The organism is Micromonospora globbae (assembly GCF_036184225.1).
Taxonomy (GTDB): Bacteria; Actinomycetota; Actinomycetes; order Mycobacteriales; family Micromonosporaceae; genus Micromonospora; species Micromonospora globbae.
Genome location: NZ_CP108084.1, coordinates 6,229,337 through 6,286,694, shown reverse-complemented (window position 1 = coordinate 6,286,694; position 57,358 = coordinate 6,229,337). Strand labels below are relative to the sequence as shown.

Annotated in this window: 54 protein-coding genes, 4 tRNA genes and 1 pseudogene (2 of these 59 cut by a window edge); 14 read left to right on the top strand and 45 right to left on the bottom strand. The window is 71.7% G+C overall.

The features are described from left to right. From rpsJ to OG994_RS28655, 25 genes are all read right to left on the bottom strand, one after another. Positions 1 to 271: the 5' portion of a 30S ribosomal protein S10 gene (gene rpsJ / locus OG994_RS28775; RefSeq protein ID WP_007073037.1), read on the bottom strand. It extends 38 nt beyond the left edge of the window; only the first 271 of its 309 coding nucleotides appear in the window; the start codon lies at positions 269 to 271; the stop codon falls past the left edge of the window. Between the two features lie 349 nt (positions 272 to 620). Continuing rightward, the gene (gene tuf / locus OG994_RS28770; RefSeq protein ID WP_120330660.1) at positions 621 to 1,814 is read right to left on the bottom strand and encodes an elongation factor Tu; all 1,194 of its coding nucleotides are present in this window, start codon (positions 1,812 to 1,814) and stop codon (positions 621 to 623) included. Between the two features lie 216 nt (positions 1,815 to 2,030). After that, complete coding sequence (gene fusA, locus OG994_RS28765; RefSeq protein WP_120330661.1) at positions 2,031 to 4,127, bottom strand: elongation factor G; 2,097 nt, start codon at positions 4,125 to 4,127, stop codon at positions 2,031 to 2,033. A 75-nt stretch (positions 4,128 to 4,202) separates the two neighbouring features. Further along, complete coding sequence (gene rpsG / locus OG994_RS28760) at positions 4,203 to 4,673, bottom strand: 30S ribosomal protein S7 (RefSeq protein ID WP_120330662.1); 471 nt, start codon at positions 4,671 to 4,673, stop codon at positions 4,203 to 4,205. A gap of 1 nt (position 4,674) precedes the next feature. Next, a complete protein-coding gene (gene rpsL, locus OG994_RS28755) occupies positions 4,675 to 5,049 on the bottom strand; it encodes a 30S ribosomal protein S12 (RefSeq protein ID WP_014440718.1) in 375 nt (124 codons plus the stop codon). 536 nt (positions 5,050 to 5,585) lie between these two features. Beyond that, positions 5,586 to 5,957, bottom strand: a complete 372-nt coding sequence (locus OG994_RS28750; protein WP_120330663.1) for a hypothetical protein — start codon at positions 5,955 to 5,957, stop codon at positions 5,586 to 5,588. A gap of 771 nt (positions 5,958 to 6,728) precedes the next feature. Continuing rightward, on the bottom strand, positions 6,729 to 7,097 hold the full coding sequence (locus OG994_RS28745; protein WP_120330664.1) for a hypothetical protein: 369 nt from the start codon (positions 7,095 to 7,097) through the stop codon (positions 6,729 to 6,731). Positions 7,098 to 7,187: 90 nt separating this feature from the next. Then, positions 7,188 to 11,075: a DNA-directed RNA polymerase subunit beta' gene (locus OG994_RS28740; RefSeq protein ID WP_328851572.1), complete on the bottom strand. Its 3,888-nt coding sequence runs from the start codon at positions 11,073 to 11,075 to the stop codon at positions 7,188 to 7,190. A 90-nt stretch (positions 11,076 to 11,165) separates the two neighbouring features. After that, positions 11,166 to 14,597, bottom strand: coding sequence for a DNA-directed RNA polymerase subunit beta (rpoB, locus tag OG994_RS28735; RefSeq protein ID WP_120330666.1), 3,432 nt, complete (start codon positions 14,595 to 14,597; stop codon positions 11,166 to 11,168). Between the two features lie 574 nt (positions 14,598 to 15,171). Beyond that, on the bottom strand, positions 15,172 to 15,561 hold the full coding sequence (rplL, locus tag OG994_RS28730; protein WP_120330667.1) for a 50S ribosomal protein L7/L12: 390 nt from the start codon (positions 15,559 to 15,561) through the stop codon (positions 15,172 to 15,174). 53 nt (positions 15,562 to 15,614) lie between these two features. Continuing rightward, the gene (gene rplJ, locus OG994_RS28725; protein WP_120330668.1) at positions 15,615 to 16,160 is read right to left on the bottom strand and encodes a 50S ribosomal protein L10; all 546 of its coding nucleotides are present in this window, start codon (positions 16,158 to 16,160) and stop codon (positions 15,615 to 15,617) included. A gap of 310 nt (positions 16,161 to 16,470) precedes the next feature. Continuing rightward, a complete protein-coding gene (locus OG994_RS28720; RefSeq protein ID WP_120330669.1) occupies positions 16,471 to 17,160 on the bottom strand; it encodes a hypothetical protein in 690 nt (229 codons plus the stop codon). Then, positions 17,157 to 17,993, bottom strand: coding sequence for an ABC transporter ATP-binding protein (locus OG994_RS28715; RefSeq protein WP_328851571.1), 837 nt, complete (start codon positions 17,991 to 17,993; stop codon positions 17,157 to 17,159). Before OG994_RS28715 ends, OG994_RS28720 begins: the two co-directional genes overlap by 4 nt. 76 nt (positions 17,994 to 18,069) lie before the next feature. Continuing rightward, a complete protein-coding gene (gene rplA / locus OG994_RS28710) occupies positions 18,070 to 18,786 on the bottom strand; it encodes a 50S ribosomal protein L1 (protein WP_120330671.1) in 717 nt (238 codons plus the stop codon). 83 nt (positions 18,787 to 18,869) lie between these two features. Then, positions 18,870 to 19,301 carry a 50S ribosomal protein L11 gene (gene rplK, locus OG994_RS28705; protein WP_120330672.1) on the bottom strand — a complete coding sequence of 144 codons (432 nt, stop codon included), beginning with the start codon at positions 19,299 to 19,301 and terminating at the stop codon, positions 18,870 to 18,872. 184 nt (positions 19,302 to 19,485) lie between these two features. After that, positions 19,486 to 20,205 carry a transcription termination/antitermination protein NusG gene (gene nusG / locus OG994_RS28700; RefSeq protein ID WP_328851570.1) on the bottom strand — a complete coding sequence of 240 codons (720 nt, stop codon included), beginning with the start codon at positions 20,203 to 20,205 and terminating at the stop codon, positions 19,486 to 19,488. 38 nt (positions 20,206 to 20,243) lie between these two features. After that, positions 20,244 to 20,633: a preprotein translocase subunit SecE gene (secE, locus tag OG994_RS28695; protein ID WP_328851569.1), complete on the bottom strand. Its 390-nt coding sequence runs from the start codon at positions 20,631 to 20,633 to the stop codon at positions 20,244 to 20,246. A gap of 212 nt (positions 20,634 to 20,845) precedes the next feature. Further along, a tRNA-Trp gene (locus OG994_RS28690) sits at positions 20,846 to 20,918 on the bottom strand. Positions 20,919 to 21,047: 129 nt separating this feature from the next. Further along, the gene (locus tag OG994_RS28685) at positions 21,048 to 21,440 is read right to left on the bottom strand and encodes a MaoC family dehydratase (RefSeq protein ID WP_328851568.1); all 393 of its coding nucleotides are present in this window, start codon (positions 21,438 to 21,440) and stop codon (positions 21,048 to 21,050) included. Between the two features lies 1 nt (position 21,441). Further along, the gene (locus OG994_RS28680) at positions 21,442 to 21,888 is read right to left on the bottom strand and encodes a MaoC family dehydratase N-terminal domain-containing protein (RefSeq protein WP_328851567.1); all 447 of its coding nucleotides are present in this window, start codon (positions 21,886 to 21,888) and stop codon (positions 21,442 to 21,444) included. A 126-nt stretch (positions 21,889 to 22,014) separates the two neighbouring features. Continuing rightward, positions 22,015 to 22,182 (bottom strand): 50S ribosomal protein L33, encoded by a 168-nt coding sequence (gene rpmG / locus OG994_RS28675; RefSeq protein ID WP_093403583.1) that lies wholly within the window; start codon positions 22,180 to 22,182, stop codon positions 22,015 to 22,017. Positions 22,183 to 22,314: 132 nt separating this feature from the next. Beyond that, positions 22,315 to 22,387 (bottom strand) — tRNA-Met (locus OG994_RS28670). Between the two features lie 23 nt (positions 22,388 to 22,410). Further along, positions 22,411 to 22,483 (bottom strand) — tRNA-Thr (locus tag OG994_RS28665). A 93-nt stretch (positions 22,484 to 22,576) separates the two neighbouring features. Further along, positions 22,577 to 25,105, bottom strand: coding sequence for a putative bifunctional diguanylate cyclase/phosphodiesterase (locus OG994_RS28660; RefSeq protein WP_120330677.1), 2,529 nt, complete (start codon positions 25,103 to 25,105; stop codon positions 22,577 to 22,579). Positions 25,106 to 25,160: 55 nt separating this feature from the next. Further along, positions 25,161 to 25,319: a hypothetical protein gene (locus OG994_RS28655; protein ID WP_158610137.1), complete on the bottom strand. Its 159-nt coding sequence runs from the start codon at positions 25,317 to 25,319 to the stop codon at positions 25,161 to 25,163. Between the two features lie 578 nt (positions 25,320 to 25,897). Here OG994_RS28655 and OG994_RS28650 point away from each other — a divergent pair. Continuing rightward, on the top strand, positions 25,898 to 26,575 hold the full coding sequence (locus tag OG994_RS28650; RefSeq protein ID WP_328851566.1) for a DUF1028 domain-containing protein: 678 nt from the start codon (positions 25,898 to 25,900) through the stop codon (positions 26,573 to 26,575). 61 nt (positions 26,576 to 26,636) lie between these two features. On the opposite strand, the gene OG994_RS28645 is transcribed toward OG994_RS28650, so the two are convergent. Beyond that, positions 26,637 to 27,905, bottom strand: a complete 1,269-nt coding sequence (locus tag OG994_RS28645; protein WP_328851565.1) for an MFS transporter — start codon at positions 27,903 to 27,905, stop codon at positions 26,637 to 26,639. 271 nt (positions 27,906 to 28,176) lie between these two features. On the opposite strand from OG994_RS28645, the gene OG994_RS28640 reads away from it, so the two are divergent. Next, positions 28,177 to 28,302 (top strand): hypothetical protein, encoded by a 126-nt coding sequence (locus tag OG994_RS28640; RefSeq protein ID WP_328851564.1) that lies wholly within the window; start codon positions 28,177 to 28,179, stop codon positions 28,300 to 28,302. Positions 28,303 to 28,696: 394 nt separating this feature from the next. On the opposite strand, the gene OG994_RS28635 is transcribed toward OG994_RS28640, so the two are convergent. The 3 genes from OG994_RS28635 to OG994_RS28625 all read right to left on the bottom strand — a co-directional run bounded on the left by OG994_RS28635 (position 28,697) and on the right by OG994_RS28625 (position 31,079). Further along, the gene (locus OG994_RS28635; RefSeq protein WP_328851563.1) at positions 28,697 to 29,188 is read right to left on the bottom strand and encodes a hypothetical protein; all 492 of its coding nucleotides are present in this window, start codon (positions 29,186 to 29,188) and stop codon (positions 28,697 to 28,699) included. Between the two features lie 240 nt (positions 29,189 to 29,428). Next, positions 29,429 to 30,604, bottom strand: a complete 1,176-nt coding sequence (locus tag OG994_RS28630) for a Fic family protein (protein ID WP_328851562.1) — start codon at positions 30,602 to 30,604, stop codon at positions 29,429 to 29,431. 391 nt (positions 30,605 to 30,995) lie between these two features. Then, positions 30,996 to 31,079 (bottom strand) — tRNA-Tyr (locus tag OG994_RS28625). A 149-nt stretch (positions 31,080 to 31,228) separates the two neighbouring features. On the opposite strand from OG994_RS28625, the gene OG994_RS28620 reads away from it, so the two are divergent. Further along, on the top strand, positions 31,229 to 31,723 hold the full coding sequence (locus OG994_RS28620) for a YajQ family cyclic di-GMP-binding protein (protein ID WP_120330679.1): 495 nt from the start codon (positions 31,229 to 31,231) through the stop codon (positions 31,721 to 31,723). An 871-nt stretch (positions 31,724 to 32,594) separates the two neighbouring features. Further along, on the top strand, positions 32,595 to 32,834 hold the full coding sequence (locus OG994_RS28615) for a hypothetical protein (RefSeq protein ID WP_328851561.1): 240 nt from the start codon (positions 32,595 to 32,597) through the stop codon (positions 32,832 to 32,834). 158 nt (positions 32,835 to 32,992) lie between these two features. On the opposite strand, the gene OG994_RS28610 is transcribed toward OG994_RS28615, so the two are convergent. The 9 genes from OG994_RS28610 to OG994_RS28570 all read right to left on the bottom strand — a co-directional run bounded on the left by OG994_RS28610 (position 32,993) and on the right by OG994_RS28570 (position 42,466). Beyond that, complete coding sequence (locus OG994_RS28610) at positions 32,993 to 34,246, bottom strand: MFS transporter (RefSeq protein WP_328851560.1); 1,254 nt, start codon at positions 34,244 to 34,246, stop codon at positions 32,993 to 32,995. Positions 34,247 to 34,386: 140 nt separating this feature from the next. Continuing rightward, a complete protein-coding gene (gene htpX / locus OG994_RS28605) occupies positions 34,387 to 35,262 on the bottom strand; it encodes a zinc metalloprotease HtpX (RefSeq protein ID WP_120330726.1) in 876 nt (291 codons plus the stop codon). Positions 35,263 to 35,448: 186 nt separating this feature from the next. Then, positions 35,449 to 36,921 (bottom strand): NADH-quinone oxidoreductase subunit N, encoded by a 1,473-nt coding sequence (locus OG994_RS28600; RefSeq protein WP_328851559.1) that lies wholly within the window; start codon positions 36,919 to 36,921, stop codon positions 35,449 to 35,451. Next, on the bottom strand, positions 36,918 to 38,423 hold the full coding sequence (locus tag OG994_RS28595) for a complex I subunit 4 family protein (protein WP_328851558.1): 1,506 nt from the start codon (positions 38,421 to 38,423) through the stop codon (positions 36,918 to 36,920). Before OG994_RS28595 ends, OG994_RS28600 begins: the two co-directional genes overlap by 4 nt. Further along, positions 38,420 to 40,384 carry an NADH-quinone oxidoreductase subunit 5 family protein gene (locus OG994_RS28590; protein WP_328851557.1) on the bottom strand — a complete coding sequence of 655 codons (1,965 nt, stop codon included), beginning with the start codon at positions 40,382 to 40,384 and terminating at the stop codon, positions 38,420 to 38,422. The genes OG994_RS28595 and OG994_RS28590 overlap by 4 nt, the downstream gene beginning before the upstream one ends. Continuing rightward, complete coding sequence (gene nuoK, locus OG994_RS28585) at positions 40,381 to 40,785, bottom strand: NADH-quinone oxidoreductase subunit NuoK (protein WP_240033106.1); 405 nt, start codon at positions 40,783 to 40,785, stop codon at positions 40,381 to 40,383. The genes OG994_RS28590 and nuoK overlap by 4 nt, the downstream gene beginning before the upstream one ends. Beyond that, a complete protein-coding gene (locus tag OG994_RS28580; RefSeq protein WP_120330685.1) occupies positions 40,782 to 41,345 on the bottom strand; it encodes an NADH-quinone oxidoreductase subunit J family protein in 564 nt (187 codons plus the stop codon). Before OG994_RS28580 ends, nuoK begins: the two co-directional genes overlap by 4 nt. Next, a complete protein-coding gene (locus tag OG994_RS28575) occupies positions 41,342 to 41,968 on the bottom strand; it encodes a NuoI/complex I 23 kDa subunit family protein (RefSeq protein ID WP_328851556.1) in 627 nt (208 codons plus the stop codon). The genes OG994_RS28580 and OG994_RS28575 overlap by 4 nt, the downstream gene beginning before the upstream one ends. A gap of 81 nt (positions 41,969 to 42,049) precedes the next feature. After that, positions 42,050 to 42,466 carry an ester cyclase gene (locus OG994_RS28570; protein ID WP_328851555.1) on the bottom strand — a complete coding sequence of 139 codons (417 nt, stop codon included), beginning with the start codon at positions 42,464 to 42,466 and terminating at the stop codon, positions 42,050 to 42,052. Between the two features lie 142 nt (positions 42,467 to 42,608). Between OG994_RS28570 and OG994_RS28565 the strand changes: the two genes are divergently transcribed. After that, a complete protein-coding gene (locus tag OG994_RS28565; RefSeq protein WP_328853818.1) occupies positions 42,609 to 43,634 on the top strand; it encodes a glutathione S-transferase family protein in 1,026 nt (341 codons plus the stop codon). 54 nt (positions 43,635 to 43,688) lie between these two features. Here OG994_RS28565 and OG994_RS28560 read toward each other — a convergent pair whose 3' ends face one another. After that, complete coding sequence (locus OG994_RS28560) at positions 43,689 to 44,651, bottom strand: complex I subunit 1/NuoH family protein (protein WP_328851554.1); 963 nt, start codon at positions 44,649 to 44,651, stop codon at positions 43,689 to 43,691. 281 nt (positions 44,652 to 44,932) lie between these two features. Continuing rightward, a pseudogene (locus OG994_RS28555) lies at positions 44,933 to 45,529 on the bottom strand (NADH-quinone oxidoreductase subunit C); the annotation flags it as partial. A 172-nt stretch (positions 45,530 to 45,701) separates the two neighbouring features. Here OG994_RS28555 and OG994_RS28550 point away from each other — a divergent pair. Beyond that, positions 45,702 to 46,748, top strand: a complete 1,047-nt coding sequence (locus OG994_RS28550) for a glucose 1-dehydrogenase (protein WP_328851553.1) — start codon at positions 45,702 to 45,704, stop codon at positions 46,746 to 46,748. 35 nt (positions 46,749 to 46,783) lie between these two features. Here OG994_RS28550 and OG994_RS28545 read toward each other — a convergent pair whose 3' ends face one another. The 5 genes from OG994_RS28545 to OG994_RS28525 form a co-directional block, all read right to left on the bottom strand. Beyond that, the gene (locus OG994_RS28545) at positions 46,784 to 48,100 is read right to left on the bottom strand and encodes a DUF2252 domain-containing protein (RefSeq protein ID WP_328851552.1); all 1,317 of its coding nucleotides are present in this window, start codon (positions 48,098 to 48,100) and stop codon (positions 46,784 to 46,786) included. Between the two features lie 49 nt (positions 48,101 to 48,149). Further along, a complete protein-coding gene (locus tag OG994_RS28540; RefSeq protein ID WP_120330692.1) occupies positions 48,150 to 48,728 on the bottom strand; it encodes an NADH-quinone oxidoreductase subunit B in 579 nt (192 codons plus the stop codon). Between the two features lie 139 nt (positions 48,729 to 48,867). Continuing rightward, entirely contained in the window at positions 48,868 to 50,349 is a 1,482-nt protein-coding gene (locus OG994_RS28535; RefSeq protein ID WP_328851551.1) for a pyridoxal phosphate-dependent decarboxylase family protein, read from the bottom strand. A 27-nt stretch (positions 50,350 to 50,376) separates the two neighbouring features. Then, positions 50,377 to 51,774, bottom strand: a complete 1,398-nt coding sequence (locus OG994_RS28530) for an MFS transporter (protein WP_328851550.1) — start codon at positions 51,772 to 51,774, stop codon at positions 50,377 to 50,379. 32 nt (positions 51,775 to 51,806) lie between these two features. Further along, positions 51,807 to 52,121: an MGMT family protein gene (locus OG994_RS28525; protein WP_328851549.1), complete on the bottom strand. Its 315-nt coding sequence runs from the start codon at positions 52,119 to 52,121 to the stop codon at positions 51,807 to 51,809. A gap of 13 nt (positions 52,122 to 52,134) precedes the next feature. Between OG994_RS28525 and proB the strand changes: the two genes are divergently transcribed. The 8 genes from proB to OG994_RS28485 form a co-directional block, all read left to right on the top strand. Continuing rightward, positions 52,135 to 53,292, top strand: a complete 1,158-nt coding sequence (gene proB / locus OG994_RS28520) for a glutamate 5-kinase (RefSeq protein ID WP_120330696.1) — start codon at positions 52,135 to 52,137, stop codon at positions 53,290 to 53,292. Between the two features lie 52 nt (positions 53,293 to 53,344). After that, the gene (locus OG994_RS28515; protein WP_120330697.1) at positions 53,345 to 54,589 is read left to right on the top strand and encodes a glutamate-5-semialdehyde dehydrogenase; all 1,245 of its coding nucleotides are present in this window, start codon (positions 53,345 to 53,347) and stop codon (positions 54,587 to 54,589) included. A gap of 86 nt (positions 54,590 to 54,675) precedes the next feature. Further along, positions 54,676 to 55,074, top strand: a complete 399-nt coding sequence (locus OG994_RS28510) for a YbaB/EbfC family nucleoid-associated protein (protein WP_328851548.1) — start codon at positions 54,676 to 54,678, stop codon at positions 55,072 to 55,074. Between the two features lies 1 nt (position 55,075). Beyond that, complete coding sequence (locus OG994_RS28505) at positions 55,076 to 55,402, top strand: PE domain-containing protein (protein ID WP_120330699.1); 327 nt, start codon at positions 55,076 to 55,078, stop codon at positions 55,400 to 55,402. Between the two features lie 22 nt (positions 55,403 to 55,424). Then, positions 55,425 to 55,919: a WXG100-like domain-containing protein gene (locus OG994_RS28500; RefSeq protein WP_120330700.1), complete on the top strand. Its 495-nt coding sequence runs from the start codon at positions 55,425 to 55,427 to the stop codon at positions 55,917 to 55,919. Then, on the top strand, positions 55,912 to 56,505 hold the full coding sequence (locus OG994_RS28495) for a hypothetical protein (protein ID WP_120330701.1): 594 nt from the start codon (positions 55,912 to 55,914) through the stop codon (positions 56,503 to 56,505). Before OG994_RS28500 ends, OG994_RS28495 begins: the two co-directional genes overlap by 8 nt. Further along, complete coding sequence (locus tag OG994_RS28490) at positions 56,502 to 57,125, top strand: hypothetical protein (protein ID WP_120330702.1); 624 nt, start codon at positions 56,502 to 56,504, stop codon at positions 57,123 to 57,125. Before OG994_RS28495 ends, OG994_RS28490 begins: the two co-directional genes overlap by 4 nt. Positions 57,126 to 57,163: 38 nt before the next feature. Then, positions 57,164 to 57,358: the start of an SUKH-4 family immunity protein gene (locus OG994_RS28485; protein WP_120330703.1), read on the top strand. Its footprint extends 321 nt past the window's final position; 195 of the gene's 516 nt are visible here — the first part of the coding sequence; it begins with the start codon at positions 57,164 to 57,166; the stop codon falls past the right edge of the window.

Genomic DNA, 57,358 nt, shown 5'->3' with positions numbered 1-57,358 from the left:
CGAGGCGCATGAGCGAGTCGACCGTCTTGGGGGTCGGGTCGATGATGTCGATCAGCCGCTTGTGCGTACGCATCTCGAAGTGCTCGCGCGAGTCCTTGTACTTGTGCGGCGAGCGGATGACGCAGAAACGGTTGATCTCCGTGGGCAGCGGCACCGGGCCCGCGACCTGCGCCCCGGTACGCGTCACCGTCTCGACGATCTTCCGAGCCGAGGAGTCGACGACCTCGTGGTCATAGGCCTTGAGCCGGATGCGGATCTTCTGTCCCGCCATGGTGGCTTCTGTTCCTTCTCTCGATGCCGCTGTGTTGCGGGCGCCTGTGCCGGCTGGCACAGGCCCACTTCGCCGACCCCCGCGGTCGGGCGTGTCGCGCCCTCGGGTCAGGCTCCGCCCCGGGCTCCGGAGCGGTCCGACCACGCGGTGGGTCAAGGCGTCGATCGCGAATGTCGCGACCTGAACGCCGTGCGAGGGTGGTTGGCGGCGCAGGCCGCCAACCACCCCGCGCTCGACTGTCCCGCCGCCCGGCGGTTCGGCTCAGCCGAACACGGACGGCGAACTGCCGTTACGCAACCTGACTAGTATGCCGCACGACCAGCGGCAGGTCTAATCGGGGTTACCCAGCTCACTTGATGATCTTGGTGACGAACCCGGCGCCGACGGTGCGGCCACCCTCGCGGATCGCGAACTTGAGGTTCTCCTCCATGGCGACGGGCTGGATCAGCTTCACCGTCATGGTGGTGTTGTCACCCGGCATGACCATCTCGGTGCCCTCGGGCAGCGTGACGACACCGGTCACGTCCGTGGTCCGGAAGTAGAACTGCGGACGGTAGTTCTGGAAGAACGGGGTGTGCCGGCCGCCCTCCTCCTTGGAGAGGATGTAGACGGTCGCCTCGAACTCCGTGTGCGGGGTCGTGGTGCCCGGCTTGATGACGACTTGGCCGCGCTCGACGTCCTCGCGCTTGATGCCACGCAGCAGCAGACCGACGTTCTCACCCGCGCGGGCCTCGTCGAGCAGCTTGCGGAACATCTCGATACCGGTGACGACCGTCTTCTGCGACTTGTCGCGGATACCGACGATCTCCACCTCCTCGTTCGGCTTGAGGACGCCGCGCTCGACGCGACCGGTGACGACGGTGCCACGACCGGTGATCGTGAAGACGTCCTCGATCGGCATCAGGAACGGCTTCTCGGTCTCGCGCTCCGGCTGCGGGATCGCGGTGTCGACCGCGGTCATCAGGTCCAGCAGCTTCTGGGTCCACTCGGGGTCGCCCTCGAGGGCCTTCAGCGCCGACACCCGAACGACCGGCAGGTCGTCACCCGGGTACTCCTGCGAGGAGAGCAGCTCGCGGACCTCGAGCTCGACGAGCTCCAGGAGCTCCTCGTCGTCGACCATGTCGCTCTTGTTGAGCGCCACGACGATGTACGGCACGCCGACCTGGCGGGCCAGCAGCACGTGCTCGCGGGTCTGCGGCATCGGGCCGTCGGTCGCCGCCACCACCAGGATCGCGCCGTCCATCTGGGCGGCACCGGTGATCATGTTCTTGATGTAGTCGGCGTGACCGGGGCAGTCGACGTGCGCGTAGTGCCGCGCCTCGGTCTGGTACTCGACGTGCGCGATCGAGATCGTGATGCCGCGGGCCTTCTCCTCCGGCGCCTTGTCGATCTCGTCGAACGGCGTGTACGGGTTCAGGTCCGGGTACTGGTCGTGCAGGACCTTGGTGATGGCCGCCGTCAGCGTCGTCTTACCGTGGTCGATGTGACCAATGGTGCCGATGTTGACGTGCGGCTTAGTCCGCTCGAACTTCGCCTTCGCCACTGGTGTCCTCCTGTGGACTGTTTGGTTCGTACGCCCGGCGCGCCATTCGGCGCTTAGGACTCTGTCGACAGCCTTTCCGGCCTTCCGACCGGAGAGCTTTTCGTGGGTTCTGCGGCGGTGAAGCCTACAGGCCCGGTCTCACGCAGCCCGACCGTGGTGGCCGCGGGCGGGAGAACCCTCCCGCGACCACCGACGGATCGTCAGCTCAGGTGAGCGTCACTCACCCGTCGCCTTGGCGATGATCTCCTTCGCCACGTTGGCCGGAACCTCGGCGTAGGAGTCGAACTGCATGCTGTAGCTAGCCCGGCCCTGGGTCTTCGACCGCAGGTCGCCGACGTAGCCGAACATCTCCGACAACGGCACCAGGGCGCGGACGACGCGGGCACCCCCGCGCTCCTCCATCGCCTGGATGATGCCACGGCGGGAGTTGAGGTCGCCGATGACGTCACCCATGTTCTCCTCGGGAGTGGTGACCTCAACGGCCATCATCGGCTCGAGCAGCGCGGGGTCGGCCCGCCGGGCCGCCTCCTTCAGCGCCATCGAGCCGGCGATCTTGAATGCCATCTCGGACGAGTCGACCTCGTGGTACTGGCCGTCCTCCAGCGTCAGCTTGACACCCACCAGCGGGAAGCCGGCGAGGATGCCGTACTGCATGGCGTCCTGGGCGCCCGCGTCCACCGAAGGGATGAACTCCTTGGGGATGCGGCCACCGGTGACGGCGTTCGCGAACTCGTAGGTCGGCGAGTCGTTGTCCAGCGGCAGCGGCTCCAGGCTGATGATGACCCGGGCGTACTGGCCGGAACCACCGGTCTGCTTCTTGTGGGTGTACTCGACCTTCTCGACCTTGCGGCGGATGGTCTCGCGGTACGCCACCTGCGGCTTACCGATGTTCGCCTCGACGTTGAACTCGCGGCGCATCCGGTCGACCAGGATGTCCAGGTGCAGCTCGCCCATGCCGGAGATGACCGTCTGGCCGGTCTCCTCGTCCAGCTTGACGCGGAAGGTCGGGTCCTCCTCGGCCAGCCGCTGGATGGCGGTGCTGAGCTTCTCCTGGTCGGCCTTGGTCTTCGGCTCGATGGCGACCTCGATGACCGGCTCCGGGAAGGTCATCGACTCCAGGATGACCGGGTTCGCCGGGTCGCACAGCGTGTCACCGGTGGTGGTCTGCTTCAGACCCTGGACCGCGATGATGTCGCCGGCACGGGCGGAGCTGCGCTCCTCCCGCTTGTTGGCGTGCATCTGGTAGATCTTGCCGATCCGCTCCTTGCGGTCCTTCGTGGAGTTGACCACCTGGGCGCCGGACTCGACCACACCCGAGTAGACCCGCACGTAGGTGAGCTTGCCCAGGTGCTTGTCCGTCTGGATCTTGAAGGCCAGCGCCGAGAACGGCTCCGAGGTGGACGGCTTCCGCTGCATCGGGGTCTCACCGTCGGTCGCCGTACCCTCGATCGCCGGGATGTCCAGCGGCGACGGCAGGTAGTCGACGACGGCGTCCAGCATCGGCTGGATGCCCTTGTTCTTGAACGCCGAGCCGCAGAGCACCGGGTTGGCCTTGCCGGCGATGGTCGCGCGCCGGATGGCGGCCTTGATCTCCTCGACGGAGATCTCGTCGCCCTCCAGGTACTTCTCCATCACCGCGTCGTCGACGTCGGCCAGGGTCTCCATCAGCTTCTCGCGCCACTCGGCCGCGGCGTCGGCCAGGTCGGCCGGGATCTCCTCGATCGCGTAGTCCTCACCCTTCTGGGTCTCCCCGCGCCAGGTGAGGGCGCGCATGCCGATCAGGTCGACGACACCGATGTGGTCGGCCTCGGTCCCGATCGGGATCTGGAGCACCAGCGGGGTGGCGTTCAGGCGGTCGATCATCATCTGCACGCAGCGGAAGAAGTCGGCGCCCGTCCGGTCGAGCTTGTTGACGAAGCACATCCGGGGAACGTTGTACTTGTCCGCCTGGCGCCAGACGTTCTCCGTCTGCGGCTCCACGCCGGCGACACCGTCGTAGACCGCGACCGCACCGTCCAGAACGCGCAGCGACCGCTCGACCTCGACCGTGAAGTCGACGTGGCCGGGCGTGTCGATGATCTGGATCGTGTGGCCCTTCCACTCGCACTTGGTGGCGGCGGAAGTGATGGTGATACCGCGCTCCTGCTCCTGCTCCATCCAGTCCATGACGGCAGCGCCCTCGTGGACCTCACCGATCTTGTACGTGATGCCGGTGTAGAACAGGATCCGCTCGGTGGTAGTGGTCTTACCGGCATCGATGTGCGCCATGATGCCGATGTTGCGTACGTTGGCGAGCGCGTCTGCGGCGGCCACTTCAATCCCTACTTATCGTCGTCTCGACACAACTGGTTGCGGTCCCGGCGCCTCGTGGGCGCCGGAACCAGGGTGTTACCAGCGGTAGTGCGCGAAGGCCTTGTTGGACTCGGCCATCTTGTGGGTGTCCTCGCGCCGCTTGACGGCGGCACCGAGGCCGTTGCTCGCGTCCAGCAGCTCGTTCATGAGCCGCTCGACCATGGTCTTCTCGCGGCGGGCGCGAGCGTAGGTGACCAGCCAGCGCAGGCCGAGGGTGGTCGCGCGGGCCGGCCGGACCTCGACCGGAACCTGGTAGGTGGCACCACCGACGCGGCGGCTGCGGACCTCGAGCGTCGGCTTCACGTTGTCCATCGCGCGCTTCAGCGTGACGACCGGGTCGGTGCCGGACTTCTCGCGGCAGCCCTCGAGGGCCGCGTACACGATGCGCTCGGCGAGCTGCCGCTTGCCGCGCAGCAGGATCTTGTTCACCAACTGGGTGACCAGCGGCGAGTTGTACACCGGGTCAGCGACCAGCGGCCGCCGCGGAGCGGGTCCCTTACGCGGCATGTCAGCTCTTCTCCTTCTTCGCGCCGTAGCGGCTGCGCGCCTGCTTGCGGTTGCGGACACCCTGGGTGTCCAGCGAACCGCGGACGATCTTGTAGCGCACGCCGGGCAGGTCCTTCACACGGCCGCCGCGGACGAGCACGATCGAGTGCTCCTGCAGGTTGTGCCCGACACCCGGGATGTAGGCGGTCACCTCGATCTGGCTGCTGAGCTTGACACGAGCGACCTTGCGCAGCGCCGAGTTCGGCTTCTTCGGGGTGGTGGTGTACACGCGGGTGCACACGCCGCGCCGCTGAGGGGATCCCTTCAGCGCCGGGGTCTTGGTCTTGCTCGTCTTCGCCTGGCGGCCCTTTCGGACCAGCTGCTGGATCGTGGGCACCGGGTTTCTCCGCTCCCTTCGGCCGCTGCCGCGGCCGCGCCGTCTGCCGTAACCGACCGGATGATCGGCTCTCCTACATTCCGACCAGGGCCACCTCTCGGGGGTCCCGGCACCCGCGGTCGGGCGTGTCGCCCAGCTCACGGATTATCGGTGCTGACGCTCGCACGCGCACCGGTTTGTCACCGGCACGCAGGTCGCCCCGCACCGGATCTTTGGCTCTGCCGTGCTGCCGCCAGGACTCCGAACCACCGGAACCAGCGCACGCACGAGGGGCCCGGGCAGGCCCGGGCACAAGGGGAAAGGGTACCTACCACAGCCGCCCAGGTCAAAACGGAGTGGTCCGCCGAACCACGCCGCCGAGGCGATCGGATGGCCGTCGGGTCTGTCCCGCCTGCGCGCCCCTGATGGGCACCTACGAATACAAGTGTACCGGCTTCCACCGGGTACGGCCCCGTCGGCCCCGTAGCCCGCCCGGCACCGCCGGCGCCCGCCCGTCCCGGTCCGGTCACGCCCGCCCGGCCCGCCCGCGCGGGCCGTCAGCTCAGTGAGATCACCAGGGCGAGGGCCAGGCCGAGCAGGCTGAGTCCCAGGCCCACGCCACCGCAGCTCACGCCGGCCATCGCGAGCCCCCGACCGGTGAACCGCACGCCGGGCGGCGGCACCGGCCGGGCGATCTGCCGCCGGGCGAGCAGCCCGGAGACGATCGCGCCGACGCCGGTGAGGACGCCGAGCACGGTGAACGCCCCGGCCGCCCAGACCCCCGTCCAGCTCTGCCCGGCCACGCCGAAGCAGATGACGAGTACCGAGACGAGGATCGACACGATTCCCGCCACGAGCGCGCCCACCGCGAGCCCGGACGTGACCGGCGGCACATCGAGGTGCACCACGCCGAACGGCGTGCCCGCCACCGGCTCGACCCGGGCCGGCGCGAGACGCTGGGCGTCCCGGGGCGGCGGCACGTGCGTGACCGGCGGCGCCCCCCAGCTCGGCGCTCCCGGCGCCGGCCCGGAGGCGGGCCCACCCCACGGGCCCGGAGCGGGGACGGGCGACCCGTGCCCGCCTCCCGGCCCCCAACCGCCGGGTGCGGGCGCACCCCAGCCGGGCGGCACCGGTCCCGGGCCGCCGGGTGCGGGAGCGCCCCAGCCGGATGGTCCCGCTCCCGGGCTACCGGGCACGGGAGAGGCCCAGCCGTGCCCTTCCGGCCCCCGACCGGCGGAAGCGGGAGCACCCCAACCGCCGGGGCCCGACGGCGGGCCCCAGCCCGGCGCGGCCGGCGTCGGCGGAGCACCCCAGCCGGGAGCCCCGGGCGGCGCCGGCGGCACGGACCCAGCCGGGCCAGACGCGGGCGGCACCGGCCCGGTCGCACCCGACGCGGGCACGGTATCGCCGGGGGCGGGAGAGGCAGGCGTGGCGCCGGACGGCCAGGCCGGCCCGGCGGGAGGCGGCGGAGCTTCGGCCGGCCGGTCGTGCGGCGAGGATCCGGCCTGCCCGGAAACGCCGGCGTCAGCCGCGTCCGGGGTGCCCGAGGGCCCCGTGTGGTCACCCGACGGGGGCCGCGCCGGTTCCGTCACGGGTTCCTCCTCATCGACTCCGGCCGTCACCGACGCGACGGACAGGGCCAGGCTACCGCCGGAGGTGGCACCGCCCGCGCCGGGCGCGTACCGCTCCCTCCGGCGGGATCAGTCGACGGTCGACGGGTAGTCGTGCCCGAACGGCGCCTCGGCCAACTGGACGACCCCGATCACCACGACGGTCACCAGGGTGACGGCGGCCAGCACCAGGCCGGTCCACGCCAACCGCTCCCCCCGCCGCAGCCAGGCCGCGCCGGTGAGGAAACCCCCCGAGGCGTACGCCTCCCGGCGCGCCTGCCGCGACAGCTGCAGCGCCACGGCTGCCGGCACGATCCCGCCCACGAAGAGCCCGGTCACCGCGGCCATCAGACCCAGGGCGAAGACGGCACGGGCCTTCGTCGCGCGGACCGGCTCGGGATCGAGCGGGTGGCGCGGCACCTGCGGGGCGACGGGCACCTGCCCTGGCGCGGTCGTCATGCCACCCATCATGCCCCGCCCACTGCTCCCAGAGGATCCGGACGCGACGAGGCCCCCGGCGCATGCCGGGGGCCTCGTCGTTCGTGCTGCTTAGCGGTACGACCCGAAGTCGAAGTCGTCCAGCGGCACCGCCTGCCCGCTGGCCGGCCCGAAGCCGTAGTCGGTCTCCGGGTAGCCGGTCATCGAGTAGACCTTGGCCTTCGCCTCCTCGGTCGGCTCGACCCGGACGTTGCGGTACTTGCTGATGCCCGTACCGGCCGGGATGAGCTTACCGATGATCACGTTCTCCTTGAGGCCGATCAGCGAGTCGCTGCGGGCGTGGATCGCCGCGTCCGTCAGCACCCGGGTGGTCTCCTGGAAGGAGGCCGCCGACAGCCAGGAGTCGGTGGCCAGCGAGGCCTTGGTGATGCCCATGAGCACCGGACGACCCGCCGCGGGCTCGCCGCCCTCGGAGACGAGCCGGCGGTTCTCCGACTCGAACAGCGCCCGGTCGACCAGCACACCCGGCAGGAACTCGGTCGAGCCGGAGTCGATGACCGTCACCCGCTTGAGCATCTGGCGGATGATGATCTCGATGTGCTTGTCGTGGATGAGCACACCCTGCGACCGGTAGACCTCCTGGACCTCCTGGGTCAGGTGGACCTGGACCGCCCGCGGGCCGAGGATGCGGAGCAGCTCGTGCGGGTCGATGGTGCCCTCGGTGAGCTTCTCCCCGACCTCGACGTGCTGGCCGTCCTGGACCCGCAGCCGGACCCGCTTCGAGATCTTGTCGTACACGATCTCGTCGCTGCCGTCGTCCGGGATCACGATGATCTTCCGGGACCGCTCGCCGTCCTCGATCCGGATCCGGCCCGGGGTGTCGGCGATGGGCGCCTTACCCTTCGGGACCCGGGCCTCGAAGATCTCCTGGACACGCGGCAGACCCTGGGTGATGTCCTCACCGGCGACACCACCGGTGTGGAAGGTACGCATCGTCAGCTGCGTACCCGGCTCACCGATCGACTGGGCGGCGATGATGCCGACCGCCTCGCCGACGTCCACCGTCTTGCCGGTCGGCAGCGAGCGGCCGTAGCACGCACCGCAGACGCCCAGCTTCGACTCGCAGGTGAGGACGCTGCGCACGCGCACCGTCTCCACCCCGGCCGCCACGATCTTGTCGACCAGGATCGAGTTGAGGTCCGCACCCCGCTCGGCGATGACGGTGCCGTCCGGCCCCTTGATGTCGTCGGCGAGGGTACGGGCGTGCACGCTGGTCTCGGCGTGCTCGTGCACGACCAGCTTGCCGTCGATCCGCTCGCCCACCTGCATCGGGATGGCCCGGTCGGTGCCGCAGTCCTCCTCGCGGATGATGACGTCCTGCGAGACGTCGACCAGACGACGGGTCAGGTAACCCGAGTCGGCGGTCCGCAGCGCGGTGTCGGCGAGACCCTTGCGGGCACCGTGCGTGGAGATGAAGTACTCCAGCACGGACAGACCCTCCCGGTAGCTGGCCTTGATCGGCCGCGGGATGATCTCGCCCTTCGGGTTGGCCACCAGACCACGGATCGCCGCGATCTGCCGGAGCTGGAGCAGGTTACCGCGGGCACCCGAGTTGATCATCTTCCACAGCGGGTTCTCCTGCGGCAGAGCGATGTCCATCTCCTTGGCGACCTCGTTGGTCGCGTTGGTCCAGATGGAGATCAGCTCGCTGCGGCGCTCCTCGGCGGTGATCAGACCGCGCTGGTACTGCCGGTCGATCTTGTCGGCTTCCTTCTCGTACCGGTCGAGGATCTCCGCCTTGCGCGGCGGCGCGATGACGTCCTCCATGCCGATCGTCACGCCGGACCAGGTGGCCCAGTGGAAGCCGGCCTCCTTGAGCCCGTCGAGGGTGGCCGCGAGAGCCACCTTCGGGAAGCGCTCGGCGAGGTCGTTGACGATCGCGGAGAGCTGGCCCTTGCGGATCTCGTAGTTCACGAAGCGGTAGCCCGGCGGCAGCGTCTCGTTGAACAGGACCCGGCCCAGCGTGGTCTCCACGGTCACCGGCTCGCCCTCGACCCAGCCCTCCGGCGGGGTCCACGGCTCGGCGCCGGCGCCGTTGTCGACCCCGACGACACCCCGCAGCCGGATCTTCACCGGAGCCTGCAGGTGCAGCTCGCCGTTGTCGTACGCCATCCGCGCCTCGGCGTCCGAGCTGAACGCCCGGCCCGCACCCTTCTCGTCGGGAGTGAGGTGGGTGAGGTGGTAGAGGCCGATGACCATGTCCTGGGTGGGCATGGTGACCGGCTTGCCGTCGGCCGGCTTGAGGATGTTGTTCGACGACAGCATCAGGATCCGCGCCTCGGCCTGGGCCTCGGCGGACAGCGGCACGTGCACCGCCATCTGGTCACCGTCGAAGTCGGCGTTGAACGCGGTGCAGACCAGCGGGTGGATCTGGATGGCCTTGCCCTCGACCAGCTGCGGCTCGAAGGCCTGGATGCCCAGCCGGTGCAGGGTCGGCGCCCGGTTCAGCAGCACCGGGTGCTCGCCGATGACCTCTTCCAGCACGTCCCACACGACCGGCCGCTGCCGCTCGACCATCCGCTTCGCGGACTTGATGTTCTGCGCGTGGTTGAGGTCCACCAGCCGCTTCATGACGAACGGCTTGAACAGCTCCAGCGCCATCTGCTTGGGCAGACCGCACTGGTGCAGCTTGAGCTTCGGGCCGACCACGATGACCGAACGGCCGGAGTAGTCGACGCGCTTGCCCAGCAGGTTCTGGCGGAATCGGCCCTGCTTGCCCTTGAGCATGTCGGAGAGCGACTTCAGCGGGCGGTTGCCCGGGCCGGTGACCGGCCGGCCGCGGCGGCCGTTGTCGAACAGCGCGTCGACGGCCTCCTGCAGCATCCGCTTCTCGTTGTTGACGATGATCTCGGGCGCGCCGAGGTCGATCAGCCGCTTGAGGCGGTTGTTCCGGTTGATCACCCGGCGGTACAGGTCGTTCAGGTCGGAGGTCGCGAAGCGGCCACCGTCCAGCTGCACCATCGGACGCAGGTCCGGCGGGATGACCGGGACGCAGTCCAGCACCATGCCGAGCGGCGAGTTGCGGGTGTTCAGGAACGCCGACACGACCTTGAGCCGCTTGAGCGCCCGGATCTTCCGCTGGCCCTTACCGGTACGGATGGTTTCGCGCAGGCTCTCGGCCTCGGCCTCGAGGTCCATGTTCTGGACCAGGGCCTTGATCGCCTCGGCGCCCATGCCGCCCGTGAAGTACTCGCCGAACCGGTCCCGCAGCTCGCGGTAGAGCAGCTCGTCGGTGACCAGCTGCTTCGGCTCCAGCTTGCGGAACGTGTCCAGCACCTCGTCGAGGCGGTCGATCTCGCGCTGGGCCCGGTCGCGGATCTGGCGCATCTCGCGCTCTCCGCCCTCCTTGACCTTGCGCCGGACGTCCGCCTTCGCGCCCTCGGCCTCCAGCTCGGCCAGGTCGGCCTCGAGCTTGGCGGCCCGCTTCTCGATCTCCGAGTCGCGGCTGTTCTCGGCCTGCCGCTTCTCGGCCAGGATCTCGTTCTCGATCGTCGCGAGGTCGCGGTGACGCGCCTCGGCGTCCACGCTCGTCACGACGTACGAGGCGAAGTAGATGATCTTCTCGAGGTCCTTGGGGGCGAGGTCCAGCAGGTAGCCCAGCCGGCTCGGCACGCCCTTGAAGTACCAGATGTGGGTCACCGGAGCGGCCAGCTCGATGTGACCCATCCGCTCGCGGCGGACCTTGGACCGGGTCACCTCGACGCCGCAGCGCTCGCAGATGATGCCCTTGAACCGGACGCGCTTGTACTTACCGCAGTAGCACTCCCAGTCGCGCTGGGGCCCGAAGATCTTCTCGCAGAAGAGCCCGTCCTTCTCCGGCTTCAGGGTGCGGTAGTTGATCGTCTCGGGCTTCTTCACCTCGCCGTGCGACCATTGACGGATGTCGTCGGCGGTCGCCAGGCCAATCCGCAACTCGTCGAAAAAGTTGACGTCGAGCACGTTATATATCCCTCACACGTCGCTTTGTTGCGCCAGCAGCTCATCGGGGTCGGGCCCCGGGGGCGGTCGCCCGCCCCCGGAGGCTCGACGTCACACTTCCTCGACCGAGCTCGGCTCGCGCCGGGACAGGTCGATGCCCAGCTCCTCGGCGGCCCGGAACACCTCGTCGTCGGTCTCGCGCATCTCGAGGGCCACGCCGTCGCTGGAGAGCACCTCGACGTTGAGGCACAGCGACTGCAGCTCCTTGAGCAGCACCTTGAACGACTCCGGGATGCCCGGCTCCGGGATGTTCTCGCCCTTGACGATGGCCTCGTAGACCTTCACCCGGCCGAGAACGTCGTCGGACTTGATCGTCAGCAGCTCCTGCAGGGCGTACGCGGCGCCGTACGCCTGCATCGCCCAGCACTCCATCTCACCGAAGCGCTGACCACCGAACTGCGCCTTACCACCCAGCGGCTGCTGCGTGATCATCGAGTACGGACCGGTCGACCGAGCGTGGATCTTGTCGTCGACCAGGTGGTTGAGCTTCAGGATGTAGATGTAGCCGACCGCGATCGGGTCCGGCAGCGGCTCACCGGAGCGGCCGTCGAACAGCCGCGCCTTGCCGCTGCGGCCGATCAGCTGCTGGCCGTCGCGGTTGGGCAGCGTCGACTCGAGCAGACCGGCGATCTCCTCCTCGCGGGCACCGTCGAAGACCGGGGTGGCCACGTTGGTGTCCGGCTCGGACTCGTCGGCGCCGATCGCCTGGAGCTGCCGCTTCCACTCGGCGTCCTCGCCCTCGATCTTCCAGCCGGTCTTGGCCACCCAGCCGAGGTGCGTCTCCAGCACCTGGCCGATGTTCATCCGGCTCGGCACACCCAGCGGGTTGAGCACGATGTCGACCGGGGTGCCGTCCTCGAGGAACGGCATGTCCTCGATCGGGAGGATCTTGGAGATGACGCCCTTGTTGCCGTGACGGCCGGCGAGCTTGTCGCCGTCCTGGATCTTCCGCTTCTGGGCGACGTAGACCCGGACCAGCTCGTTGACGCCCGGAGGCAGCTCGTCGCCGTCCTCGCGGGAGAAGGTACGCACGCCGATGACCGTGCCGGTCTCACCGTGCGGCACCTTCAGCGAGGTGTCCCGGACCTCGCGCGCCTTCTCGCCGAAGATCGCGCGGAGCAGCCGCTCCTCCGGGGTCAGCTCGGTCTCACCCTTCGGGGTGACCTTGCCGACCAGGATGTCGCCGGGGACGACCTCGGCGCCGATCCGGATGATGCCGCGCTCGTCGAGGTCGGCGAGCATCTCCTCGCTGACGTTCGGGATGTCGCGGGTGATCTCCTCCGGGCCGAGCTTGGTGTCCCGGGCGTCGACCTCGTGCTCCTCGATGTGGATCGAGGTGAGCACGTCCTGCTGCACGAGGCGCTGCGACAGGATGATCGCGTCCTCGTAGTTGTGGCCCTCCCAGGTCATGAACGCCACAAGCAGGTTGCGCCCGAGCGCCATCTCGCCCTCGTCGGTGCACGGACCGTCGGCGATGACCTGGCCGGCCTCGACGCGGTCGCCCTCGAAGACGACCGGCTTCTGGTTGACGCAGGAGCCGGCGTTGGAGCGGCGGAACTTGTGCAGCAGGTACGTCCGGCGGTGGCCGTCGTCCTGGTGGACGGTGATGTAGTCGGCGCAGAGGTCCTCGACGACACCGCCGACCTCGGCAACCACCACGTCACCGGCGTCCACGGCCGCCCGGTACTCCATGCCGGTGCCGACCAGCGGCGCCTCGGCCTTGACCAGCGGCACCGCCTGGCGCTGCATGTTCGCGCCCATGAGCGCCCGGTTGGCGTCGTCGTGCTCGAGGAACGGGATCATCGCCGTGGCGACCGAGGTCATCTGCCGCGGCGACACGTCCATGTAGTCCACGGCCTCCGGCGGGACGTCCTCCGTCTCGCCGCCCTTACGGCGGACCAGGACGCGGTCCTCGGCGAACGAGCCGTCGGACTTCAGCGGCGCGTTGGCCTGCGCCTTGACGTACCGGTCCTCCTCGTCCGCGGTCAGGTAGTCGATCTGGTCGGTGACCCGACCGTCGACGACCTTCCGGTACGGCGTCTCGATGAAGCCGAACGGGTTGACCCGGGCGAAGGTGGAGAGCGCACCGATCAGACCGATGTTCGGGCCTTCCGGCGTCTCGATCGGGCACATCCGGCCGTAGTGGGACGGGTGCACGTCACGGACCTCGAAGCCGGCCCGCTCCCGGGACAGACCACCCGGGCCGAGCGCGCTCAGCCGGCGCCGGTGGGTGAGGCCCGCCAGCGGGTTGGTCTGGTCCATGAACTGGGACAGCTGCGACGTGCCGAAGAACTCCTTGATCGCCGCCACGACCGGGCGGATGTTGATCAGGGTCTGCGGCGTGATCGCCTCGACGTCCTGGGTGGTCATCCGCTCCCGGACGACCCGCTCCATGCGGGACAGGCCGACCCGGACCTGGTTCTGGATCAGCTCGCCCACCGTGCGCAGGCGCCGGTTGCCGAAGTGGTCGATGTCGTCGGCCTCGTAGCCGTCCTCACCGGCGTGCAGCCGGCACAGGTACTCCACGGTGGCGACGATGTCGTCCTCGGTCAGCGTGCCGGTGGTGATCGGCACGTCGATGTTGAGCTTCTTGTTGAACTTGTACCGGCCGACCTTGGCCAGGTCGTACCGCTTCGGGTTGAAGAAGAGGTTGTCGAGCAGGGTCTGCGCGTTCTCACGCGTCGGCGGCTCGCCGGGGCGCAGCTTGCGGTAGATGTCGAGCAGCGCCTCGTCCTGGCCGGCGATGTGGTCCTTCTCGAGCGTGGTCATCATGAGCTCGGACCAGCCGAAGCGCTCACGGATCTGCTCGTTGGACCAACCGATGGCCTTGAGCAGGACCGTGACGGCCTGCCGGCGCTTGCGGTCGATGCGGACGCCGACCGTGTCGCGCTTGTCGATGTCGAACTCCAGCCAGGCACCCCGGCTCGGGATGACCTTGACGCTGGAGAGGTCGCGGTCGGAGGTCTTGTCCGGCTGCTTGTCGAAGTAGACGCCCGGGGACCGGACGAGCTGGCTCACCACGACGCGCTCGGTGCCGTTGATGATGAAGGTGCCCTTCGGCGTCATCATCGGGAAGTCACCCATGAACACCGTCTGGCTCTTGATCTCGCCAGTGGTGTTGTTGGTGAACTCCGCGGTCACGAAGAGCGGGGCGCAGTACGTGAGGTCCTTCTCCTTGCACTCCTCGATCGAGGCCTTGACCTCGTCGAAGCGCGGGGACGAGAAGGAGAGCGACATGGTGCCGGAGAAGTCCTCAATGGGACTGATCTCGTCGAGGATCTCCGCGAGACCCGAGCGTGCGTGCGGGTCGTCCGCCGACCGGCCCTGCCAAGCCTCGTTGCCGATCAGCCAGTCGAAGGACTCGGTCTGGATGGCGAGGAGGTTGGGGACCTCGAGGTGTTCGGTGATCCTGCCGAAAGAAACTCGGCGGGGAGCGAATGCGCTCGACGTACGACTGGTCTTCGCAGGGCGGGAAGCTGCCAAGATGCGTCCTTCCGAGGACCGGTGCTGCAGAACGGCTGGTACGCGTGCACTCCAATGACCCCACCAGAAATATCCGGAAACGGACATTTCCGAGCAGGGGTCAAGTCGGAAGGCAGCGCAAACTAGCAGTGTAGCCGAGAGGCTAACCGCTGTCCAGCCCACCCCCACAGGTCATTGCGGAACGTGCTCCGGGACCCCGGAAACCGGGTCGACCGGGCCGCTCGGAACGCAATGTTCCCGCTGGGCCGCTCGGGTGCCGCGGACGATGGTGCCGCCGCTGCAATACCCGCCTGGTGGCCGTCGCAAGCGCGGAAGGTCTTGCTGGTGTCAGCGTGCCTGGCAGCCCGGTGCCGCGTCAAGGCCCGGCCTCCGGGTCGCCGCGTCTTTCCCGCCCGTCCGGCCCGGCGACCCGTCGCACGCCGGCCCCGCCCTGCGCGTGGACGCCCAGCTCAGGCGCGCTGCCGCCGGGGTCACCAACGCGGCGGGCGGCGACCCGCTGTCGGATCGCCGCCCGCTGTGGCGCGGTGTGTGCCCCGGCTCACGTGAGCCGGACACGCGCAGGTGGAGCCTCAGGTCACTTGAGGGTGACCTTGGCGCCCTCACCCTCGAGCTTGGCCTTGGCCTTGTCGGCGGTCTCCTTGTTGACCTTCTCCAGGACCGGCTTCGGCGCGCCCTCGACCAGGTCCTTGGCCTCCTTGAGGCCCAGGCCGGTCAGCTCACGCACGACCTTGATGACCTGGATCTTCTTGCCACCGTCGGCGTCGAGGATGACGTCGAACTCGTCCTTCTCCTCCTCGGCCGGGGCGGCGGCACCGCCGGCGGCCGGGGCACCCGCGGCCACGGCGACCGGGGCGGCGGCGGTGACCTCGAAGGTCTCCTCGAACTGCTTCACGAACTCGGAGAGCTCGATCAGCGTCATCTCCTTGAACGCGTCGAGCAGCTCTTCGGTGCTGAGCTTCGCCATGTCTGGCGTCCTTTCCAACTTGAGTTACTAAGACTGAACGGGCACCGGGAGGCTCAGGCCGCCTCGGCGCCCTCCTTCTCGCGCTTCTCCGCCAAGGCGGCCGCCGCACGGGCGGCCTTGGAGAGCGGGGCCTGGAACAGGGCCGCGGCCTTGCTCAGGTTGCCCTTCATGGCGCCGGCCAGCTTGGCCAGCAGCACCTCGCGGGACTCCAGGTCGGCGAGCTTCGTGACCTCGGCCGCGGAAATGGCCTTGCCCTCGAAGACGCCGCCCTTGATGACGAGCTTCGGGTTGGCCTTCGCGAAGTCGCGAAGCCCCTTCGCCGCCTCGACGACGTCGCCCGAAACGAAAGTCAGCGCGGTAGGACCGGTGAACAGCTCGTCGAGGCCGGAGATGCCCGCCTCGGACGCGGCACGCTTGGCCAGCGTGTTCTTCGCGACCGTGTAGGTGGTCTCCTTGCCGAGCGAGCGTCGCAGCTGCGTGAGCTGGGAAACCGTCAGACCGCGGTACTCGGTCAGCACCGTGGCGCCCGCGTTGCGGAAGCTCTCGGTCAGCTCCGCGACGGCCGTGGCCTTGTCGGCCCGGATCGGCTTGTCCGCCATGTCCCTCCTCTCTCGTTGCTCGAGGCTGGTCGCCGTCGGGAACGGGCGCTCACGACGGCGGCTCAGGAAGCGCGACAACGAGAAAAGCCCCGGCGCGGGGCGCACGGGGCGAGGGCCGGCGACGCGGGCACGGTCGGCGGGCCGTGCTGCACTGCCGATTTTCGCTTGCCGCCCTGCGCGGGTCGCCCGTCGTCGCGGGACCTTCGACCGTGCCGAGGCACGGTGACCAGCGGTCTCTGGGTGGAACTTCGCGCCAAGGTTACGCGACCCGCACCGGAAGCGCCAAACCGCCCCCGTGCTGTGCGCCGGCTCACATGCGCGACCGGCGCCACCAGACGTAGCCGGCCAGGGCCACGGCGCTCCAGGCCATCGCCCAGACGGTGAGCAGCGCCGCGGTCGTCGCCGGGAGCGCCCCGGCAGTGGCTCGGGCGGTCGCCATGATCGGGGGCGCCAGCCAGGGCACCGCCGAGCCGCTCAGGCCGAGCACGACCGCGCCGACCCCGCCGAGGGCCAGCACCGCGACGCCGTACCCGGCACTGCCCGTGCAGGCGCGGCTCGCGAGCGCCCCGAGCAGCACCGCCGGGGGTACGGCCAGCAGGTGCGCCCACAGCCCGAGGAGCAGACCGACGGCGATCGACCGGTCGCCCGGCTCGACCGGGCCGGTGACACCGCCGACCAGCCACGGGAAGACCAGCGCGACGGCGACCGTGCCGAGTGCCGCCACCACGGCGGCGAGCAGCCCGGCGATCCGCTCGCGCCGGGCGCCGACCGTCACCTGGGCGAGCCGACGCTGCCCGTCCGGCTCCGCGTCCAGCAGCACCTTGGTCTGCCAGGCGAGCACCGGGAACAGGACCACCGCCGAGACGCCGTACGCCTCACCGGCCTGTGCCCGCCCGCCGCCGTAGAGGGTGCCGAGGACGACCAGCCCGGCGAGCAGCGGCGCCACCGCCCGCCCGGTACGCAGGAACCCGGCCAGCCGGAGCCGGAGCAGCGCGGTCACCGGACCACCTCGTCCGCCGGATCCGCCGGGCGGGCACCCGGCACGGGCTCCCGGACGTCGGGGCGCCCCCCATCCGGCGGCACGGGGTCGTCCGGCGGCTCACCGCCGGGGCGTACGCCCAGCACCCGGTGGCCCTCGGCCCGCAGGCGGGCGACGGTGCCGGCCACCCGCGCGGCGGCCACCTCCACCTCGACCACGGCGAACCCGGCTCCCCCGCTCGGCGCCTCCTCGGTCACCACACCGTCGGCCACCGACCACCGGCGCGCGCCGGGCAGCCGGGCGACCTCACCCCGGTGGTCGCTGACCAGCACCGACCCTCCGGCCGTCAGCACCTCGTCGACGAGTTCGGGGACCAGCTCGCGGGCGGTGGCGTCCAGCCCCTCCCACGGCTCGTCAAGGACGAGCAGGCCGGGTCGGCGGAGCATGGCCTGGGCCAGGCCGACCTTCTGGGCCGTCCCCTTCGACAGCTCGGGCAGGCGGACCCGGCGGAACCGGGCGAGGCCGAGCCGCTCGACCCAGGTGTCCACGGCGCGGCCGGCCTCGGACGGGGGCAGCCCGGCCATCCGGCCCATCGCGGTGAGGTAGTGCGCCACCGTGAAGGGCTGGTCGGCGGGGAACCGCTCGGGAACCCAACCGACCCGGGCCGGCCGCCCCGTCACCCGCCCCCGGCCCGGCCGGATCACTCCGGCGGCCACCTGGAGCAGGGTCGACTTCCCGACCCCGTTGCGGCCGAGCACGACCGCCACCTCGCCCGCACCGAGTTCCGCGTCCGCACCCCGCAGCACCCACGACCCCCGCCGGTGGTACCGCAGCCAGACGTTCTCCAGCCGCATGCGACGAGCCTGCCACATCACAGACGCGACAGGGCGCCGCCACGGTCGTGGCGGCGCCCTGTGACGCGGGAGGGGCTCAGCTCTCGGCCGAGGCCTCCTGGAGGTTCTTCACCACGTTCGGGTCGACCGGGACGCCCGGGCCCATGGTGGTGGTGAGGGTGACCTTCTTGAGGTACTTGCCCTTGGCCGCCGACGGCTTGGCCCGCAGCACCTCGTCCAGCACCGCCGCGTAGTTGTCGATCAGCTGGGCCTCGCTGAACGAGGCCTTGCCGATGATCAGGTGCAGGTTGGAGTGCTTGTCCACCCGGAAGGTGATCTTGCCGCCCTTGATGTCCTGCACCGCCTTGGCGACGTCCATGGTCACCGTGCCGGTCTTCGGGTTCGGCATGAGACCGCGCGGGCCCAGGATCCGCGCGATCCGGCCGATCTTGGCCATCTGGTCCGGCGTGGCGATCGCCGCGTCGAACTCGAGCCACCCGCCCTGGATCCGGGCGACCAGCTCGTCGGTGCCCACCTCGTCGGCACCCGCGGCGGCGGCCTCCTCGGCCTTCGCGCCGGCGGCGAACACGATCACGCGGGCGGTCTTGCCGGTGCCGTGCGGCAGGTTGACCGTGCCGCGGACCATCTGGTCCGCCTTGCGGGGGTCGACGCCGAGGCGCATCGCGACCTCGACCGTGGCGTCGAACTTGACGGAGGTGGTCTCCTTGGCCAGCTTCACGGCCTCGGCGGGGGTGTAGAGCTTGGACCGGTCGATGAGCTCGGCGGCCTTGCGGTAGCTCTTGCTGCGCTGCATGTCTTGGTTACTCCTGTGGTCTCTGGCGGGCCGCGCCGTGTGCGCGCCCTCCCACGATCCGTACGGGTCGGTGCGGGCCGGGATCAGTCGGTGACGGTGATGCCCATCGAGCGGGCGGTACCGGCGATGATCCGCTCGGCGTGGTCGAGGTCGTTGGCGTTGAGGTCGGCCATCTTCCGCTCGGCGATCTCCCGCAGCTGGGCGCGGCTCACCGAGCCGACCTTGTCGCGCTGCGGCACGCCCGAGCCCTTCTGCACGCCGGCGGCCTTGATCAGCAGCCGGGCGGCGGGCGGGGTCTTCAGCACGAAGGTGAAGGACCGGTCCTCGTACACGCTGATCTCGGCGGGGACGATGTCGCCCCGCTGCGACTCGGTCTGCGCGTTGTAGGACTTGCAGAACTCCATGATGTTCACGCCGTGCTGACCGAGCGCGGGGCCCACCGGCGGCGCCGGGGTGGCCTGGCCCGCCGGCAGCTGAAGCGTGAACGTCTTGACGAGCTTCTTCTTCGGAGGCATGTCTCTTCCTGGGGCTTGGAACTGGGATTGGTGCTCGCTGGCACCGCCCTGCGGGCGCACGGTCAGCGCGGCGCGAGGCAGCGACGTTCAAGGGTAGCGCAGGCCCGGTTCCGCCCGACCGGCGAGGTCGAGCGGAAACGGCCGCGCCGGCGGCGGGAAGGCTCTCCCACCACCGGCGGCCGGATCAGATCTTGGCGACCTGGTTGAAGTTCAGCTCGACCGGCGTCTCCCGGCCGAAGATCGACACCAGCACCTTGAGCTTCTGCTGGTCGGCGTTGATCTCGCTGATCGTCGCCGGCAGCGACGCGAAGGCGCCGTCGGTGACGGTGACCGAGTCGCCGACCTCGAAGTCGAGGACCTTGACCTCCGGCTTCGCCTTCTTCTGCTCGGTCTCCACCGCCGGGGCCAGCCACTTGAGCACCTCGTCGAGGGAGAGCGGCGCCGGACGGTCGGCCCGGTCGGTCGCCCCCACGAAGCCGGTGACCCCCGGGGTGTTGCGCACGCAGGAGTAGGACTCGGCGGTCAGCTCCATCCGGACCAGGATGTAGCCCGGGAAGACCTTCGCCTGGACCTGTGACCGCTTGCCGTTCTTGACCTCGACCTCTTCCCGGGTCGGCACCTCGACCTGGTAGATGTAGTCCTCCATGTCGAGGCTCGTGATGCGGGTCTCGAGGTTGGTCTTGACCTTGTTCTCGTAGCCGGCGTAGGAGTGCACCACGTACCAGTCGCCCGGCGCGTAGCGCAGCTTCTGGCGTAGCTCGGCGACCGGGTCGAACTCCTCGTCCGACGCCTCGGTGGTCGGGATTTCCGGGTCGCTGGCGGCCTCGACCGACTCGTCGTTCGCCGCCGTCGCCACCGTGGACTGCTCGTCCGCGGGCTCGGCGGTCTCGTCGTACTCAGGCACGCTCGCTCACTTCCGTCACTATCGGCTGGTACAGCCGCTCAGCTGGGGTTGCCGAAGACCCACAGCACGCCCTTGGCGAAGCCGTAGTCCAGGACAGCCACGATCGTCAGCACCACCGCGACGAAGGTGACCACCACGGCCGTGTAGGTCAGCAACTCCTTGCGGGTCGGCCAGATGACCTTACGCAGTTCGGCCACGACCTCGCGGAAGAACCGGGCGATGCGGCCGAACAGGCCCACCCGGTCGGTCTCCGTCCGGGTCTTCGGCTTGTCCGCCGACTCGGCGCGGGCACGGGACCGCGTCGCGGTGCCGCCGCGGGAAACCGGCTCGTCCGCGCCGGTGGCGTCGTCGTCGGCAACGTCGTCGACGGTCTCGTCGTGCAGACGATCGTCGCCGGCGTCCTCGCCGCGCCGCTTGCTCTCGGCCACTTCGCCCTCCGTCGCGGGAATCTCGGGTTCGCACGCCCGGGGGCGTGCGCGGCGCTGGTCGCGCCGGCCGGACCAACCGTCCCGCGACGGGCCGCGGCCGGCGGATCGGCCGGCGGCCCGATGCCTCCGAGCCACCCCGCCGATGCCACCACCACGGGCCGTACGCCACCTTCTCGGCGACGCGACCCACGGGAACGGTCAGGCCTGAGGCGCAGGGGTGACAGGACTTGAACCTGCAGCCTGCGGTTTTGGAGACCGCTGCTCTGCCAATTGAGCTACACCCCTGTGCGGCAACGCTCGCCCCGCCCGACCGCACGCGGCCGAGCAGGGGTCACTTGCCCCACGGCGGACCAGTGTACGGGTAGGCACCCGACTTTCCCAACCGGTCCACCCCCATCGCGCGTCGGGTCGCGGTCAGCGGGCCGTGCGCACGGTCGCCCGGGCCTGGGAGAGCACCTTCTCGCCCCCGCACGTGGCCGTGATGTCGAGCCGGGTGAGGCCGTCCTCGGTGACCTCGCGGACCACCGCGGCCACCTCGATCTCGGTGCCCTGGTCGTCGTCGGGCACCACGACGGGCCGGGTGAACCGGACGCCGTAGTCGACCACCGCGTCCGGAGCGCCGGCCCACTCGGTCACCGCCCGCCCGACCAGGGCCATGGTGAACATGCCGTGGGCGATCACCCCGGGCAGGCCGACCTTCGTCGCGATCCGGTCGCTCCAGTGGATCGGGTTGAAGTCGCCCGAGGCGCCCGCGTAGCGGACCAGGTCCGCGCGGGTCACCCGGAACGTCCTGGCTGGCAGCTCCACGTCAGGCCTCCCCACGTACGACGAGCTTGGACCAGACCGCCACCACCGGCTCCCCGGCGGCGGTGGTGATGTCGGTGCGGGTGGTCAGGAAGCCGTGCCCGCCCCGGGTGGTGATGTCCTCGATGGTGCTCACGCAGACCAGCTCGTCGCCGGCCACCACCGGCCGGGTGTACGCGAACCGCTGGTCGCCGTGCACCACGCGGCTGTAGTCGACGCCCAACGCCGGGTCCTCGACGATCTGCTGGGTGGCGGCCATGGTCACCACGAAGGGGAAGGTGGGCGGGGCCACCACGTCGGGGTGGCCGAGCGCCCGGGCGGCCTCGGGGTCGTGGTGGGCCGGATCGGTGGCGCCGATGGCGGTGGCGAACTCGCGGATCTTCTCTCGGCCCACCTGGTAGGGGGCGGTCGGCGGGTACGTCCGGCCGACGTAGGACGGGTCCAGGGACATGCCGCGAAACTACACGCAAAGCACGATCGCCGATCTGCGCGGTCGGTGGCGGGCGGATGCCGCGCCGGACCGGTCAGATCGGCGATCGGTGAAGCGTACAGGTGGCCGGGCGGTGCCGGCCGGAGGTCAGCGCGTCTCGCGGTGGAGGGTGTGCCGACCGTCCCGGGGGCAGAACTTCTTCAGCTCGATGCGGTCCGGGTCGTTACGGCGGTTCTTGCGCGTGATGTAGTTGCGCTCCTTGCACTCCACACACGCCAAAGTGATCTTCGGCCGGACATCGGTCGCCTTCGCCACGGCGGAGCGCCTTCCTCGCTAACGGTTAGAACTACAGCGCATCAGCGTACGTGCTGATGACGCGGACATGCAAAGTGGGCGCCTGTGGCGCCCCTCCCACTGACCACCGGGAACACGCCCGGAGGACGAGAGTAGCGGTGGCCGGACTTGAACCGGCGACACAGCGATTATGAGCCGCTTGCTCTGCCATCTGAGCTACACCGCCGTGGTGGGTCCAGCTGACCCTCGAGCCCCCTTACGGAATCGAACCGTAGACCTTCTCCTTACCATGGAGACGCTCTGCCGACTGAGCTAAGGGGGCCTGCGCGATCTCCCCGTGGGGCGCGCAGAGGTAAGAGTACACGGCTGCACCCCGCACGCGAAATCGGATCCCCCGCCGCGGCGTCGGTGCAGGTCAGGGCACGACGCGCAGGCGCGGAAGCTCCGCTCCCGAGATCGTTTCGGGGTCCACCTGGGCGCCGAACCAGGCCTCCAGCCGCTCGTACGGCAGCGGCCGGCTGAACAGGAATCCCTGCCCGATCTCGCACCCGATGTCCTGGAGAAGCTCCAGCGTCAGCTCGCTCTCCACGCCCTCGGCCACCACCGCCAGGCCGAACTGCTGCGAGAGCGTCACCACGGCGTTGACGATCGCCAGGTCGCCCGGATCGGTGGCCATCCCCTGCACGAAGGACCGGTCGACCTTCACCTCGTGCACCGGCAGCCGCCGCAGGTGGGCCAGGGACGAGTCTCCGGTGCCGAAGTCGTCCACCGACAGCCGTACGCCCAGATCGCGCAGCCGACGCAGGGTGGGCACGGGGCGGTCCGTCCCGTCCAGCACCCCCGCCTCGGTGATCTCCAGGGTGAGCCGCTGCGGCGGCACACCGTACTCGGTGAGCAGGTCCTGGACGCGGTCGGGGAAGTGCTGGTCGGTGAGCGTACGCGGGCTGAGGTTGACGGCCACGGAGAGCGGCTGCTCGGCCTGGGCCCAGTCCCGGCTGCGCCGCAGGCCCTCGCGCAGCACGATCTCGGTGAGGCGGCTGAGCTGGCCGGTGTGCTCGGCCACCGCCACGAAGTCCTCCGGGGCCACGGTGCCGTGCGTCGGATGCTCCCAGCGGGCCAGGCACTCGACGCCGACGAGCCGCCGGTCCCGCAGCGTGACCTTGGGCTGGAAGTAGATCTCCAGCTTCCCCTCGTCCAGCGCCCGGCGCAGGTCGCCGGCGAGCCCGAGCCGGCGCAGCGACCGCGACTCCAGGCCCGGGTTGAAGAGCTGGACGCTGCCCGGCACCGACTTCGCCGCCATGGCGGCCAGGTCGACCCGTTGCAGCAGCGTCGCGGCGTCGCTGCCGTGGTCCGGGTGCACGGCGACGCCCACGGCGGTGTCCACGTCCAGGGTGAGCGCGTCGAAGACCATCTCGTCGCGGATCTGCTCGCGCAGCTGGGCGGCCAGGTCCACGGCCGCCTCGGCGCTCTCCAGCCGCATGGTCACCAGGAACTCGTCGCCACCGGCCCGCCCCACGAGTGCGGAGGACGGCGCCGACGCGCGGAGTCGGTCGGCCACCTCGACGAGAACCTTGTCACCGGCGGCGTGGCCGAGCGACTCGTTGACCTGGCGCAGGCCGTCGACGTCGAAGAGGAGCAGCGCCACGACCTCCCCCGGCGCCCGGATCTTCACGGACTCGTCGAGGGCGCTCGTGATCCGCCGCCGGTTGGGCAGCTTGGTCAGCGTGTCGTGGTACGCGTCGTGCCGCAGCCGGTCGACGAGCCGCGAGTTCTCCAGCGCGACAGCGGCGTGCGCGGCCACCGTCTCGAAGACGGGCACGTCGTTGCGGACGAAGTAGTTGCTGTCGCCGAGGCGGTTCGCCACCTCCAGCGTGCCGATGACCGCCTGGCCGGAGCGCAGCGGCAGGACGATCACGTCCTTGATCCGCTGGACGGACAGGTCGGCACGCAGATCGGGGTCGCTGGTCATGCCACGCCCGACGGTGACGGCGCGGCCCTGCGCCCGGGCCCGCTGCCGCACCGAGGCGGGAGTCTTGGCGAGGTCCAGCAGACCGGAGTCGCCGTTGCGCGCGGTCAGCAGCACCTCCGGGTGCCGGCCCTGCGCGGGCAGCCAGAGCGTGGCGTACTCCGCCTGCATCAGCGTCCGCACCCGCCCGAGAAGGGCGTCGGCCAGGGTGCCGTCCTGCCCGCTCTCGGCGATCGCCCGGCTCAGCTCGTACATGTCGGCGAGCGTGCGGTGCTGCCGGAAGAACTGCGCGTACGCGCGGTAGACGAGCGCCAGCGCGACGACGAGGGCCGCCAGCAGCACCACGGACCACCACGTCTCCGCGATGAGGATGAGCACGACCATGCCGCTGGCGATGTTGATGGCCGCGGTGAGCAGTGCGAGCGGGGTCTTCCGGATCGCCTCCCGCCCCGCCTGCCAGCCCTGGAGCAGGGTGTGGACCCCCGCCACGGAGACGATGCTGACCAGGTTCACCATGCTGGCCGCCGCGAACAGGATCAGCCAGGTGCCGGGACCGACCCCCTGCACGGGCGGAAGTGCCTGCAGCACCAGCACCGCCAGGGACGACCCGGCCGCGGCCCGGGCGACGTTGAACCAGAACTTGGTGGCGCCCAGCCGGTGGCGATGGTGCGTGATGATGGCCGCGAGCGTGTAGATGACGACGACGGTGAGCGGCCGGAGCAGGTAGAACGCGAGAACCAGCGGGATCTCGGTGAGGGTCACGCCGACGGAGTGACGCCGCACGGTGAAGTTGAGCACCGGCAGCCCGGCGGCCACCATGGCCGCCAGGAGCAGCGCCGCCATCGGCCAGTCACCGAACGGCTCCCGGACGACGAGGGCGACGATCGTCGAACAGACGACGGCGAACAACGCCATCGGCCCGGTGATCAGCCAGGCGTGCTCCGTCGTGCGGGAGCCAGCGCGGCCTTGACCCGCCATGCCGCCCCCCTCACCGGCCCCGCTGGTTCACATCGTGGTGCAGTTGACCCTCGGGTCAGGGAAGCACCGGCGCGTTCCAGATGACGTCCATGTTCCAGATGACGTCCATTGTGTGCACCTGCCCGCCCCAGACGTCGCCTACGAAGACGCCGGCGGCCAGTGCAGCGAGCACCAGGAACGAGCCAAGCAGCCGGCCCCGCTTTCGACCAGACATGTTTGCTCCTGTCGGGGAAGTGTCACAGGGATGGTGGAGGTTCCACGATCGTGCCACACGGCCGGTGACCAGAAAAGCCGTGCGGGCACGGCAGGGCCGTGCCGGTGACGAGGTTCCGCCGATCAGGCCACGACTCCCGCCGAGCAGGGCCAGATCAAGGGCCTGATGTGCCGGGAGCAGGGTTCATCGGGTGCCTGATACGACGTACGGCACATTTCGCCTCCACGGCTCGCCCGACCTTCGAACAGCCGCGTGTGATCACTCTGTGTCACGTCTCGGACTGCCTCGGTCGCCCGCACCGCGACCGGGACATCGACCACCATACCTGCCTGACGCAAGAGGACCAGAGGGACGTCGGGGGCAATTCAGCCATTCCACGCTGGACCCCGCGCCAACCCGACACTGTTCGCCTCCCCGTGTCCGGTCGTTCACGGTGTCCGGCGCTTCTTCGCGTCTGTCCGGCGCCGTCCCCCGCTCCCCTGGTTCCGCGCGTTCCCGTTGCCCGGCGCCCGGCATGCCCCGCTCCGGCGCACGTCGGGGCGGGGCATGCCCGGCGTCCCTCCGGGTACCCGCCGGCCGTGACCTTCTCGATCGCCGCACGCTGCCCGCGTACGGGCCAGCTCGGGGTGGGAGCCCTCACGGCCAGACCAGCGGTCGGCAAGTTGGTCGCGCACGTGCACGCCGACGGTGGCGCGGTCGCGACCCAGGCCACCCCCAACCCGTTCCTGGCCTACGACGGCCTGCCGCTGCTCCACGAGGGCCGCTCGCCGCAGGACGTCCTGACCGTGCTGCTGGCCCGGGATCCGGGTCGGGAGGTACGGCAGGTCGGCATGGTCGATCGCCAGGGTCGCGCGTACGCCTTCACCGGCTCCCGTGCCCGGCACTGGGCGGGCCACCACACCGGGCCGGGTTACGCGGCGCAGGGCAACCGGCTGGTGGGCCCCGAGACCCTCGCGGAGATCGTCCGGGTGTTCGAGGAGAGCCGGGAACTCGACCTGGCGGAGCGGCTCGTGCGCGCGATCGAGGCTGGCGAGGAGGCCGGCGGTGACCGGCAGGGCGCGCGGTCGGCCTCCGTGACCGTCATCGGCGACGAGCCGTACCCGATCTGGGACGTGCGGGTCGACGACGCCGAGCATCCGGCGGCGGAACTGCGCCGGCTGCACGGCGTCTTCCGGGAGGAGGTGCTGCCGACCATCGAGCGGCTGCCCACCCGCGACGACCCGATGGGCGAGGCCGCCCGGCAGGCGCTGGCGTAGCCGGGCGACCGCACTGGCGAAGCCGGCGCGGCCCCGCGTCCGCTGCCAGGGTCCGGCCGCGCTACCGTCCGGCAACCGTCTCCGGTCGGACGCCGGGGGCCGCCGGCTCGCGGTCGGGCGCCGGCGCGACGTCCCGCCGGCGCGGTAGCAGGAGCGGGCTCGCCAGGATCAGCAACCCCGCGACCGTGATGGCGGTACGCGGGCTGGTGGCCGCGGCGAGCAGGCCGCCGAGGGCGCTGAGGACGGCGATGGCGGCGCTGCTGCTGATCGACCAGGCCGCCAGGGTGCGGACGACGCGATCCCGGGGCGTGTTCTCGAGCCGATAGGTGGCCAGCACCGGGTTGTACAGGCTCATGTTCACGATGATCGCGAACTCGACGGCGATCACTGTCACGAGGCCGACGACTCCAGGTTGGACGAAGGCGAGGCCGATCAGCCAGACCGCGCGCAGCGCGCCGACCGTCCGCAGCGTCCGGTGCCGGCCGTGCCGCGCCACGACCCGGCGGGCGAGGCGTGAGCCGACGAGCCCGCCGACGCAGGGAAGGGCGAAGGCGAGGCCGTACTGCCACGGTGGAAACCCGAGCTCACGGAGCAGGAGTACGGCCAGCAACGGCTCGGTGGCCATGATGAGTCCGCTGACGAGCAGCTGGTTGAGGTAGAGCGCCCGCAGGCCGGGATGGGTCAGGAGGTGCCGCCAACCGTCGAGCAACTCACCGACCCGGACCCGGCTCGTCCCCGTGCGCCGCGGCCGGTCCTCCCTGCCCCGGATCGCGGCGATGCCCAGGGCGGAGAACAGGTAGCTGAACGCGTCGGCCAGCACGGTCGTCACCGGCCCGAACAGACCGATCGCCGCGCCGCCCAGCGGTGGCCCGACCGCGATGGAACTCCACGTCGCCGACTCGAACCGGGCGTTGGCCACGAGCAGGTCGTCCCGACGCACGAGCGTCTTGAGGTACGCGCCGCCGGCCGCGTTGAAGGCGATCCTGGCGGCGGCGACCACCGCCGAGACGACCAGCAACTGGACGAAACCGAGCAGCCCGAACGCGTACGCGATCGGGACCGTCATCATGGCCGCGAACCGGACCACGTCCATCGCGATCATCACCGGCCGCTTGCGGCGGAACTCCACCCACGGCGCGAGCGGTACCGCGATGAGCGCGCCCACCGCCGGCCCCACCGCCGACAACGCGGACACCTGAGCGGGACTGGCGTCCAACAGCAGCACGGCGATCAGCGGCAGGGCGCCGAACCCCAGCCCGGAGCCGTACGCGCTGACGGCGTAGGCCGCCCACAACCACCCGAACTGCCGGCCCAGGGACCTCCTCGCCACCACAGCTCCGCCTCCCCGTACCGGCGCTCCGCCGGCGCTCCCCCGTGAACGGCAGCGATCGAAGCAAGGTCGCGGAGGCGGGATCAAACAACCGGAACGGCGGCGAGCCACAACCGCGCGTTGTACGCCCTGGCAGGGACCTTGATCGGCTCGATGCCCCGGCATCAAGGCCTTCAGGTCAGGGGGTACGTCCGGGCGGTCATGTACCGGAAGCAGGTGAGTCTGTGGCAGCGGCTACGTCCTGATCGCCGGGCGGCCACGGCCGCTGACCGTGCTCAGCCTGGCCAACTCACTCGCCACCCTGGCCAAGACCGTCCTGTTCATCGGCGCTTGGGCGGCCCTCGCCGCGCTGCTGCTGGTCACCGCATGGCGGGCAACGGCAACGTTCACCAGGTGAGGGCCACGGCTGGCCGAGCCCGGCTCGGCGTGCCCACGGCCGCCGAACGGCGTGACGTCGTCGCCGCTGCCCCCAGCGGCGGACGGCCGGCGAATGCCTCTGTCAGGGAGGCTGAAGGGCAGCGTCTGCTCTGCGTCTTGGGCCGCGTTTGCTCCCGCGTCTCAGAGAGGGGAAGCCTGACGAACCAAGAACCGGTTTTCACATCGATCTCGCGTAGAGCATCAGCCGGGACACGACACGGCTCTGCACAACGCACTGCCGAATTGTGCTCTACAGGATCAAGGCGCCGCGCAAGCGCGGCGCACCGCCCGCGCTCGGCCTGCTGGCGGCGCGGGCGCCGGTATCGGCGTGGGCGGCGACGGGCAGACGAGCTGGGTGATTGGGTGCGGCTGGACTACGACGAGCCAGGTTTGGTGACCGTGGCGGGCGGCAGCTCGCCGAGCCTGACCAGCCGAGACCGAATCCCGCCTTCGACTCGCCCGAAGTCCTTAGAGAGTTGAGAGATCGTGGCCCCGGCGCGGAAGCGCTCGCGTAGGCGCTCCTCTTCCTCCTCGGTCCACCGGGCGTAAGCGTTCGGGTGCCTGAGCCGCTTCTGAGCAACCGTGTAGGCGCGGCCGTCACCTGGCGTCCCGTAAATGGAGGCGAGGCCGTGGAGGATGGATTGCAGGACGTCGGCCGCGACCGCCAGGTCCTCGGGCGGGATCTCGCCGCTGAGGTGACTGATCAGTTCGCCATCGTCGTTGCAACTGCTGAAGTTCAGGGCGAGTCGTTCATCGGCTGTGGCGGAGGCGGTCACCTCGTAGATTCGGCCGTTGCGGCGGATCTGGCGGTGGATGCGGGTCTGGTCCTGAATCGCTTCCTCGGGCAGCCACTCATCGACATCCATAAGGTCACTGTAGGTGGCGGTGTGCGCACCGTGAAGACCTTGGGGCTCTGCCCCAAACCCCGGCCCTCCTCGGAGATCCACCGGTGCGGATCTCGCCCCGGCTCGACGCTCCCTCGCCGGGCACCACAAAGGCTTCCACCCCCGGAGGGGGCCAAGGTCGTTCGTCCGGTAGGACCCTCCACCTTGTCCCCCTCCGGGAAGGCTGGAAGGTTTACAACTGCCCGACGAGGAGATCCACAGCTAGCGAGCGTCAATGATGCGAAGCACGTCCTTAGCTGCGAAGACGCGCGCGTAACGGCGTCCCGTCCGCTCCTGCAGGATCCCTAGATGCTCTAGACGACGGATGGCAGTGTTCACGGCTGGATAGGAGACCCTGTACATCTGCGCGGCACTCGTGGGCGTGATCATTGGGTAACCGATCAGGTCCTCCACGATCCTCGCCGCGACCCCTCGAAGGTTCGCTTCCCTGAGGCGCTCAAGCGCGTGCTCCTTCCAGTCGAGTAGAGCATCGATGCGGTCAACAGCAGTGACAGCCTGTGCTCGCACTGCCTCCGAGAAGAACCGGATCCAGGGATCGAACTTGCCGGTCATGCTCGTGCGGAGAAGATGGTCCTGATACTCCCGCCGTCTGACCTCCAGCCAGGGCGAGAGGTTCAGAACGGGCACTCGCAGTTCTCTTTCGGCGGCGAGTTGGAGCACACACACCAAGCGTCCAAGCCGTCCGTTCCCGTCATTGAAGGGATGAAGGGTCTCAAACTGGTAGTGACCGAGGGCCATCTTGACGATCAGCGGGAAGTCGTCCTTGGTGTTGATCCAGCCCTCCCACGCCTCAAGACCAGCCTGCAACTGGTCACCTGGCGGCGGAGGGACGAAGCGGGCTTCCTTGACACGGCCGGCGCTGAGGCCGATGAAGACTTGGATGCTCCTGACGTTGCCGGCGTCGGCTGTATCTCCCCGGGTTCCCTTCACGAGGACCTTCTGAAGTTGGCGGAGCATCCCGATCGTGATCGGCCTGTCCTTGATCCACTCATAGGCCATCTCTGCGGCCCTGACGTAGTTCACGACCTCGGCGACGGAGGCTGACACCTCGCCGGCTTCAAGGAAGTCGGCCTCAAGCACCTCGTCCAGCGCGGCGTAGGTCCCCTCAAGTGCTGAGGTGCTCACAGCCTCACGTCGGATCGCAGGCCTTGCCAGCAGCATGGGGTTCGGAAGTCTGATCGCTGCCTGATCCAACCTCGCGACCGCAGCCGTTGCTGCAGTGAGATCTCGGAAGGTCTCCTGCTGAAGGTCAAGCCGGCTTGGCAGGGGGTTCGGCAGAAACGCCTTGTGATCGTAGGGCTCGTCGTACCGAGCATCGTGGCCGTTGATCGGGACCAGGACGCCAACGGGGGACGAAGCGAACGCCTCAAGGTCCACGGTTTGTAAGCCATCCTCTGAAAACTTTAATTTCAGCGCTGTAATTAGAAGTCTATCCCAGCACCCAACGTCACATCTAAAGTCTCTGGCTCCAAACTTACATTTGGAACCTTGGTTTGTAACTACGGAGCGCTAGCGCACACTCGAACCAGCGCACACGCATGGCTACGGAGCGTAGCGACAGGATCACCCACGACTTCGCCGGGATCGCGGCTTATCACGGACGGCAGCAAGCCACGCGATCAAGGGCAGATAGGGAGCCAGTAACACTCGCCCGTGCCCTTGCATACCCGATCGCTTGGACAAGCAGGGGCAGCCATGGTCAACGGTCGGTAGTGACGACGAAGGCCCCTGACTCGCGTTTCCGCAGGTCAGAGGCCTTGCCGTTCCCTGGTGGCGGGTAGAGGATTCGAACCTCTGTAGCTTTCGCGACGGATTTACAGTCCGCTCCCATTGGCCGCTCGGGCAACCCGCCAGGGCGTATCACCGCGTCGGGGACGCGGCGACGGATGCAAGGATAGCGGCTCCCCCCGCCGCCGGTGCAACCGGGTACGGTCAGGGGGTCGTACCGCTGGTCAGCGGGCGACGGCACGCCAGAAACCGCCGGACAGCAGGAGCATGAGCATGGCAGCGAACCCGTCGTTCGACATCGTGAGCAAGGTCGACCGGCAGGAGGTCGACAACGCCCTCCGCCAGGCGGAGAAGGAGCTCGCGACGCGGTTCGACTTCCGGGGGACGGGCGCCGAGATCTCCTGGTCGGGCGAGGAGGCGGTCTCCCTCCAGGCCGAGACCGAGGAGCGCGTCCGGGCCGCGCTGGAGGTCTTCAAGGAGAAGCTGGTCAAGCGCAACATCTCGCTGAAGTCGCTGGACGCCGGCGACCCGCGGTCCTCCGGCAAGGTGTTCAAGATCGACTGCAAGATCATCCAGGGCATCGACTCGGACAAGGCGAAGGCGATCAGCAAGAAGATCCGCGACGAGGGCCCGAAGGGCGTCCAGGCGCAGATCCAGGGCGACCAGCTCCGCGTCACCGGCAAGAAGAAGGACGACCTCCAGGCCGTGATCGCGATGCTCAAGGGCGAGGACTTCGGCGTCGCCCTCCAGTTCACCAACTACCGGTAAAGCCGTCGCCGTCGTGGCCGGCCGGGGGCCTGTCACGGCAGATGTCGTCGCCGCTGGTCGTCGTACGTCACGTCTGTCCAGTGTCCGACGACCTGGCGGCGGCCTGGCCGAACCGCGTCCCGCAGCCCGTCCGCCGATCGAACCGGCCACGCCGGCGTGCGGGCGCCAGCCCACACGCCGGCCGTGCCGACGCCGACCCAGGTCACCGGACAGACGTGCGCACCCGGGCGTTCACCGTCGTCGCCGATACCGGGACGGCCCTGACCTGTCGCGCATCATGACCGACCGCGCGCGGACGGCCGCATGGTGCAGTCCGCGGCGGGGCCACCGCGCATCCCGTCCGGGCTGCGGCCAACGGCGCGCGCTCAGGAGCAGAGGCCGAACTGTGCTGGTGTGGTCGCGGGACGCGCGGGCGACCAGGGGCGTGGTGTCGAGGGACTCGCCGCCGGCGGTGACGCGGAACGTCCCGAGGTCGGGACAGCGGTGGGCGCAGCCGACTGCGAGCAGGGGAAGCCGCGTGCGCCCGACGGTCCCGGGCAGCACGATACGAGGACGCGTAGACATGATCTTCTCCGAAGGGCCTGACGGAAGGCATGGGAAACGAACCGACGGCGACGTCGGCGACCGATGCGCGGGCACGGTGTCAGGTCTACGAAGCAGGCGGCGTCACGCGGGGTGAAGTCCTCTCGGGAGGGCGTCGGAGAAGAAGATCCAGCTCACGGTAGGGCGGAACGAGCCGCGGCGGCCACCGGTTTAGTCCGCCGCCGCGCATCTGACGGCCCGTCGGGCCTCGCTGCCGTCACCGCAGGTCGGGCAGCCCACTGGATCACCGCCCGGACGTATCGTGGAGGCGCCGGGGAAGGGGGCGCCCGTGATCCCGACGTTGATCCTGTTCGGCCTCGTGGCCGGTCGCTGGTGGCGGCTGTCGCTCGCCGCCGCCGCGCTGCTCTGGCCCGTCCTGCTCGTCGCGACCGGGGCCATGGGCCTCGAACCGGGGCTGCTCGGCGCGTCGGCCCTCGCGCTCGCCAACACCGCCGTGGGCATCGGTGTCCACCAGGCCGTCCGCCGGGCGGTGCGGGGCGTACGCCGCCGACCGGCGTCGGGCGCCTGACGACGCCAGCACCACCGCGACCGCCGTCAGCGGTTGAAGATCAGCAGCAGCACCACCGTGAGGAGCGCGCTGATCAGCAGCGAGCCCAGGCATCCGACCCGGTTCGAGAAGAAGACGAACACGCCCGAGGGGATACCCGACCCCGCCCGGGCCAACCGTCAGGCGGGAATGGGCTCCTCGACGCGTACGGCTCGGGCCTCCGCGCGGGCGATGGGCCCGGCGGGCAGCGCGGCGACCCCGGCCCCGACGGCGACCGCGGCGCCGGCGAAGAGGAACGCCCACGGCACGCCGCCGGCGTGGTCGACGATCACGCCGGCCACCGCACCGCCGGCCGCGCTCGCCGCCACGGACATGGTCACGACCCAGGTGTACGCCTCGTTCAGCATGCCGGCCGGGGCAATCCGCCCGACCAGGGTGTTCTCCAGCGTCAGCGCGGGCGCGATGGTGGCCCCGCCGACGATCAGCGCGGCGCCCAGCGCCAGCGGGTTGGGCATCACGGCGAAGACCACGAAGGTGCCCGCCAGCGCGGCGAGCAGCCGGGCGAACTGCCGGGTCATGTTGACGGCCGGCTTGCGTACGCCGAACCAGAACCCGCCGACCGCGCTCCCCACGCCCCAGACGGCCAGCAGGATGCCGGCGAGACTCTCCGCGTCGTCGGCGCGGTAGTTGCCGGCGAACGCCGGCACGATGACGCCGGCGGCGCCGAACGCGATGCCCAGGCCGGCCACGCAGACGAGCAGGGCCGGGAAGCCGGCGACCCGCAGCGGGCCGAGCCCGCGGGCCTGGTGCTCGCGGGGGTGCGGCCGCCAGCCGCGCATCACCCGGCCGACGGCGACCGCCAGGGTGCCGACGAGCGTGACGAGCGCGGCGCCCAGCAGGGCGGCGGTCGCGTCGGCGACCAGGACGAAGCCGGCCACCAGCAGCGGACCGAGCACGAAGACGATCTCGAACAGCGAGGTCTCCGCCGCGAGCGCGGTGTTGCGCAGGTGGTACCGGCCGGACGCCGGGGACGTGAGGTCGTTCCAGGCGCCGCGGATCGCGGCCGTCAGCGGTGGGTAGGTGGCGCCGGCCACGGCGGCCGCCACGTAGATCGTCACGAGGCCGTCGGCGTGGCTGGCCAGCAGCAGCCCGACGAGGGCCAGCGGGTGGGCGACGGCGGTGACGACCAGCACCGGGCTGGGGCCGATCCGGTCGGCGACGCGCCCGGCGATGGGGCTCAGCGCGGCGCCGGCCACGGCGTAGATGCCGCCCGCCACGGCCGCGAGCGAGTACCGCCCCGTCACCTGTTCGACCACCAGCAGCAGCGCCAGCGGTGTCATGCCGATCCCGAGCCGACCGATGATGCCGGTCACCAGCAGCATCGGTGCGCCAGGAATCCGCCAGACGCCCAGATACTGGCGCAGCGCGGCCACACGAACCTCCCGGGTGTAATGAGCGTGAGCTGCTTTCGACCCTAACGGTCGGGGCGCGTCCGGATGAAGCGGTTATTGCGGGCGACACAGCACCGCGCCCGGCACCGAGCGGTGCCGGGCGCGGTGGGACGGTCCGCGGGTCAGCGCAGGTACTGGATCGGGCCGGTGTTGGCGGCCATCCGCTCCAGCCGGGCGACCCGGTCCTCCATCCGCGGGTGGGTGGAGAACAGCGCCGCGATGCCGCCACCCCGGAACGGGTTGGCGATCATGAGGTGCGCGGCGCTCGTCAGGTTGCCCTGTGCCGGCAGCGGGCGTCGGCTCGCCACGGCCTCGATCTTGCGCAGCGCGCTGGCCAGGGCCAGCGGGTCGCGGGTGAGCTGGGCGCCGGAGGCGTCCGCCTGGAACTCCCGGCTGCGGCTGATCGCCAGCTGGATGATCGTCGCGGCGATCGGGCCCAGGATGATCGTGAGCAGCAGCACGGCCGGGTTCGGGGCGTCCTCGTCGTCCCCGCCGGCCAGCGGGATGAACCACGCGATGTTCGCCAGCGTGGTGATGATGCCGGCCAGGCCGGCGGCCACGCTGGAGATGAGGATGTCCCGGTTGTAGACGTGGGACAGCTCGTGCCCGATCACACCGCGCAGCTCGCGGTAGTCGAGGATCTCGGTGATGCCCTGCGTGACGCAGACCGCCGCGTGCTGCGGGTTACGTCCCGTCGCGAACGCGTTGGGCTGCGAGGTCGGGCTGACGTACAGCCGCGGCATCGGCTGCCGCGCCTCGGTCGCCAGTTCACGGACCATCCGGTACAGCTCGGGGAACTGTGCCTCGCTGACCGGTTGCGCCCGCATCGCCCGCAGGGCGAGCTTGTCGGAGTAGAAGTAGCTGATGCCGTTCATCAACAGCGAGATGATGACGGCGATGACCAGTCCGCCACTGCCGCCGAACCAGTAGCCCACCGCGAGGATCAGCGCGGTGAGCAGGCCGAGCAACGCGGCGGTCTTGAGACGGTTGTGGTGCACGATCACTCCTTCGGTGCACGGGTCGCCGGGACCCGTCGACCGGTTCAACAACCCGGTACCCGTCAACCATCCGCGATATGGCTGAGAATTGCCTGGGAGCGCGACCAGCAGCCGTTCAGCCAGTCGACAGGCATCGATCTGGTGGGCGCGGAGGCGGGTCCGGGCGGCCGGCGCCCGCGACGGCGCTCAGCGGGCGGCCAGGTCCAGGACGAGCTGCGGGGCGAAGCCGACCACCACGGCCACCACACTGGCCACGACCAGCACGGCGGCCGCACCCCGTCCCGCGCCCGGCGCGGACGCCGCACCCGCCCCGGCCGGCGGGGCGTAGAGGCGGGCGGTCAGTCGCAGGTAGTAGGCCAGGCCGATGACCGCGTTGACCGCCACGACCAGCGCGAGCCAGCCCGCGCCGCCGTCCAGCAGCGAGCGGACGACCGTCACCTTGGCGAAGAGGCCGGCCAGGCCGGGCGGCAACCCGGCCAGCCCGATGAGGGCCAGCCCCAGGCCGGCGCCGAGCCAGGGGTGGCGGCGGGCCGCGCCGCGCAGGTCGTCCAGGGTGCCGCCGTCGGCGTCCGCGGGACGCAGGGCGGTCACCCCGGCGAACGCGGCGAGTTCCAGCAGGACGAAGAAGACGGCGTACGCGAGGGCGGCCGCGTACGCGCCGGCGCGGGCCTCACCGGTGCGGCCGGCGGTGAGCGCCAGCGCGCCGAGCGGCGCGAGGATGTAGCCGGCCTGGGCCACCGACGACCAGGCGAGCAGCCGGACCGTCCGCCGCTGACGCAGCGCCACGAGGTTGCCGACGGTCATCGTGAGCACCGCGAGCAGGGCCAGCACCGGGCCGGTGAGGTCGGCCGGCAGCGCGGCGGTCACCACGGCGAGCAGCGCCACCACGCCGCCGAGCTTCGACGCCGTCGAGAGGTACGCGGCGACGGGCAGCGGGGCGCCGTCGTACGTGGCCGGCGCCCAGGCGTGGAACGGCACGGCGGCGACCTTGAACGCCAGCCCGAGCAGCAGGAGCGTGGCCGCGGCGGCCGTGAGCGGCAGGTCGTGCAGGTCCGGCCGCTCGGCGAGGAGCGTGCCGAGCCGCCCCAGGTGCAGCTCGCCGGTGACCGCGTAGAGCAGCGCCGCGCCGAGCAGGCTCACGGTGGTGGCCACCACGCTGACGACGAAGAAGGTGATGGCCGCCTCGGCGCTCGCCAGGCTGCCCCGGCGCAGCCCGACCAGGACGTAGAGCGGCAGGGTGAGCGTCTCCAGCGCCACGATGAGCGTGATCAGGTCGCCGGCCGCGCCCAGCACGACACCGCCGGTCATCGCGCAGGTGAGCAGGAAGCAGTACTCCCCCGCCGGCGCCCGCCCGGCCCGCAGGTGGCCGCCGGACAGCCCCAGCACCGCGAGGGTGAGCAGGGCGAACAGCGCGCCGACCAGGGCGGCCCGGCCGCCGAAGACGTACGAGCAGTCGGCCTCGACGCAGAACGTCCCCCGCTCGCCGCCCGCGCCCATCAGGGCCGCGCCAGCGGCCGTGGCCAGCGCGCCGAGCCCCGCCACGGCCCGGGTCAGCCCGGGACGGGCCAGCATCAGGTCGGTGACCAGCACCAGGACGGCGGTGGCGGCGGCCAGGTACGCCGGCAGCAGCGCGACGTGGTCGACGCTCTGGACGCTCACGGAAGCACCTCCACCAGGGCGTCGACCGGGGCCTCGGCGATACCGAGCACCAGCGCGGGGGCCAGCCCGATGGCCAGCGCGAGCAGCACGAGCGGCGCCCACGCGGTGAGTTCCGCACCGGCCAGGGTCGGGGCGAGCCGCCCGACCGCCGGGCTCGGCCGGCCGTGCGTGACCTGGCGCAGCAGCCGCAGGAAGTACGCGGCCGTGAGCGCCCCGCCGACCGCGGCCAGCACACCCAGCGTGGTCCAGAGGGGCCCGCCCACCTCGATCGCGGCGATCACCGCGAACGCCTCCCCCCAGAAGCCGGCGAGGCCGGGCAGGCCGAGGGAGGCGACCGCCGCGAACCCGAGCAGCCCGGCGAGCCGGGGCGCGGTCTCCCGCAGCCCGGACAGCTCGCCCAGCGCGCCGGTGTGGGCGCGGTCCTTGATCGCGCCGGCCAGGAAGAACAGCAGCCCGGTGATCACCCCGTGGGCGATGTTGCCGATCAGCGCGGCCCGGATGCCGGTGCTCGTGAGGGTGGCCACGCCGAGCAGCACGAAACCCATGTGGCCCACGCTGGAGTAGGCGATGAGCCGCTTCAGCTCGGTCTGCGCGAGGCAGACGAGCGCGCCGACGAGGATCGCCGCGACGGCGAGCACCCCGAGCACCGGGGCGGCCCAGCGGGCGCCCTCCGGGGCCACGCCGACCGCCACCCGGATCAGCCCGTACGTGCCCATCTTCAACAGGACGCCGGCGAGGACCACGCTGCCGACGGTCGGCGCCTGGGTGTGCGCGTCGGGCAGCCAGGAGTGCAGCGGCCAGAGCGGGCTCTTCACCGCGAACGCCAGCGCGAGCAGGGTGAACGCGAAGAGCTGCGTGCCCCGGGAGAGGCCGGCGCCGCCGGTCAGCGCCACGATGTCCGCCGTGCCGGCGGCGGCGACCACCACGTACACGCCGACCAGCAGCAGCACCGACCCGAAGAGGGTGTAGAGGGCGAACTTGCGGGCGGCCCGCCGCCGGTCCTCCCCGCCCCAGCCGGCGATGACCGCGTACATGGGCAGCAGCACGACCTCGAAGAAGAGGAAGAACAGCACGAGGTCGAGGGCGAGGAAGGTGCCCAGGATGCCGACCTCGACGACGAGCAGCAGCGCGACCAGGGCCCGGCCGCTGCCACCGGCCGGCACGCGCCACAGGGTGTAGCCGCAGCACAGCAGGGTCAGCAGCGCGGTGAGCACCACGAGCGGGTACGAGATGCCGTCCACGCCGAGGTGGAACCGCAGGTCGAGGGCGGGTACCCAGGGCACGTCGAGCTGGTGCCAGGGGCGTACCGCGGGCGCGCCGGCCGACCAGGCGAACCAGCCCCGGTCACCGGCGGCGAGCGGCAGCGCGGCGAGCAGGGTGAGCCCGGCGGCCACCGTGCCGACCAGCCGGGCGGCCCGGTCGGCGGGGACCGCGGCCACCGCGACCGCGCCGAGCGCCGGCACCGCCAGGACCGCGACCAGCAGGAACTGCCCGAAGGTCATGAGGTGCCTCCGATCAGGGCGGCGGCGAGCCCGATGAGCAGCGCGCCGGCCAGCACCCCGGCGGCGGCCCGGGGCAGCGCCGCCCGGTGCAGCGCCGCCAGCCCGGCCCCGAGCCCGGACGCGGCCCGCCCGCTGCCCTCGACGGCGCCGTCCACCACCCGCTCGTCACCGGCGCGGACGGTGGCGGCCAGCGCCCGCGCGGGGCGTACGACGAGGGCGTGCTGGACGTCGTCGAGCCGGAACGCCGCGGCGAAGACCGGCCGCAGCGGACCCAGCGCGGCCGCCGGGTCGGCGGCCGGATCGCGGCGCCACCGGATCCAGGCCGACCCGGCCCCGAGCACCAGCAGGACCAGCGGCAGCACCACCGACGGCGCGAGGTGGACGAGCGGCTCGGCGGGGAGCAGGTTCGACGGGTGGTCGGGGGTGGCCGGCGGCGTGGGTTGGAGCCGGTCGGCGAACGCGCCGGCGAAGCCCGCGAAGCCCAGCAGCGCGGCCGGTACGGCGAGCAGCACCACCGGCCAGCGCAGCGTCCCCGGCGGATCGTGCGGGTGCGCGAGCGGGACGCGCGTCGTGCCCAGGAACGTGCGCAGCAGCAGCCGGGTGGCGTACCAGGCGGTGACCGCGACGCCGGCCAGCCCGGCCAGCCAGACGAGCCAGCCCACCCAGGCGGGGGTCGGCCCCTCGCCGTCCAGCGCGGCCGCCTGCGCGGCCGCGAGCACGCCGTCCTTGCTCCAGAAGCCGGCCAGGGGCGGCAGCCCGGCGAGGGCGCCCAGGCCGACCACGGTGCACCAGAAGGTGACCGGCATGCCGCGGCGCAGGCCACCCATGCGGGACATCAGCGTGGTGCCGACGGCGTGGATCACCGCGCCGGCGGCGAGGAAGAGCAGTGCCTTGAACGCGGCGTGGGTGAGCAGGTGGAACAGCGCCGCGCCCGGCGCACCGACGGCGAGTGCGCCCGTCATGTAGCCGATCTGGGAGACCGTCGACCAGGCGAGCACCCGCTTGATGTCGTCCTGCGCGGTCGCGGCGAGCGCCCCGAGCAGCAGGGTGATCGAGGCGAGCACGCCGAGGACGGTGAGCGCCACCGGTGCGGCCTCGAAGAGCGGGTAGAGCCGGGTGACGGCGTACACGCCGGCGGCCACCATCGTGGCGGCGTGGATGAGCGCGCTGATCGGGGTCGGGCCGGCCATCGCGTCGGGCAGCCAGGTGTGCAGCGGGAACTGCGCGCTCTTGCCGGCCACGCCGGCGAGCAGCAGCAGGCAGGCGGCCGTTAGCGTACCGGTGGAGTGGTCGTGGGCCAGCACGTCGGCGATCCGGAAACTGCCGGCGGAGACGCCGAGCAGCGCGATGCCCAGCAGGAACCCGACGTCACCCACCCGGGTCACGAGGAACGCCTTCATCGCGGCGGCGGGCGCCTCGGGCAGCCGGCGGTCGTGGGCGATGAGCAGGTACGAGCAGATGCCCATCACCTCCCAACCGACCAGCAGCAGGAGCAGGTCCCCGGCCACCACCACGAGCAGCATGGCGGCGGTGAAGAGGCTGATCTGCGCGGCGTACGGCGGGTAGCGGTGGTCGACGTCGACGTCGTCGTGGGGGCCCCGCTTGAGGTAGCCGATCGAGTAGACCTGCACGGCCAGCGCGACCGCGCCGACCGCCACGGCGACGAGCGCGGCGGCGCCGTCGAGCCGGACGCCGAGCGTGACGCGCAGGCCGCCCAGGTCCACCCACGTGGTGCTCGCCTCGACGGGCCGGTCCAGGGTGGCCAGCAGGGCGACCGCGAGCGCGAGCGCGCCGGCCGCGCCGGTCACGCCGAGGGCGATGGCCGCGCGGCGGGCCCGCTGCTCACCGGCGTCGCGCCCCCCGGCCGGGCCGCGCGGCGACGGGGGCAGCAGCAGCCCGAGCAGGCCGGCCACCAGGGGTACGGCCGGCAGCAGCACGCCGAGCAGCGTGGGACCGTTCACCGCGCCTCCCCGCCGGGAGCGCCCGGGTGCCCGGTCGTGGACGCCTCGGGACGATCGGCCGCCGCGGTGCCGACGGCGACGGGTGCGCCGGCCGGCGGCTCGGTCAGCGGCACCTCGTCCACGGCGACGCTGGCCCGCAGCCGGTAGAGCTGGAGCACGATGGCCAGGCCCACCCCGACCTCGGCGGCGGCCAGCACGATGACGAAGAGCGCGAACACCTGGCCGCTGTGCGGCAGCGCCGCCCGCACCGTGGTGTCGGCCGTGACGAGGATCAGGTTGACGGCGTTGAGCATCAGCTCGACGGCCATCAGGACCAGCACCGCGTTGCGCCGGCGCAGAACGCCGTACGCCCCGAGCCCGAACAGCAGCGCCGCCGTGACGTACGGGATGACGGGCCTCACCGGGCCGCCTCCGTGCTCCGGCCCGCGGGATCCGGCCGCGCGGCGCTCGACGGCCCGGCGCCCGGCCGCCCGATGTCGGGCCGGGACAGGATCACCGCGCCGACCAGGGCGGAGAGCAGCAGCACCGACAGCACCTCGAAGGGCAGCACCCAGCTGCGGAAGATCTCCCCGCCGATCCGCTCGGCGGTGCCCGCCTCGGGCAGCGCGACGGCCGTCCAGCGGTACGCGTCGACCAGCAGCGCGGCCAGGCCCAGCCCGGCGCCGCCGCCGATCAGCGCGGCCGGCCAGCCGGGCCGGTCCAGGTCGTCGGACGCGCCGATCGGCGCGCGGGTGAGCATCACGGCGAACAGCAGCAGCACCACGACGGCGCCCACGTAGATGAGCACCTGCACCCAGGCCACCAGCTCGGCGGTGAGCACCAGGTAGTCACCGGCCAGCGCGCCCAGGCAGACCACCAGGTAGAGGCCGGCCCGGACCAGGTGCCGGGTGGTGACCACCAGCACCCCGGAACCGACCGCCACCGCGCCGAGCGCCAGCAGCAGCACGTCCGCCCCGGTCATGTGGCCGCCTCGCCGGGAGTGCCGGGCTCACGGCGTACGGCCGGGGTGGTGGGCCGGGCGGCGGGGACCGCCGCCTTGCGCGCGGCGCTGGTCTCCTCCTTCGCCGGCTCGCCGTTCGGGTCGTGGGCGGGCGGCGGCGGGACCGTGTCCATCCACTGCCCCAGGTGGTCCTTGTCGTGCAGCAGGTCCTTGATGTCGTACTCGGCGTACTCGAACTCCGGCGACCAGTAGAGCGCGTCGAACGGGCAGACCTCGACGCAGATGCCGCAGTACATGCAGAGCGAGAAGTCGATGTCGAACCGGTCGAGCACGTTGCGCTGGCGGGGACGGGCGGCGCCGGGCACCGCCACCTCCTCCTTGTGGGAGTCGATGTAGATGCACCAGTCCGGGCACTCGCGGGCGCAGAGCATGCAGACGGTGCAGTTCTCCTCGAGCAGCGCGATCACGCCGCGCGAGCGGGGCGGCAGCTCGGGGGCCACGTCCGGGTACTGCTGGGTGGTCGAGCGCCGGGTCATCGTCTTCAGCGTGACCGCCAGCCCCTTCACCAGCCCCGAGCCGGGGAGGCCGCGGTCACCGGCGGCGTCGTCCGGTGTGCGCTCGCTGCGGTCGCTCATGCGGACCATCCTGCCCTGTGCCCACCGCGCGCGCGACCACCCCCTGACCGTCGCCGGAACCGTGCCGGACCCACGCCCCGCCGTCCCGCGTCACACCGCGCCGGGCGGTGGGATCATCTCGACGCCGAGTTGCTGGAGGACCTGGAACAGCTCGTTGACGCTCCACACGTCGACGATGCGGCCGGCGTCGTCGAAGCGCAGGAACGTCGCCCCGGAGTAGCTCACCACCCGCCCCGTGGGCGGCACGGGACCGAACGGGCCGGCCTGGGTGCCGGCGGCCCGCCAGCGCACCGCCACCCGGTCGCCGGCCGCGACCACGTCGACGATCTTGTAGCGCAGGTCGGGGAAGGCGGCCCGCCGGTCGCGGTGCCAGGCCAGCGTCGCCTCGGGGCCGGTGCCGCCCAGCCCGGGGCACTGCGGTGCGACCAGCTCGTACGCCGACTCCTCGCGCGCGGCGTTCCACACGTCGGCGATGAACCGCCGCGCCGCCGCCTCCGTGTCGGTCACGGGGCGAGCGTAACGCCGGTGGGGTGAGTGCACTCACCCCGCCGGCCGCCCGCCGAGCGGCCAGAATGAGGCGAGGCGACACGATCGGAGGAACAGCGTGGGCACGACCAGCGAGGGTGGACCGACGGAGACCGACGAGGAGGTGCTGCTGCGGACCGGCGGCAGGTACGTCGAGCCGGGCGGCGAGTTCACCCGTGACCAGCGGTACATCGCGACCCGGATCACGGCCGACGGGCGGGACGGGTGGCCGGTGGAGCCCGGTCGCTACCGGCTCGCCGTCAGCCGCGCCTGCCCCTGGGCGAACCGCCTCATCATCGTCCGCCGGCTGCTCGGCCTCGAGGACGCCATCTCCATGGCGGTGGCCGGGCCCACCCACGACAAGCGGAGCTGGACGTTCGACCTCGACCCGGGCGGGCGCGACCCGGTGCTCGGCATCGAGCGGCTGGCCGAGGCGTACTTCAAGCGGTTCCCCGGCTACGACCGGGGCATCACCGTGCCGGCGATCGTGGACGTGCCGACCGGGCAGGTCGTGACCAACGACTACGCGCAGATGAGCCTCGACCTCTCCACGCAGTGGACGGCGTACCACCGCGAGGGCGCGCCGGACCTCTACCCGGAGCCGCTGCGCGCCGAGATCGACGAGGTCAACGACCTGGTGTTCCGCGACGTCAACAACGGTGTCTACCGCTGCGGGTTCGCGGGCAGCCAGGAGGCGTACGAGCAGGCGTACCACCGGCTCTTCGACCGGCTGGACTGGTTGAGCGAGCGGCTGGCCGACCGCCGCTACCTGGTGGGCGACACGATCACCGAGGCGGACGTGCGGCTGTTCACGACGCTCGTGCGCTTCGACGCCGTCTACCACGGGCACTTCAAGTGCAACCGGCAGAAGCTCACCGAGATGCCGGTGCTCTGGGCGTACGCCCGGGACCTGTTCCAGACCCCCGGCTTCGGCGACACGATCGACTTCGACCACATCAAGCGGCACTATTACGAGGTGCACCGGGACATCAACCCGACCGGCATCGTGCCGCTCGGGCCCGACCTGGACAACTGGCTCACCCCGCACGGGCGAGAGGCGCTCGGTGGCCGCCCGTTCGGCGACGGCACCCCGCCCCCGCCGCCGCCGGCCGCGGAGCGCGTCGACCCCGCGCACACCCCGCTGCGCTGAGCGGGCCGCCGGGACGGGCCCTCCTCGACGCGAGGCGTCGAGGAGGGCCCCTTCCTACAGGGCGACGCGGACGGCGGCGGTCAGCACGAGCTGGGCCAGCGACGCCGGGACGAGCACCAGCCAGCACAGGCGCTGGAGCTGGTCCTCGCGCAGCCGCGGGTACGCGACCCGGAGCCAGATGATCACGAAGGCGACGGCGAAGACCTTGAGCAGCGTCCACAACCAGCCGAGCTGCGCGTCGGCGAACGGCCCGTGCCAGCCGCCGAGGAACAGCACGGTGGTGAGCGCCGCGATCACGACGATGCCCACGTACTCGGCCAGCAGGAAGAACGCGAACCGCAGCCCCGTGTACTCGGTCATGTAGCCGAAGACGAGCTCGGAGTCGGCCACCGGCATGTCGAACGGCGGCCGGCGGATCTCGGCGAGCCCCGCCACGAAGAAGATGATCATGGCCGGCGCCTGCCAGAGCAGCCACCACGGCCGCCACGCCTCGACGATGCCGGAGAGGCTGAGCGTCCCCGCCGCCATCGCCACCGAGGCCGCGGCGAGCACGAGCGGCAGCTCGTAGCCGAGCAGCTGGGCGGCCCCGCGCAGGCCGCCGAGCAGGCTGTACTTGTTGGCCGACGCCCACGCCGACATGAGCACCGCGAGGACGCCCACGCCCACCACGGCGAGCACGAAGAAGAGCCCGACGTCCAGCGGCTGCCCGACGAGGTCGCCCGGGCCGAGCGGGATGACCAGCAGCACGAGCAGGTAGGGCACCAGAGCCACGGCCGGGGCCAGCCGGAACACCGGCCGGTCCGCGTCGCGCGGGGTCACGTCCTCCTTCTGCACGAACTTGATGCCGTCGGCGACCAGCTGGGCCCAGCCGTGGAACGCGCCCGCGTACATCGGGCCGAGCCGGCCCTGCATGTGCGCCATCACCTTGTGCTCGGCCTGACCCACCAGCAGCGGCAGGGTGAGGAAGGCGGCCAGCACCCCGCCCACCCGGATCAGCAGCTCCAGCCAGAGCGGCATCAGGGCGCACCTCCCTCACCGGTCGGAGGCTCCGACGCGTCCGGCCGGGGCGGTGCGGGAGGGCGGTCCGCGCCGGGTGGGGACTCGGCAGGGCGTGCCGGACGGTCGGGCGGCGAGCCGGCCTGGTCCGCCGCGGGCGGCGCTGCCGGGCGCGCCGGGCGGTCCGCCGCCGGGCCGGCGGCGGGTCGGGGCGTACGCGCGGAACGGGCACCGGGAGCCGGCCGCGCGGGCCGGCCACCGGTGGGACGGGCCGGGGTGCCGCCGCGCGGCCCCTCCCCCACGCCACCGGCGCCGGCCGGGGTGGGCACCGTGCCCCACTCCCCCGGGGCGGGCACGCCCGGCGGGCGGATCGGGCGCCGGCCGCCGCCCGCCTCGGACTCGCCCGGCTCCTTGGCCCCCGGCCAGGGCTTGGCCACCCGGGAGGCGAGCACGAACTCCTTGCGCAACGGATGGCCCTCGAACTCCGGCGGCAGCAGCAGGGGACGCAGCCCGGGGTGCCCGGTGAAGTCGATGCCGAACATCTCGTGCGTCTCGCGCTCGTGCCACGCGGCGCCGGGATAGAGGTCGACCACGGAGGCCACGGTGGGCGCCTCCCGGGGCAGCCGCGTACGCAGCAGCAGCCCGTGCCGGTGCCGGACCGACCAGAGGTGCGCCACGACGTCGAACCCCTCGGCCAGCTCGTCCACCGCCGAGAGCCAGTCGAAGAAGTCGCAGCCCAGCTCCGCGTCGTCGCGGGCGGCCCGGACCGCGTCCCGCCAGCTCGCCACCGGCACGTCGACCGTGGCCCGGGCATGGCGTTCGCCACCGGAGACCGACGCGGTGGCCTCGGCCGGCGCGAGCAGCGTGGCCATCCGGCGACCGACCTCTTCCGGAGTCATGCCGCTGATCCTAGGGCCTCGCCCGCGGCGGCCGCCCGGACGCGAGTCGCCGCCGGCGGCGGGCCTCGCCCGCGGCGTCCCCCGGGCGCGAGTCGCCGCTGGCGGCGGCCGGGTGGGAGGCATCTGCGGCGTTACGCGGCGGGAGAGCGGCCGGCGGGCGAAGATGGGAACCGTGCGCGCCGTGACTGTGACCCCCGGGGTGGCCGACTCGCTGGAGCTGGTCGAGGACCAGCCGGAGCCGGCGCCCGAGGAGGGCGCCGTCCTGGTCGAGGCGCTGGCCGTCGGCATCTGCGGCACCGACCACGAGATCATCTCCGGGCAGTACGGCGAGGCGCCCCCCGGCGAGCGGCGCCTGGTCATCGGGCACGAGTCGCTGGGCCGGGTGCTGGAGGACCCGACCGGCACGCTGCAGCCCGGGGACCTGGTGGCCGGGATCGTGCGCCACCCGGACCCGGTGCCGTGCCCGAACTGCGCGGTCGGCGAGTGGGACATGTGCCGCAACGGCCGGTACACCGAGCACGGGATCAAGGCACTGCCCGGCTTCGCCCGGGAGCGCTGGCGCATCCAGCCCCGGTTCGCCGTACCGCTGGACCGCTCCCTCGGTCAGGTCGGCATGCTGCTGGAACCGACGAGCATCGTGGCGAAGGCGTGGGACCACATCGAGCGGATCGGGCACCGGGCCGAGTGGCAGCCACAGATCGTGCTCGTCACCGGCGCCGGGCCGATCGGTCTGCTCGCCGCCCTCCTCGCCAGCCAGCGCGGCCTCGCCGTGCACGTGCTCGACCTCGCCACCAGCGGACCGAAGCCCGACCTGGTCCGTGCGCTGGGCGCGACGTACCACTCGGTGCCGGTCGACCAACTGGACTTCGAGCCGGACGTGGTGGTCGAGTGCACCGGCGCTCCCTCGGTGGTGCTCGACGTGATGTACAAGGCGGCGCCGAACGGCATCGTCTGCCTGGCCGGGGTGTCCAGCGGCGGCCGGAGCATCGAACTGGACGCCGGGGCGCTCAACCGGGCGTTGGTGCTGGAGAACAACGTCGTCTTCGGCTCGGTGAACGCCAACCGGCGGCACTGGGACATCGCCGCCGAGGCGCTGCGCCGCGCCGACCAGCTCTGGCTGGGCTCGCTGATCAGCCGCCGGGTGCCGGTGTCGGGGTACGCCGACGCGTACGCCGCAGGGCCGGACGACATCAAGGTCGTGCTGGAGTTCGCGGTCTGACCGACCGGCCGTACCCGCCGGCCGGTCCCGCCGGTTCAGATGCCGGGGAGCCGGCCGTTGCGGAACAGGTCCACGAAGAGCTGGTGGTCCTCGCGGGCGCGCAGGCCGTACGCGTGGGCGAACTCGACGAGGTGGGCCACGAAGCCCGGCTCGTCCGGGTCGACCGCCGCGACGATCGCCTCCTCCGTCGAGTAGTCCACGAGGTCGTGGCTGGACTCGTCGTCCGCCACCGAGTGCATCCGGGCCACCGCCCGGCCCAGGTCGGCGAGCACCCCGGCCAGTTCGTCCGGCTCGTTGACGTCGGCCCAGTCCAGGTCGGCGGCGTACGGCGACACCTCGGCGACGAGCTGACCGACCCCGTCGAGCTCGGTGTAGCCGAGCCACGGGTCGGCGTGCGCCTGGAGCGCCCGCTGCGACTCGGCCGTCCGGTGCCCCTGGTGCAGGAAGTACTCGCGGACGGTGGTGTCGGGCACGTGCCGGGCCACCGCCGGCACCTGGGCCTGCTTCATGTAGATGACGACGTCGTTCTCCAGCGCCTGGGTGTGCCCCTCCAGCAGCAGGTTGTACGACGGCAGCCCCGCCGAGCCGATGCCGACGCCCTTGCGCAGCACCACGTCCTTGATGCGCGCCTCGACGGGACGCAGCCGGGCCGACGAGGCGGGCAGCGTGCCGAGGTACGCGGCGAACGCGGCCGTCACCTGCTCCCGCGTCTCCCCGTCGATCTCGAACACCCCGTCGCCGAGGGAGAACCGGCGCTCGTAGTTGTCGATCGTGGTCTGCGCGGCGAGCAGGTCCACCCGGGTGTTGAGGCGGGCCTGCTGAAGCACGCGACGCAGCACGCCGTCGGCGTTCTCCAGGGTGATCGAGCCGATCGCGTCGTCCCCGCCCGCGGCGATCGCCCGCAGCTCGGTGAGGTACGAGCGGGCGAAGCCGGTCACCAGCTCCGTGATCACGTGGTCGGAGAGCGCCTTGGCGTAGCCGAGCAGCGCCACGCTCGCCACGAACCGCCGCAGGTCCCAGGTGAACGGCCCGACGTACGCCTCGTCGAAGTCGTTGACGTTGAACACCAGCTGCCCGGAGGCGTTCATGTAGGTGCCGAAGTTCTCCGCGTGCAGGTCGCCGTGGATCCACACCCGCGAGGTCCGCTCGTCGAGGAAGCGGTCGTCGGCGAAGTCGCCGCGCTGGTCGGCGTAGAAGAGCGAGGCGCTGCCCCGGTAGAAGGCGAACGGCGACGCGGCCATCTTGCGGAACTTGCGCCGGAACGCGGCCGGGTCGAGTGACATCCCCTCGCCGAACTCGGCGATCAGCACGTCGACGATGTGGGTGGCGCGCCGCTGCGCGGAGGTGCTCATGCTGCGCACGCTAGCCCTGCCCCGCCAGCCGGCGGGCTCGGTCGACCGGTCAGCTCGTGGGGGGCCGGACCGGCGGGGCGGTCAGCGACTCGACCGAGCGCGGGACGGCGCCGTCGCTGGGCGGCGCGTCGACCGGGGCGGCGAGCAGGTCCGGGCGGTGGACGCCGCCGACGCCCGACTGCTCCGCGGCGATCTTCTCCTGGAGGCGCAGGATGCCGTGCAGCAGCGCCTCCGGGCGGGGCGGGCAGCCCGGCACGTAGACGTCGACCGGGATGAGCTGGTCGACGCCCTTGGTCACCGAGTACGAGTCCCAGTACGGGCCACCGCAGTTGGAGCAGGCGCCGAACGAGATGACGTACTTCGGCTCGGGCATCTGGTCGTAGAGCCGCTTGATGGCCGGCGCCATCTTGTCGGTCACCGTGCCGGAGACCACCATGAGGTCGGCCTGGCGCGGGCCGTGCGCGAACGGGATCACCCCGAGCCGCATGAAGTCGTGCCGGCTCATGCTCGTGGCGATGAACTCGATGGCACAGCAGGCCAGGCCGAAGTTGAACACCCACAGCGAGTAGCGACGGCCCCAGTTCAGCACGAACCGGATCGGCTCACCGAGCACTCCCGGTAGCTGCACGGCCGCCCCCTTCCCGAACCTGCGAACCAGTCAACCACAGCGTCCGGCCCGCCCGGACCGCCGGACCGGCCCTCTGTGCCGCACCACCCGTTGAACGGGCGCAGGCCGCGCGCGGGCGCAAGCCGCGCGTGTCCCCGTGCTACACGGCCGGGCGCTGGAGCAGGCTCACGAACTCGACCAGCAGCCGTTCCCGCAGCGCTGGCGGCGCGGCGTCGAGGAGCGTGTTCACCGTCGCCATGCGCTGCGGCGCGCCCTTTCCACCGGCCAGGCCCAGGCCGGCGGCCAGCCCGCCCACCAGCTCCGGGGTGAGCGTCTCGGGGGTCAGCGTGCCGGCGAGGGCCAGCAGGTCGGCCGGCAGAGTGACCGGACCGGCCGCCCGGGTGGCGGCCACCGCGTCGGCGAGGTCCGGGCCGAACTCGGCCACCCGGGGCGCCACGGCGGCGGTCACCGTGAGGTGCACGCTCGGCGGCAGCCCGGCGTACGCGAGCTGGGGCTGGGTGTGCCAGCCGCGCGCGGTCAGCTCGTCGACCAGGACGAAGAGGTCGAGACCCGGGTCGGTGCTGGTGAAGCAGACCACCGTGGACTCCGGCTCGGCCATCAGCCGCAGCCCGTCGACGGCCCGCACGGCGTCGGCCAGCCCGGCCACCGCATCCCGGGTGGCCTCCGCGAGCCGCAGGTAGCCGTCGTCCCCGAGGTGCCGCAGGGTGGCGTACGCGGCGGCGATGGGGCCGCCGGACCGGGTCGAGGCGATGGTCGGGTTGACCATCGTGTAGCCGGGCCAGTCGGCGTACGCGAAGTACTGCGGGGCGCGCAGCGCCGGGTCGCGGTGCAGCAGCACCGAGACGCCCTTCGGGGCGTACGCGTACTTGTGCAGGTCCACCGAGATCGAGGTGACCCCGGGCACCGTGAAGTCGAACGGCGGCACGGCCGCGCCGAGGCGCCGCAGGTACGGCAGCGTCCACCCGCCGAAACAGGCGTCCACGTGGCAGCGCACCCCGGCCTCGGCCGCCGCCGCGGCGATCTCGGCGACCGGGTCGAGGACGCCGTGGGCGTACGACGGGGCCGAGCACGCCACGAGCACGGTCTCCGGCCGGATGGCGGCGGCCATCGCGGCGGGGTCGGGGCGCAGCGTGTCCGGGGACACCGGCACCACGTCGAGCGCCACCCGCAGGTAGTGCGCCGCCTTGGCGAAGGCCGCGTGGCCGCTCGCCGGCACCACGAGCCGCGGCTCGGCGATCTCCGGGTGGGCGTCCCGGGCGGCCTTGACGGCGAGGATCAGCGACTCGGTGCCGCCGCTCGTGACGCTGCCGACCACGCCGGGGGCGGTGCTTCCCGGCCCGCCGCCGAGCAGCCCCGCCGCCGCGCCGACCAGGGCGTTCTCCATGGCCAGCAGGGAGGGGAAGGCGGTCGGGTCCAGCCCGTTGACGTGCGCGCTGGCCGCGTACGCGCTGGCCGCCAGCTCGTCGAGCCCGGGTACCGCCGGGTCGTAGACGTACGCGAACAGCCGCCCGCCGTGCGTCGGCCGGTCCTGGGCCCGCAGCGCGCGGATCTCCGCGAGCACCTCGTCGGCGGGCCGTCCGCGTTCCGGCAGCGCGCTCGCCCCGGTCCTCTCGTCGATCATGGAGTTGTGGTGCCCTTTCCGTGTGGCTCAGCGGCTTTCGTCCCCCACCACAACCGCATGATCGCCGCCGGTGGAGGTGGTGCGGGGGGTCGGGGGCAGGGTGTAGTGGCGCAGGGTCAGCAGGGGCACGGCGACCAGGACGGCGGGGATCACGGTGAAGCCGAGCAGGATGCCGAGGCGCGCGGTGTCCGACTGGGCCGCCGCCGTGCCGGTGTCGGAGGAGACGTACCCGGCCATCTGGAGCACCAGGCCGTAGATGCCCGGCCCGAGCGCCAGCCCGAGCGTCTCGCCGGCCGTCCAGACGCCGGTGAAGACCCCGGCCTGCCGCCGCCCGGTGCGCGCCTCGTCCCAGGTGATGCAGTCGGGCAGCATGGCGAGCGCGAAGACCTGCTGGCCCGCGTACCCGGCGCCGACCAGGGCGACGACCGGGTAGACGGCGGCGGCCGGCAGCAGCGGCGCGACGGCCAGCGCGGCCGCCCCCGCCGCGAGGAGGAGGGAGGCGGCCACCAGGCCGCGGAGCTTGCCGACGCGGGCGCCCACGCGGGTCCAGACGGGCATCACGAGCAGCGCCGGCCCGACGAAGCAGGCGAAGAGCAGGGTCGCCCCGGTGTCCGGGTCGCGCAGGATCTGGTCGGCGAAGTAGTTGACCCCGGCGAGGATGGTCGCCACGCCGGCGGACTGCACCACGAAGCAGATCAGCAGCGCGCGGAACGGGCGGTTGCGGCCGGCGACGGCGAGCTGGGCGCGGAGTGTGGGTTCGCTCTCGCGTACGGCGCCGGTCGGGGCGGCGCGGGTGCCGACGAACGCGCCGACCGCCCCCAGCGCGATGAGCGCGGCCACGAAGAGCCCCATCCACCGGTGCCCCGGGAGACCCTCGCCGCCGGCCGTCACCACGATGGGTGCGACCGCCCCGGAGACCAGGATGGCCAGGGCCAGGACGGCGATCCGCCAGCTCATGAGGCGGGTGCGCTCGGCGTAGTCCTCGGTCAGCTCGGCGGGCATCGCCACGTACGGCACCTGGAAGAAGGCGAACGCGGTGGCCGTGGCGAGGAAGGCCACGGCCACGTACGCCCCGGCCGCGCCCCCGGTGCCGAACGGCGCCGCGAAGATCGCGGCGAAGAGCAGGGCGAGCGCCAGCCCGCCCAGGAGCAGGTACGGCCGGCGGGGGCCCCAGCGCGACCGGGTGCGGTCGGAGACGCGCCCGGCCACCGGGTTGACCAGCACGTCCCAGGCCTTCGGCAGGAGCACCAGCAGGGCGGCGAGCCCGGCGGCCACGCCCAGGGTGTCGGTGAGGTACGGCAGCAGCAGCAGGCCCGGAACGGTGCCGAAGGCGCCGGTGGCCAGCGAGCCGAGCGCGTAGCCGAGGTGCACCCGACGCGGCAGGCCGCCCGGGAGCGGAGCCGTTCCGGCCGGCGGCGCGTCCATGGCGCCGAATGTTACTCACGTTATGGCGGGCGTCACATCCCCTCTTCCGGCGACCAGACGGCCGCCGCCATGTCGACCCCGGCTCCCCGCAACGGCGTGCCCTCGGCACGCAGCCGGGCCCTCGCCTCCCGCTCGTGCCCCGGCGGCAGCCGCCCCGCCGAGTTGACCACCCGGTGCCAGGGCACCCCGCCACCGTGGCGGGCCATGATCGTGCCGACCAGCCGGGCCGACGACCGGCCCGAGCGCTCCGCGAGGGCGTCGGCGATCGCGCCGTACGACATCACCCGGCCCGGCGGGATCCGCTCGACCAGATCCAGCACGGCCTCGATGTACTCGTCAGGTGTCACAGCCGGCCACGATATGGGAACGCGGCGAGGCGGCGCGGCCGTGACCACGCAGAATGGTCGGGTGCGCGAAGCGGTAACGGCGGCCCGACGGGTCGTTGTCAAGATCGGGTCCTCCTCGTTGACCACGGCGGCGGGCGGGCTGGCCGGCGAGCGGGTCGACGCGCTCGTCGACACCCTCGCGGCGCTGGCCGCCGACGGCCGGGAGGTCGTGCTGGTCTCCTCCGGCGCCATCGCGGCCGGCCTCGCTCCGCTGGGGCTGGCCCGGCGCCCGCGCGACCTGGCCACCCAGCAGGCCGCGGCCAGCGTCGGCCAGGGCCTGCTCATCGGCCGGTACGCGGCCAGCTTCGCCCGGCACCGGCTCACCGTGGGGCAGGTGCTGCTCACCGTCGACGACGTCACCCGACGGGCGCACTACCGCAACGCGTACCGGACGCTGCGCAAGCTGCTCGACGTGCGGGCGGTGCCGATCGTCAACGAGAACGACACGGTGGCCACCGAGGAGATCCGCTTCGGCGACAACGACCGGCTGGCCGCCCTGGTCGCCGCGCTGGTCCACGCCGACCTGCTGGTGCTCCTCTCCGACGTCGACGCGCTCTGGACCGGGGACCCGACCCGCCCCGGCGCCGCCCGGATCTCCGAGGTGCGCGGCGAGGAGGATCTGGCGCACGTCGCGATCGGCGGCTCGGGCCGCTCCGGGGTCGGCACCGGCGGCATGGTGACCAAGGTCGAAGCCGCCCGCATCGCGACCGGTTTCGGGATCCCCGTGGTGCTCACGGCCGCCCCGCTGGCCGCACCGGCCCTCGCCGGGGAGGCCGTCGGCACGTTCTTCCACGCGCGCCGGCAGCGCCCCGCGGCGCGGCTGTTCTGGCTCGCGCACGCCACCTCGCCGCGGGGCCGGCTGCACCTCGACGAGGGCGCGGTCGCCGCCGTGGTCGGGCGGCGCAAGTCGCTGCTGCCGGCGGGGATCACCGCCGTCGACGGTGCGTTCACGGCCGGCGACCCCGTGGACCTCGTGGACACGCAGGGCGCGCCGGTGGCCCGCGGGCTGGTCAACTACGACGCGGTGGAGCTGCCCGGGCTGCTCGGCCGCTCCACCTCCGAACTCGCCGCGGCGCTCGGCCCGGCGTACGAACGGGAGGTCGTCCACCGCGACGACCTGGTGCTGCTGTAGTGGTTGTCGTAAGGCCCCCGCGCACGGGGGCCCTTCGGTGAGGAGTGACGGGATGAGCGTGACCGAGCAGGCGCGGCGGGCACGGGCGGCGGCGGAGGCGCTGGCGGTCGCCACGCGTACGACCAAGGACGCCGCGCTGCACGCGATGGCCGACGCGCTGGTGGCGCGTACGCCCGAGATCGTGTCCGCGAACGCGGCGGACCTGACGGCGGGCCGCGAGGCCGGGCTCACCACGGCCATCCTCGACCGGCTCGCCCTCGACGAGGGGCGGGTGGCCGGCATCGCCGACGCGCTGCGGCAGATGGCCGCGCTGCCGGACCCGGTGGGCGAGGTGGTGCGCGGGTCGACGCTGCCCAACGGCCTGGAGCTGCGCCAGATCCGGGTGCCGTTCGGGGTCGTCGGGATCATCTACGAGGCGCGACCGAACGTGACCGTCGACGCGGCCGGGATCTGCCTGAAGTCCGGCAACGCGGCGCTGCTGCGCGGCTCCTCCTCCGCGGCCCACTCGAACGCGGCGCTGGTCGCGGTGCTGCGCGACGCGATCGCCGGCGCCGGGCTGCCGGCCGACGCGGTGCAGTTGCTCGACGCCACCTCCCGCGACTCGGTGAAGGAGCTGATGCGGGCCCGCGGCCTGGTCGACGTGCTGATCCCGCGCGGCGGCGCGTCCCTGATCCGCACCGTGGTCGAGGAGTCGACCGTCCCGGTGATCGAGACCGGGGTGGGCAACTGCCACGTGTACGTCGACGCCGCCGCCGACGTCTCGAAGGCCGTGGCGATCACCCTCAACGCCAAGACGCAGCGGCTGTCCACCTGCAACACCGCCGAGTCGCTGCTGGTGCACGCGGCGGTCGCCGACGCGTTCCTGCCCCCGATGCTCGCCGCGTTCGCCGAGGCCGGGGTGACCGTGCACGGCTCGCCCGAGGTGGCGCGCCACTCCGACGCCGTGGTGCCGGCGACGGAGGAGGACTACGCGACGGAGTACCTGTCGGCCGACATCTCGGTCGCGGTGGTCGACTCGCTCGACGCCGCGGTGGCGCACATCCGGCGCTACGGCACCGGGCACACCGAGGCGATCGTCACCGACTCGGCGTCGGCGGCCCGCGAGTTCGTGGCCCGGGTCGACGCGGCCGCCGTGATGGTGAACGCCTCCACCCGCTTCACCGACGGCGGCGAGTTCGGCTTCGGCGCCGAGATCGGCATCTCCACCCAGAAGCTGCACGCCCGCGGGCCGATGGGGCTGCCGGAGCTGACCTCCACCAAGTACGTGGTGACCGGCGACGGGCACCTGCGCGGCTGACCGTCCCGGGTGGACCGAGTAGCCGGGTGGTCGCACCGGCCGGCTAGTCTGGGGCCGGTTCGGCACGGTCTGTCTGGGGAGGCGCCATGCTGGGCGAGGACGCCCTGGAACAGCAGCTCGCGGAGGCGCGGGCCGCGCTACGCGAGGTGAGCCGCGGCATCACCCCGCCGGAGCGCACCGAGTCCGCGGCCGAGGCCGCCGACGGGCGGGTCCGGGTCACCATCGGCACCGACGGCCGGGTCAGTGACATCGTCATCGATCCGCGGGTGCTCCGCGAGGGTTCCGAGTACCTCGCCGCCGAGCTGCGCCGGGCGGTGAACGACGCGCTCGACGGGCAGGAGGCCGCCGTCGAGGTGACCGAGCCGATGCCCGACCTCGCCGCGATCGCCAGCACCGTGGAGCGCCTCCAGGACGAGAGCATCCGGCAGATGCGCGCGATGACCCAGGCCATCAGCGAGACCATGCGCAAGCTGCACCGGAGCTGACATGGAGAACCTCGACGTCGACATCGACGCGCTGCACCGGGGCGCGGAGCAGTTGGAGCGGGCCAAGGAGACCGTCCGGGAGGCGTTCGAGAGCTTCCAGTCCGCCGTGGCGAGCTACTCCCACGCGTTCGGCGACGACGACATCGGCAGCCTGCTGGCCACGGCCCACGACGCCTGCGTCCAGGCGGTGACGGAGTGCTTCAGCACCAACGTCCGGGAGCTGGAGAACTACGTCGACGGGCTGCTCGGCATGGCGGACGGCTACCAGTCGGTCGAGGAGGCCATCTCCGCCGCCTTCGACCGGCTGCTCGGATCCCTCGGCGGCTGACCCTCGGCGAAAGGTAGGACAGGTGGGACTCACGATCCCGGGGGAACTCGCGTCCCTGCTCTCGATGCTGGGCTACGACTGGCCGCAGTCCGACGAGACGGCGCTCTTCCAGCTCGCCGGCGAGTGGACGGGGATGGCCGACCGCATCTCCGGCGCGGCGGCCGAGCTGGAGGCGGCGGCCCGCACCGTGATCGACAACAACTCCGGCGCGAGCTTCACGGAGTTCGCCGGTGAGTGGAACGACGGGGAGTCCGCCCCCCGGAACATCGTCGACACCACCAACCCGACGAACATCATCGGGATCGGGCTGATCGTCGCCGCCGGCGTGGTGCTGGCGCTGAAGATCCAGGTCATCGTCCAGCTCGTCCTCCTGGCCATCCAGATCGCGCAGGCGATCGCCACGGCGGTGGCGACGTTCGGCGCGTCCCTGCTGGAGATCCCGATCTTCAAGATGATCACCGGGATGATCATCGATCAGTTGATCGGCATGGCGACCGACGCGGTGCTCAATGGTTAAGCGCCGGACGAACCCGCCCCGGCAGACCCAGGCCGCCGGGGCGAAGATCATCTCGGCGCTGCTGGAGAACAAGGACGCCTTCCGGACGGCCAAGACGACCGGGGGCACGCCTCCGAAGAAGGCCGTGCTGGTGCTGCGCAACCGGCCCGACTTCGTGAAGAAGGACTTCGACCGCAAGGCCGCCGACCTGGTACGCCTCGGCCAGGAGGGCAAGCTCGTCAAGACCAAGCCGGTACGCAGGCAGCTCGCGCACCGGGACCCGAACAAGCCGGGCACCCGGAAGACCACCACGATCTTCCGTGACCGGATCATCCGGCAGCTCAACAAGGGCCAGAACTACATGAGCAACAAGGAACTGGTCCAGGCTCTCTACCGGGGCAAGGACCCGAAGCGCTTCCCGGTGACCGGCCCCGGCGTGACGGTCGACCCCGACCACATCCACGAGCTCCAACTGGGCGGCACCGACACGTACGATAACCTCAGGCTGATGGACGCCTGGACCAACCGCGAGATCGGCCGGGAGATCGACAGAGCACTCGAGGACGTCCCCTACGGCACCGAGATCATCGTGAAGGTGATTCCGTGACCAGCGAGGCGACGGCCGCCCCACTCGAACGGATCCGCACGAAGTTCGAGCAGCTCAAGGCGGCGGAGGCGGAACACGGCTTCGGCGTCGTCCTGGTCGACGGGGCGCCGTTGGAGCCCTTCCCCGGCGTTCCCGAGGCCGCGTTCGACGTCTTCCGGATCATCGGCCGGATCGAGGGCAGCCACTTCCGCTTCGCGCAGCCGCCGGAGCTGGCCGGCGTCGCCGCCTTCCAGGCGATGCCCGACAACCCGAACGACCCGCTCGGCCCGGCGCTCTCGATCGGCCAGGAACTCCACAGCGTGCCGAAGCGCCTGCGCGGCGAGATCGACGGCGGCGAGGGCATCTCGTACGACCTCGAGGACGGCGACGTCTACCACATCGACCCGGACGACTACGTGTTCCTCTACGAGCACCCGGACGAGGACGTCGACATCCACGTCTTCGCCCCCGACATCGTCACGTTCTTCGACGAGTTCGTGCTCGGGGACAAGTACCCGCAGGTGGTCGACAGGATCCTGGGGCCCGGCGTTCGCGAGCAGCGCGTACGCAAGGGCCGCTTCCAGGGCCAGTACGAGGACACCTGGCTGCGCCTGCTGGCCGCCACCGGCCTGGCCTCCTGACGCCCACCGCCGACGCCGAAAGAGCGGAGGAACTTTCGATGGCCGCTGACCCGCGGTTCCGTGCCCTGTGGAGCGAGGACGAACTCGTCCCGTACCCCCGGGCGGCGTGGCTGGACGGCGGCTTCACGCCGGACATGCTCCCCGCCGGCGACGAGATCCCGCTCGACGTGGCGGTCGTCTACACCGCCTACCTCGAAGGTGAGTTCCGCCTGTTCGACACGATCCAGCTGAGC

Excerpts from the sequence above, each read along its gene's own strand:
- rpsG (WP_120330662.1), bottom strand. The coding sequence starts at position 4,673 with ATGCCGCGTAAGGGACCCGCTCCGCGGCGGCCGCTGGTCGCTGACCCG.
- OG994_RS28745 (WP_120330664.1), bottom strand. The coding sequence starts at position 7,097 with ATGACGACCGCGCCAGGGCAGGTGCCCGTCGCCCCGCAGGTGCCGCGC.
- rplL (WP_120330667.1), bottom strand. The coding sequence starts at position 15,561 with ATGGCGAAGCTCAGCACCGAAGAGCTGCTCGACGCGTTCAAGGAGATG.
- rplJ (WP_120330668.1), bottom strand. The coding sequence starts at position 16,160 with ATGGCGGACAAGCCGATCCGGGCCGACAAGGCCACGGCCGTCGCGGAG.
- OG994_RS28715 (WP_328851571.1), bottom strand. The coding sequence starts at position 17,993 with ATGCGGCTGGAGAACGTCTGGCTGCGGTACCACCGGCGGGGGTCGTGG.
- rplA (WP_120330671.1), bottom strand. The coding sequence starts at position 18,786 with ATGCAGCGCAGCAAGAGCTACCGCAAGGCCGCCGAGCTCATCGACCGG.
- rplK (WP_120330672.1), bottom strand. The coding sequence starts at position 19,301 with ATGCCTCCGAAGAAGAAGCTCGTCAAGACGTTCACGCTTCAGCTGCCG.
- OG994_RS28680 (WP_328851567.1), bottom strand. The coding sequence starts at position 21,888 with ATGTCCCTGGACCCGTCCTACGTCGGCCGGACGTACCCGCCGACCGCC.
- OG994_RS28660 (WP_120330677.1), bottom strand. The coding sequence starts at position 25,105 with ATGGCGGGTCAAGGCCGCGCTGGCTCCCGCACGACGGAGCACGCCTGG.
- OG994_RS28655 (WP_158610137.1), bottom strand. The coding sequence starts at position 25,319 with ATGTCTGGTCGAAAGCGGGGCCGGCTGCTTGGCTCGTTCCTGGTGCTC.
- OG994_RS28635 (WP_328851563.1), bottom strand. The coding sequence starts at position 29,188 with ATGGATGTCGATGAGTGGCTGCCCGAGGAAGCGATTCAGGACCAGACC.
- OG994_RS28620 (WP_120330679.1), top strand. The coding sequence starts at position 31,229 with ATGGCAGCGAACCCGTCGTTCGACATCGTGAGCAAGGTCGACCGGCAG.
- OG994_RS28595 (WP_328851558.1), bottom strand. The coding sequence starts at position 38,423 with ATGACCTTCGGGCAGTTCCTGCTGGTCGCGGTCCTGGCGGTGCCGGCG.
- OG994_RS28580 (WP_120330685.1), bottom strand. The coding sequence starts at position 41,345 with ATGACCGGGGCGGACGTGCTGCTGCTGGCGCTCGGCGCGGTGGCGGTC.
- OG994_RS28575 (WP_328851556.1), bottom strand. The coding sequence starts at position 41,968 with ATGGTCCGCATGAGCGACCGCAGCGAGCGCACACCGGACGACGCCGCC.
- OG994_RS28560 (WP_328851554.1), bottom strand. The coding sequence starts at position 44,651 with ATGCCGCTCTGGCTGGAGCTGCTGATCCGGGTGGGCGGGGTGCTGGCC.
- OG994_RS28545 (WP_328851552.1), bottom strand. The coding sequence starts at position 48,100 with ATGAGCACCTCCGCGCAGCGGCGCGCCACCCACATCGTCGACGTGCTG.
- OG994_RS28535 (WP_328851551.1), bottom strand. The coding sequence starts at position 50,349 with ATGATCGACGAGAGGACCGGGGCGAGCGCGCTGCCGGAACGCGGACGG.
- OG994_RS28530 (WP_328851550.1), bottom strand. The coding sequence starts at position 51,774 with ATGGACGCGCCGCCGGCCGGAACGGCTCCGCTCCCGGGCGGCCTGCCG.
- proB (WP_120330696.1), top strand. The coding sequence starts at position 52,135 with ATGGGAACGCGGCGAGGCGGCGCGGCCGTGACCACGCAGAATGGTCGG.
- OG994_RS28515 (WP_120330697.1), top strand. The coding sequence starts at position 53,345 with ATGAGCGTGACCGAGCAGGCGCGGCGGGCACGGGCGGCGGCGGAGGCG.
- OG994_RS28510 (WP_328851548.1), top strand. The coding sequence starts at position 54,676 with ATGCTGGGCGAGGACGCCCTGGAACAGCAGCTCGCGGAGGCGCGGGCC.
- OG994_RS28505 (WP_120330699.1), top strand. The coding sequence starts at position 55,076 with ATGGAGAACCTCGACGTCGACATCGACGCGCTGCACCGGGGCGCGGAG.
- OG994_RS28495 (WP_120330701.1), top strand. The coding sequence starts at position 55,912 with ATGGTTAAGCGCCGGACGAACCCGCCCCGGCAGACCCAGGCCGCCGGG.